Origin of the sequence: Varibaculum prostatecancerukia (assembly GCF_943169825.2) — a bacterium.
In the GTDB taxonomy this organism is placed as follows: Bacteria; Actinomycetota; Actinomycetes; order Actinomycetales; family Actinomycetaceae; genus Varibaculum; species Varibaculum prostatecancerukia.
Window position 1 is genome coordinate 172326 of sequence record NZ_OW968402.1, and the last position, 57671, is coordinate 229996.

Below are 57671 nucleotides of genomic sequence, written 5' to 3' on the forward strand. Positions count from 1 at the left end.
CCACTTTGCTGGAACTAGATCAAGAATGTGGGCATTACCGGGTTTCCGGTCTGCCGGTAGTGGATGAGGATCGCAAACTCAAAGGGATAATCACCAACCGGGATCTGCGGTTTATTCCCGCAAGTAAGTGGGCGACGGTCAAAGTGCGGGACGCCATGACCCCCATGCCGCTTACTACAGGACGCAAAGGGATGGCGCGCGAGGAAGCGCGGGCATTGCTGGCCGAAAAGAAAATCGAAAAGCTGCCGCTAGTTGATGACGAAGGTCGCTTGACCGGGCTAATCACAGTTAAAGATTTCGTGAAAACCGAACAGTACCCCAATTCCACAAAAGACGAAGAAGGCCGCCTGCGGGTAGGTGCTGCCCTGGGATATTGGGGAGATACTTGGGAACGCGCCGAAGCCTTAGCGGAAGCGGAAGTAGATGTACTGGTAGTCGATACCGCTAATGGTGGGGCAGAGCTCGCCCTGGAAATGATTCGTAAGCTGAAAGCTTCCCCCACTTTCGCTGGGATCGAGATCATCGGCGGAAACGTGGCTACTGCCGAGGGTGCGCAGGCACTGATCGATGCCGGGGTAGATGCAGTGAAAGTCGGGGTCGGACCCGGTTCTATCTGCACCACTCGGGTAGTGGCCGGGGTGGGCGTACCCCAGATTACCGCGATTAACTTGGCTGCTCAGGCCTGTTCTAAAGCGGGGGTACCTTTGATTGCCGATGGTGGCCTGCAATATTCGGGAGATATTGCCAAAGCCATGGTGGCGGGCGCCGATACCGTGATGTTGGGTTCCCTGCTGGCAGGCTGCGAAGAATCCCCAGGTGAACTGGTGTTTGTGAACGGTAAACAGTATAAGCATTACCGCGGTATGGGTTCGCTGGGGGCGATGAGTTCGCGTGGACGCAAATCCTATTCCAAAGATCGCTATTTCCAGGCGGAAGTTACCAGTGATTCGCAGATCGTTCCCGAAGGAATCGAGGGGCAAGTGCCGTTCTCCGGCGCGCTATCGGCGGTGCTTTATCAGCTGATTGGGGGACTGCGGCAATCCATGTTCTATACCGGTTCCTCCGATATCGCTACCTTGAAAGCGCGGGGTCGTTTCGTGAAAGTTACCGGCGCTGGCCTGCGCGAATCCCATCCCCACGATGTGCAGATGACCGCAGAAGCCCCCAACTACCACTCGGCAGTTAAATAACCACGTATTATTTGAAACGAAAGTGCCGTAAACGCGGGCAAGTTAAGGAGTAAACGGTGGGCTGGATTGATGGGCCATTTATGGGTTTCGATACCGAAACCACAGGCGTAAAACCCGCAACCGATCGCATAGTTACTGCGGCCTGCGTGGAATGGCGCCATGGACAAACCCGGGAGCAAACTTGGCTGGCTGATCCAGGTATCCCCATCCCGGAGCAAGCCCAGCAGGTTCACGGGATTTCCACCGATTATGCCCGTGAACATGGACGTCCGTTAGAGCAAGTGGTGACCGAGGTAGCGCAGGTTCTAGAGGCCTGCGGTCGAGCGCAGATCCCGGTGGTTATCTATAACGCCTCTTTTGATTTACCGCTGCTAGATAGTCATTTGAAGCGTTTAGAACTGCCCACCATGCGCGAGCGAGTAGAGTTTTTGCCGGTCATCGATCCCTTGGTTTTAGATCGGGCACTAGATCGCTATCGGCGCGGCAAACGCACCCTGGAGGCGCTCGCGGAGTTTTACCAGGTGCGTGGGGAAGATGATTTGCATGATGCGTTGGTCGATGTGCGGCAAACTATTGCGGTCTTGCGGGCGCTTTGCGCTGCCTATCCCCAACTAGGGCAGATGGATTTGCGACAACTGCAGGACTATCAGCGGGATCAGCACCGCGAGTGGGCGCAGCATTTTAACCAGTTTCTGCTGTCCAAAGGACGCAACGCCGATGTGAGCGAGGAGTGGCTAGCGTGAGTGAGCAGCCCGGTTACGGTTATCGCGGCGAGGGCGAGCCGCAGGGAAATCCGCCAGGTATCGCCCCGGAACAAGGGCGCTATTTTCCTCCGCGCAACCCCAATCAGCGCCCGCAGCCAGCAGGCGCTCCTCAGCCTCAAGTGCCGGGCATCCCGCAAGTTTCGCAGACCCCGGGAGCGGCTCCGCAAAACCCTGTTGAACGACCCCTGCAACACGCGGCAGCCCCGCGACCGGCACTTCCTCCCCGTCAAAGCATCAGACGTGCGCCAGAACCCGCCCAGCCAGCTGAGAGCTATCCGCAGGTCAGCCCGCGTCCAGGGTCAGCACCGGCCAGGTCGCCTCGTACCTCGACTAGTTCCCAGCAGCACGTCCCGGCTTCCGCCTCACCGGCAGCGGCTGCGGGCGGCTATGACGCTCCTGCCTCTGTTTATGGTTCTTTGCCCAGCAGCGCGGCGACGTCACCCAGTAACTTAGCTGCGCCCCAAACAAGCGCGACTGCCGGTCAGGCATCGCCGTTAAACCCGGCGGTTTCTCCCGAAGAAGCCGATCAGGAATCTAAGTCCTCTCGGCGCTCCCCCTGGTGGCTGCTATATGGCCTGGTAGTTGTGCTTTTAATTGCCTTGGTTAGTTGGCAAATAGTGCGGCTTAGTACCGGGAAAGTTCCCTCTGCGATTCCCCTGGGCACCCAGGCAGGTGCCACTGAAACTGCGGCGGCTCCCGAACCTAAGCCCATTGCTACTGCCGATAGCGAGCAGGTGAAAAAGGTATTATCAGCGCAGCCGGTGAGTCCCGCGCAGCTGGGAGGGAACAAGAAGCGAGTAACTTTCCGTTCTCAATCCGGAATTGCGGTTTGTACGATTGCCGAGAAACTCGAGGAGGACGTGCCACCGTTAGTTCCCCAGGCAGCAGATGCATCGGGTGCGCTTTCTAGCGGCAGCGGCGTGGTTTGCGCTACTGCCAGCAACTTTGATGCTGCCGGGAATGTTGGGAAATGTAATGAAGGCGATTTACGCCTGTCGGTGTTGGGAGTGTGGGACGCCTCCTCCGGTATTGGAGGGTGCGTGAACGGTACCACCCCGCTATACCAGGATGTAGTTGCTGGTCAACGGGATAACAGTGGTAAACGTTTCGACCTGCAATCGCTAGGGCCGGGGCAATACACCCAACTTGGTAAATACGCCTGCACCTTCGGGGGTAGCGATGTTACCTGCGTAAATGTTTCTACCGGTAAGGGCTTTAGCTTCGTTGATCTTGGCGGATATAAGTTCTTCTAATAGCTAGGCGGGATCGAGCAGCCCGAAGTGTTCAAAAGCTGCCGCCACCCCGTCCTCCTCAATCGAGGGAGCAATCCAGTCCGCAATCTCGCTTAACTTTTTTGCCCCGCCCGCTAGAGTGATCCCGATACCCGCGTCGCGCACCATTTCAAAGTCGTTTACGGAATCCCCAATCGCGATTGCTTGGTCAGGGGAAACCCCAAAATGTTGCAGAACTTCACGCATGGCGGTGCCTTTATTGACGCCTTTTACCCCCAGCTCCACCATTTCCCCGGCGCGCACGTGAACCGATCCGGGTATCACCATAAAGCGGTCTCCGAAGAGCCGGTGGGCTTCTTCAAAGCTAGAGGAGGCATCGGGGGAAAGATAGAAAACGCATTTTGCTGCCGAGGTGGGAATACCGCTGGTTACGTAGGGCATGATTTGTTCCAGGTAAGCCGACCAATCGCCGCTGGCGGCACGGTCAGACTTTCCCGCCAAACGGAAAAAGTCTAGGAAGTTTTCAGAGGGGTAGAAGCGGTCTTTACCTTGCCAAAGCCAGGTGGCACCGCTGCGGCGGAAATAAGCTGTCCACTCGGCGATGGCGTCCTCGTCCATGGAATGATTGGCCAGTACCTGGTCATCCACTTCCACGTAGGCGCCATTAGCGGTAATAAGCCCAGAAAAGGGCAGGAAAAACAGGGAGGGATAAATTTCAGGGAAGGAACGCCCAGTAGCGATAAATACTTTGTGTCCGCCCTCGGTAGCCGCGGTGATAGCTTCCTTTACCTTAGGGCTGATCACCTGGTTGTGGTCGATTATGGTTCCGTCTAGATCCAAAAAAGCGAACTTGCGCATTGCTGCTCCTTATAAGGGACACCTGCCAAAGAGGAAGTCTGACAGTTTCCGGCTCTCTTCCACCCTATGGGGAAAACCCAGCTAATGCGTGCTTATGTGGGTCTCCCTAACAAAAGTGCATTACCTGCTCTAGCTAGACAGTGCACTTTAGGTGAGTGCGGGGAAAGCATTTGGTGCCCCGAACAGGATTCGAACCTGCGGCCTTTCGCTCCGGAGGCGAACGCTCTATCCACTGAGCTATCGGGGCTGGACTTCAACGATTCTACACATTTACCCCGGCGCTTACTAAATCAACGCCCTCTAATTAGACGCTGATTACATTTAGGGAGGCAGACGCTAGCGAAGGCGGGTGCAATAATATGAACATGACTTTTTCTAGCCCTTATACGCACGGTTTTGCCCGGGTTGCCGCCATTACTATTCCCAGCCATCCCGGCCAGCCGGATCGAAATGTACCGGAAATCGCGGCGGCAGTTCGAAAAGCCGCCCGCCAAGGTGTCTGTATCGCGGTGTTTCCCGAGATGAGTATTTCCGGCTATACCCTCGATGACCTGGTGTTTTCTGAGCGTTTGCTAGATAGTGTGGAGAAAGGAATCGAACGCCTGGCCAAAGCGACTTCGGATTGCGCACAGTTAATCGTGGTGGGAGCACCGCTGCGAATGGCGGGACAAATCTACGATTGCGCGGTGTTCTTGGCACGCGGAAAAGTCGTTGCCCTGACTCCGAAAGTTTTCCCTTCAAACGCCACTTATGAAAAACGCTACTTTACTTCCGGCGCGCACCTGCCTGCAGATGCCCGTTGGGAGGCGCCCCAGATTCCGGGAGTCAGCGAGGCTCCTATAGGGAACGGGATAATCAATATCGAGGACGTGGCTGGCCTGGCAGTGGGGGCAGAAGTTGGTAGTGACGGGACTGCGGCGCGTTCTCTGTCACTGGCACTTGCCTTGCAAGGGGCAAGGGTAATCGTCAATCCCGCGGCTTATCCTGCCACTTTAGGGGGCGGCGAGCAGCAGAAACTACTGGCTGCGGCCACTTCCCGGCGCGGGATTTGCGCCTATGTACACGCGGGAGCCGGGAATGGGGAATCGTCCTCTGATGCCGCTTGGGAAGGGCGAACCTTTATTTACCAGGACGGCTCTAAGCTAGCGGAAACTGAACCCTTCCCCAGCGAAACCCAGATCGCCCTCGCCGATATTGATTTAACCGCGCTCGCCAATCGGAGACGGCGCGAAAGTAGTTTCGCGGATGCCAGAGCCGGGCAACCCGAAAAACCCTGGGAGATAAAGATTCGCCTGGGAGTGGGAGCTGCGGGAGCGGCTACCGCCTTTGACCCTTGGGAAAATCATTTACACCCTGGCCAGTCAGCAGGTGAAGACGGGGGAGTGGAGCTGATTCCCAGCCCGACCAGGTTCCCCTTCCTGCCCGTCGATCAAGACGGCATAGACCGCGCCTGTCAGCAGGCATTCCAGATTCAGGTTTATGGGCTGCAAAAACGTCTGCAGGCTGTCGGCAATCCCAAGATGGTGTTGGGAGTATCCGGAGGGCTAGATTCTACTCAGGCTCTTTTGGTGTGTGCCCAGGTGGCCGCGCGCCTCGGCCTCGATAAATCCCAGATCTTGGCCTATACCTTGCCCGGTTTCGCCACCTCAGCAGGAACTAAATCTCACGCCTTTAAACTGTGTGAATCCTTGGGGATTAAGTGCGAGGAAATCGATATTCGCCCGGCTGCCCGGCAAATGCTCGCCGATATGGGGCATCCTTTCGCCGAAGGCGCCGCCCAATATGATGTAACCTTCGAGAACGTGCAGGCGGGGCTGCGCACCGACTACCTGTTCCGGATCGCCAACCACCGGGGCGGCCTAGTGATTGGAACTGGGGATTTATCTGAGGGTGCGCTGGGGTGGTGCACTTATGGGGTGGGCGACCATATGTCGCATTATTCGGTTAACCCCGGAATCCCCAAAACCATGCTGCAACACATGATTCGCTGGGTCTGCCGGCAAAACCTGTTCGGTGAAGCCTGCACGAAAGTGCTGAAAGATATTTTGGCGCAAGAAATCTCCCCGGAACTGATTCCGGGAGGCGAGGAAAAACTGCAATCCACCCAGGACACTATCGGCCCTTACGAGCTACACGAATTCTTCCTCTACCACCTGCTATTAGGGCGCGAACCCCGCGATATTGCCTATCTGGCGCACCAGGCGTGGGCAGATAAACAAAAGGGGCTATGGCCGGCAGACCTGCCAGAATCAGATCGTCACCAATACGATTTGGCAACTATTTTGCGCTGGTTGCGCGAGTTTTTGCGCCGCTTCTTTACCTCCCAGTTCAAACGGACTTGCGTGCCTGGCGGGCCAGGAATAACTGCTGGATTCGGTCTCAGTCCCCGCGGTGATCTGCGGATGCCCTCGGATATTTCCGGAGAAATTTGGATTAAACAGGTTGACGAGTTGCTTTCGGCTTTAGAGGACGAAAAGTAGGCTATTAGTCGCTAAAGCCATGCGGTGATTCCGTTCGTCGAGGGAAGCGCCTCGCCCGTCCTCGCCTGGTACCTAACTCTTCATTAGCAGGAAACGCTGCGTCCTCCCTACGGATATTTCCTTTTGTCCAAAGAGAGCCGCAGCTACCTAAGAGAGCTAGAGCACCTCAAATTAACTAAGCGGGTGCGATGGGATATTTTGGAAGCAAAGAAGAAAAATCGGTGAAACCAGGGCGCTTACCCCCGCTGGTTATTGCCCATGAAAATGGCGGTTATCCGCCCAACTTTAGGAGGAACAGTGAGCGAACGCGAAGCGACGCTAACCCCGGAAATACTATCTGAACTGCGCAAAGACTTCTACGCGGATCCGCGCGGTAAGTTAATGCAAAACGCGGTTACCAACTCAGATATTGACCAGGTGGCGCAAAATCACCAAGTGGTGGCGTATGCGGATCGTTCCATGTCCCACAAGATAGATGCTTGGCCGGTGGCTAACCAAAAGAAATCGGGACGCTGCTGGCTATTCGCCGGTCTGAATCTGCTGCGTTCCTCCATGATTAAGCGACTAAATGTCGAGAACTTCGAGTTTTCCCAGGCCTACCTGTTCTATTGGGACAAACTAGAAAAAGCCAACTATTTCTTTGAATCCCAGATTGAGCTGGCGGATCGAGATATCGATGACCGCACGGTCGCCCACCTGCTAGCCGACCCGATTGGGGATGGGGGACAGTGGAATATGTTCGTGGCGCTAGTCGATAAATACGGGGTGGTTCCAAAGTGGGCAATGCCAGAAACCGAATCCTCCTCTAACTCAAAGAAAATGGATCGGATCCTGGAACGTTACCTGCGGGAAGGGGCGCTGGCCCTGCGAAAAGCCGCGCAAAAAAATCCCGAAACTGTCGCCGAAGTTAAAGCTAGCCTGCTGGGTGGGGTACACCGGATTCTTAATATCCACCTGGGAACGCCCCCGGAAAAGTTCGTGTGGCAATACAACGATAAAGACAATAAGTTTGAGCGGCTAGGGGAAGTGACTCCCCAACAGTTCGCGGATAAATATATCGTCAATGACCTGCGTAACTATATTTGCCTAGTTAATGATCCGCGCGAAGCTAACCCTTACGGGAAAACTTATACCGTGGATCGGCTGGGTAACGTGCTGGGAGCTGCTCCGGTACGGTACCTAAATGTACCGATGCAGGTAATGAAGGATTGTGCGGCCACCGTACTGCAGGCAGGAAAACCGGTTTGGTTCGGTTGCGACACCGAGCAGCAGGCAGATCGGGAGTTTTCCCTTTGGGACAAGAACCTCTACGACTATGGCGGAGTATATGGGGTACATTTCGGGATGGACAAGCAAGAACGCCTGCTTTCCCACGAATCCTTAATGACGCACGCCATGTTGTTCGTGGGGGTCGATATATTGGACGGCAAACCGCGTCGTTGGCGGGTAGAAAACTCTTGGGGCTGCGAAGACCGTGCTGACGAGGGGTTTTATACTATGAATGATTCCTGGTTTGACGAGTACGTTTTTGAAATCGCGGTGCATCGTGACCGGCTCCCCGAAGAATACCGGGAGGTTATCGATTCTAAGGATGAGCCGATAGTGTTGCCGGCTTGGGATCCGATGGGGTCGCTGGCCTAGACCTTGGGCGGTAGGTTCTAGGGAAATTTTCCCTAGATTCCGGTGGGCATGATCATGCCGCCGTAGGGAGCCAGAATAAAAAGCGTTACCGAAAGGGCGAAAAGGCCAAGGCAGTCAAGCTGCCAGGAACGCACTGCACACCAGGCGTTTGGGGAGCGGTCAAATAGCCGGTAAACCCCCAGTAGCAGCAGCATTAGAGAAAACATGCGGCTGGCGAACACCGGATGCCCGATGAAACCTAAGGTAACTATGCCGATAATTCCTATCAGTAGCGCCGCGGTGCAGGCGCGACGCCAGAGACGATTATTCGACAAATCCATGTCCCCAGTTTAACTGGGACAAGATAGAGAGTAGCTAAAACAGTAGGCTGGGAGTTGTGTTTAAGTCCTATCGAGAGATTTTTGCTTACCCCGGTGCGCTCAGTTTTTCCATCGCCGGGGCGATTGCGCGTTTTCCGATGGCGATGGCAGGGCTTTCTACCCTGTTAATGATTTCTACCCTTTACGGGGAATATTCCCTGGCGGGACAGGTGAACGCGGTAGTGGTGATTACCATGGCAGCGGCCTCGCCAATCCAGGCGCAGCTGGTGGATCGGCATGGGCAAGCAAAAATTTTGCGTCCTCTGGTAGCTGCCTCCCTGATTTTGTTGGCTGCTTTAACTGTGGCGACCCTCTATCATGCTCCGCGCTGGACGCTCTATGTAATTGCTGCCCTTTCGGGGGCTACTACCGGCTCTTTCGGGGCTTTCGTGAGGGCGCGCTGGACTCATCTTTTAGCCGGTTCCCGCAAACTGAACACGGCCTATGCTTTTGAGGCCGCCCTCGACGAAGTTATTTTTATTTTCGGTCCGATTATTGCCACCGTCCTGGCCACAGTCGTGCATCCGGCAGCGGGAATCATCGCGTGCCTGCTGACTTCGGGAATCGGTGGCTTCTGGTTCTTGGCGCAGCGGCAAACCGAGCCCACTCCCCGCGGGAAAGCTGATTTCTCTCCTGAGGAAGCAAAACCGCTACTGAAATCGGCAGCGATGGTGGTGTTAGGGACAATCTTCATGCTCTGCGGCCTCACTTTTGGTGCCCTAGATTTAACCGTAGTGGCCTATTGCCGGGAAATCGGTTTGCCCCAAATCGCCGGCATCCTGCTAGCCATGTTCGGGGTTACTTCCTTTTTAGCCGCGATAATCTATGGTGCTAAAGAGTGGGGAATCTCGGCTTTGCGCCTGTTCGTAGGGGGAATCATCCTGATGGCGCTGGGCTTTTCCACCTTTTTCTTCGCATCCAACGCCTGGATTTTAGGGCTCTGCCTGGCGCTAACTGGCGCCACCTACGCGCCCACCATGACCAATGCGACCAATATTTTGGCTAATCTGGTTCCCTCTTCCCGTTTCACCGAAGGCATGGCCTGGTTAAACACTTTCTTTACCTTGGGAATCTCGGCGGGCGCCTGGATTGGGGGCAACGTAGTGGACGCGGGCGGAGCCCGGGCTGGTCTGTGGGTGGTGATCGCCGCGGCTTGGGCGATCCTCGCGGTTGTCTTGGCAGGTTCTCTGCCTTTGCGTAACTCGCTGCGCCGCGCCTATAAGCGCCGCCTAGTGGCAGTGGACCTGCACCTGGCAAAGCCAGATTCACCAGATTTGCATCCTCAAGGTGACCCCAGGAAGAAAGGCAAGTCCCTGGGCTAGTGTCTGTGTCGGTATTGGGGAAAGGTAAGCCAATCCCCGACAGGTTATTTTGCGCGATAAATATGTCTACGGAAAAGCGTAAAGACAATCAGACCCAGTACAGCAGTGCAGCCACAAATTAGCATCAAATTCGCGTAGCTGGCAGCGTCTCCAGTGGCTCCAGTAAATGAAGATCCTGCGAGAGTGTTAGCTCCCATTAGGCTGCCGATGATGGAGATACCGATAGAGGCGGTCACGTTCATGATCAGGTCATTCATACCCACACCTCGCCCGGATTCCTCTTTAGGTACGGTGCCTAGCACGGTGGAAACTACCGGCGAATACATCAGGCCGCATCCAGCGTAGAAAACGCAAGCAAAAATGGTGAGCTGCAAGAATCCTGATTCCACGCTGAAAGCGGCTCCAAACCAGCCGACGGTCATCAGAGTACCGGCGGTATAGATTCCAGCCTGTTTCCCTATTTTTCCTACAATCGCACCGGAGCTTATTCCTACTATCGCTGCCACCACAAATGCCCAGACAATGTAATGCGAAACCTTCGTGGTGGTCATTCCATACATGGTGGTCCCGATGGCGTTGAAGATGGGCGAGATGCAGTAGTTCACGGAGTAAAAGACAAGTATCAGGCTGATTGCCAGCACCCAGCGGGTATTTTTGAAAAATTCGGGGGTAATAAACGGATGCTTCGCTTTATTGATATAGATAGCGAAAATGCAGAATAGCGCCAGAGCTACTGCCAGCATCCACCAGTTCATGTAGGTGAAGAATAGCGTCAGAATTGCTACCGCTACACCGAAGATGGTGAACCCGGTGGCGTCAATTTTCTCTCCGGTACTGCTCTTATCGGGAAGAGAATGTAGCAGTAAAGGCAAGAATAGGATGGTTACTGCAGGTACCAGGAAGAGATACTGCCAGGCGATGGCGCTTAGTAAACCGGCAGAGAAAACCCCGATAGAGGCAGATAATTGATAACCGGCGGTAAACAGCCCGAAGAAAATAACTTTTAACTCGTCCTTCAGATATTTGGTGGCAATAACCAGAAATACGGAACCGGCTACCTGTTCCCCAGCGGTTTGTAACACCCGCGCGATAATCACTGTCCAGAGGTTAGGGGTGAAGCAAAAATTTGCTACAAACCCAAATATGGAGCCAATAAAGAGAGTGATAAGCCCCAAGACTACGAGCTTCTTTAGAGAAACAAAATCTCCTAGAGATCCGTAAATGAAGCAAACAATACCCAAAACGATACTGGGAAACGCGGTAATGAGGGAGGCCTGCATGGGCGCACCAACATCCGTTCCCACCTGGGTGTACACAAGGTTGAATCCTTGCAGACACAGAGTACCTAAAATAAAAGTAATTAATAGGGGGATGAGGGCGCGGATTGCCATTTTATTGCTGGTTTCCGGGTCGGAAAATGGATCAACCTTCGCGCTAGTCGGTTTGGGATTGGTTTTCATAGTCTGCTTCTTTTCTGGATTGGATGAATGAGTAATCGTGCTACTTAGCTGAGCGAGCCACTGAACCTATTCGGGTCATAAACTCGTCGAGGAAGCGGGGTACGTCCACTGCGACAGCCACTTCCATTGTTTTTTGGGGATCGTTAAGCCGTTCGACATCGCCGATTGTGCGACCACGAGTAGGCTCGCTGCAATCTACTTTCATATTTATCGGCAAGGTTTCTACCAGACTGGAATCTGCCGCGACGGCTACGGCGAGCGGATCGTGTAAGCCGCATCCTCCCAGATGAGGGGCGGTGGTTTCGTAAGCTTTAATGTAATAGTCGGTCATATCGGCGAGGAACTCTCCGGCTGGGGTTCCAACGGCGCGCCATTGCTGGGTTTCTTTATAGGTAAGAAGAGTCTGCAAAGTAACGTCCAAACCTATCATGGTGGCGGGTATCCCGGAGCGGAACACCAGGTCAGCTGCTTCTGGATCTTGAGAGATGTTGGCTTCTGCGCAAGCGTTAACATTCCCACCGACTGTGAGGGCGCCTCCCATAAGCACAACTTTGCCGATTTGCTTAGTGATATCAGGGGCTTTCTCTATGGCGGCAGCTAGATTTGTGAGTGGCCCGGTGGGGACATAAATCAGTTCTTTGCCGTAGGTTTCTACTGCTTCAATCAGAAAATCGACTGCCGATTTCTTTTCAGCGCTGCGGGTTGAGGAGGGGATATCAACATCGCCAATCCCATTAAGGCCGTGAATAAAATGGGATATTTCTAGCACTTCAAACTGAGAGGCGGTACGAGCATGGGAGATGCCGGGAAATACTTTTACTTCGGGGTGTCCAAGAACGTCTGTTACCGCCAAAGAGTTTTGTATTCCTTGTTCTAGTAACACATTTCCGAAAGTGCCGGTGATGGCAATCAGATCTAACTCGGGGCTTCCCAATGCATAGGCGATAGCTAATGCATCGTCCACTCCGGTGTCTAAATCTAGGATCAGCTTCTTTGCCACAATTGTCTCCTTTTCTGATTTCTTCACAGGCGTCACTGCAGAACAAGAGCGAAGTCTTCAATGAAGGTTATTTCAGGTAAATATATCAAAGGAGCGCGCCGCAGATGACGGAAATGCGCGCCAAATTTTTTCTGAAATTCAGTTAATGAATCAAGGCGAATTCCTCGTTTGCCAAAGCTAAGTACGGCCTGGTTGACGCGCTCAATATACCTAAGGCACGTCGAACCCTTGTGTAATTATGTACTACAAATATGTAGTTATTATCTAAAAATAAATTCGAATGGGAATTGAAGTGGATATATATGTAAATCCTAGAGTCCAAGAACACCACCCAGATATGAGCCCGGCAACGGTACAAGAAGCGTGGAATACCACCCTAAGATGCATTCCCCGCGACACTGATCCCGTCAAATGGGTAGGGGTTGGAATCGCGGACGGTAAGCTAATCGAATATATTGCCATCGAAAATAACGATGAAACCTGGCATATTTTCCAGGATATGAAAGCGAGCAAAAAGACGTTAAGAGAGGTAGGGCTAGAAAAATGAAATGGACGGCCACAAACGGAACAACCTACAACGACGAACAAGTCGAGCAGTGGGCGAAGGTGCAAGAAAGCGAAGCTGAATACAGCGGCGAACACCTTACCTCCACGATGTCTGGCCGGCCTGTTAGTGTCGGGAAAAATGCTCATCCCTTTAAGATCCGACTAGACGAAGCACGTCGAAACAAGATCAATACCATAGCTAAGGAACTGGGTACTACCCCCAGCCATCTGGTACGCGACCTTATCGATGCTTTATAGTCGCAGTCAGATAAAACCAAGAGCTAGATTTGAGTGCTTTAAACTAACCCGGGCGAGGGGACTAGCCCAGGCTCTTGGTTCCAGTTGTCTTTTAACACGGCTTTTTGCAGGTGGTGGCGCGTTGCAGTAAGGAGGGACGAATCGTGATTTCCTGCCCGGGCTCCCCCGGGGCAGCGTAGCGCTTAGCTAAGGCGGTAACGGCTTGCTCGCCCAATTGCCCCGCATGTTGGTCGATCGAAGTAATCGAAAACTCTTCTAACTGTCCCAAATAGGTATCGTCATAGGTGATTAACCCACAGTCTTTACCTGGTTCCATCCCGAGGGCGCGCAGCGCGGTACAGGCTTCGATCGCTATCAGATTGTTGTGGGCAATGAATGCCGGTCGCTTGGCCACTGACCCCTCTAGGCACTGACGGATTTGTTCACCCGGTTCCAGGTCGGGCAGTAAGGCTTGGAATCCCGGGAATTTCTTTTTCTTTTTGCGCAAGCTTTCAAAAGCTGCCCGCTGCGCTTTACGACGAGTAACTACTGCCTGATCAACGCTTTCCGGACTGGACAGAGAAAAGATACGGTCATAGCCGCACTCGGCCAGGTGAGTGATTGCCAAGCGAGCAGCCGCGTCCTCGTCGATATGGATAGAGTCAATTTTTCCCGCCACGTACTTTAATCCCAGAACTGCAAGCGGGAAGGTTTCAGATAGGCGCGCCAGGCGTTCTTGGGAGGAGGCAGGTGAGATCAGGATGACCCCAATGGTCTGCATCTCCTGGTAGCGGTTTATCAGGTTCCACTCTTTTTCCGGATCCTGCCGTGCGGTCGACACCAGCGATAACAGTTTGTTTTCTTCTGCGGCCAGCCGTAGCGAGTCCTCTACCTCTTCAAAGAAAGGATTTTGTAGGTCGGGGAGAATTACCCCTAGTAAGTCAGTTCCGGAGGTCGATAAGAACGCGGCGTTTTGATTGCGCACGTATCCCATTTCCGAGGCGACGCGCAGGATATTGGCTTTGGTTTCCGCATTTACCCGCGGAGAGTCAGATAGCGCCAGGGAAACTAATCCGCGCGACACTCCCGCTTTGTGGGCTACATCTGCTTGTGTAGGGCGAGAACTCATAACCTAAGTATAAAATAACGCGCGCTAAATTTTGGGGTGGCATACTCAAAGAAAAAAAGTTTGTGCTAGTAGATAGGGAAATAACCTAAAAAGTGAAATAATAATTTTTCCCGAAAATAACTCTTGAATTATTGAGATTCTTCCTTTACTATGGAAAGTAGTTAACACGTGTTAACAACGGTTCGTTGCGGCGGCTGTCAAAATGTTTTCGGCACTAACGGAACTCAAAGAGGAGAAAAATGACTAAAGAAACTCTATCGGTGGCGGTGATTGGCGCGGGTATGGCCGGGCGTACTCACGCAGATGGTTGGCGCCAAGCCAATACCGTATTCGCGTCAGAGCTACCCCGGTTACGGCTAGCGACTATCGCTGATGCCTATCTGCCCTTTGCGGAAGCCGCTGCCCGTGATTACGGCTACGAAAAGGCTACTGACAACTGGAAAGACATTTTTGACGATCCCGAGATCGACATTGTTTCCATTGTGGTGGGCAACAAGTTGCACCGTGAAATGGCGGAAGCATTGGTGAAAGCGGGCAAACACGTCCTGTGCGAAAAACCCCTTACCGATAACCTAGAGGATGCCGAAGCCATGGCGGAATTTGGGGCAACTGATAAAGTAGTTACCGGTCTGGGCTACTGCTACCGTCGCAATCCGGGACTGGCGAAGATTGCGGAAATGGTGCAAAGCGGACAGCTGGGAGAAATCACCCATTTTGACGCGCGTTACTGGTGCGATTACGGTTGCGACCCGAACACTCCGATTGCTTGGCGCTATAAGGGACCGATGGGCTCGGGCGCTCTTGGAGATGTGGGCAGCCATCTAGTTGATACCTCAGAATTTATCTGTGGTCCTCTAAAGGCGGTTGCGGGTGCGCAGCTATCCACGGTAATTAAGAAGCGCCCTCCGGCCCTAAAGGGAGTAGCAGGAGGACGCGGCGCGTCCTCGCAGTCGGAAGCGACCGAAATCGTAGAAAATGATGACGTCGCTACCTGCACCCTGAAATTTGAAAACGGAATTATCGGAACTTTCTCGGTATCTCGGGTAGCGTTCGGATCGCCGAACTCCATGCAAATAACCGTGAACGGCACTAAAGGAATGGTTTCCTTCGATATGGCGCGTGCCGGCGAAATCATGGTTGATGATCAAAGCGCTCCTGCCGGGCTCGGTGGGCCGCGCCGCGTCCTCGTTAATCCCGACTTCCCCTATTTCAAGGGCGGATCCTCGATGGACTTTGGGGGAGTGGGAGTTACTCAAATCCAGCAGTTCGTTTACCAGGCTCACGCCTTCTTAGAACAGGTGGCTGGGGTCAAAGACGGATTGCCTCCCACGCCTGACTTTGCCTATGGATACCGCTCCATGCGTATCCTCGACACCATTGCCAAATGCGCAGCCAACGGTGGCGCCGAAATGGAAATTAAATAACCAAGATAACGAAAAGGAAAAAACCATGGCTATGAATCTAGGTGCTTACACCGCTTGTCTACACAACTTCACCCTGCCCGAGGCACTCGATCATTTGAAATCCTTCGGGTTAACCGGCGCGGAAGTAAACGTGGGAGGCTTCATTCCCTCCCCGCACTGCCCGGTTGACCTGCTCATCGGTTCAAAAACCGCTCGCGAAGACTACCTGGGGATTTTCGAAGAAAAAGGAATGCGCCTCGCCGGGCTGAACACCTCCGGTAACGTCGCCGACCCGCTGCCCGATGTGGGGCCGCGCCACACCTATGACCTTAAGCGCGCCATCGAACTTGCCGGAAAACTCGGAGTCGGAGAAATCGTGTGTATGTCCGGTCTGCCCGGCACCGATCCGGACGCCAAATATCCGGCATGGGTAGTTAACCCCTGGAACGGTGAACAGCTAGAAGTCCTGGAATACCAGTACGGGGTGCTAGAGAAATTCTGGAAAGAAATGGATCTGCGCGCCCAAGATGCGGGAGTGAAACTGGCGTGGGAACTGCACCCCACCAACACCGTTTTCACCCCCACCCAGTTCCTAGAGTTCGAGGAACGCGTCGGCGGTTTCAAGAACATCGGGGTAAATATGGATCCCTCTCACCTGATGTGGCAGGGGATGGACATTATGAAATCCATTGAACTGCTCGGTGACAAGATCGTGCACGTGCATGCCAAAGACACCAAGATTGAGCCGGGAGTAGCCACTCGCGGGGTACTCGATCCTTCCTTCGGGCCGGTTCCCGAGGACGAATCCGCGCGTACCCCAGTAGGGATGGATCACTACTGCTCGTCCTGGCCTTCTGATCCCGCCTGGCGCTTCGTTGCCATCGGTGAAGGTCACGACGTGCCTTGGTGGAGTGAGTTCCTATCGGCGATCGCCAAGATCGATCCGGAAATGAACATCAACATCGAGCACGAGGATGCCGCCTACGATCAGCTAGAAGGCATCCGCCTCGGGGCAGAAAACCTGATCGCCGCGCAGAGCGCTTAGCGCCGCACCTGCCACACCGGGCGAATCGATACCATTTCCACCATCGCGTTTTCGGGAGAATCAATAGCGAAACGAACCGCTCTGGCTACGGATCCCGCAGTCATGCGATCTGCGGGATCCGTAGTAGTCAGCGTCCTCCTGCAAAACGTGTTGCATATCGGTATCGACTCGCCCGGGGTGGATAGAGGTGACCCAAACGCCCAGTGGTTGGAAATTAATTCTCTTTATCGCGATATTTCTTGAGATCTTCTTCTTTGCCCGCAAGCTTCTTTTTCTTGTGCTGTTTGACAACATCGCCCGCGAAATCAGGAACATATTTTGAAACCGCCACCGAGGGGCGCACATAGCCGCTGGAATCGGGACGGGGAGGAAGTTTAATCGGTTCCGCCTGTTTTTCAATCTCGGTATAGGGAATAGAGCTGAGGAAATGGTGAATCATGTTCAGCCGTGCCTGCTTCTTGGAATCAGAAAGCACGTGATGCCAAGGCGCCACCGAAGTGTCGGTATGTACCATCATGTCGTCCTTGGCGCGCGAATAATCTTCCCACCGGGTGATGGACTCTAAATCCATCGGGGAGAGTTTCCACTGGCGCAAGGGGTCTCCCAGGCGGGATTTGAAACGCTTGTACTGTACTTTATCCGATACGCTGAACCAGTATTTACGCAGGTAGATGCCGTCCTCGACTAGCATTTGTTCAAAAATGGGGCATTGGCGCATAAATAGTTGTACTTGATCGGGGCGGGCAAATCCCATCACTTTTTCTACCCCGGCGCGGTTGTACCAAGACCGGTCGAAGAGGACAATTTCGCCGGCAGCCGGCAGGTGCTCGATATAACGCTGGAAGTACCATTGGGTTTCTTGACGCTCAGTAGGCTTAGGCAGAGCCACAATCCGAGCCACGCGTGGAGACAAGTACTCGGTCATCCGTTTAATGGTGCCGCCTTTACCGGCAGCATCGCGACCTTCGAAAATAACTACAATCCGGGCGCCGGTGGCTTTCACCCAAGTCTGCAGTTTGCCCAGTTCACCCTGCAAACGGTAAAGCTCGGCCTCGTAAACTTTATTAGGGATTTTCTGTACCTTGATTTCGTCAGCTTCGCTAATCCCGTTTTCCTTCTTATGGCTCATCTATTTCTCCCGAGTTGGCGTCAATTCTTAGGTTAGAACAGGGTTTGCCTGCTAGGAGGCAAAATGGGGAGCAGTTTTGCCAAGGGGTAGGCACGCAGAGGCAAAACGGGATAATTTGGGGTTATGGAATTTAAAGTCATTGATCATCCGCTGGTCAAACATAAGCTAACTGTTCTGCGAGATAAAGAGACCCCATCATCAGTGTTCCGGCAACTGGTTGATGAACTGGTTACCCTGTTGGCCTACGAGGCGACGCGTCACGTGCGGGTTAGCCCCAAACAGATAGAAACCCCGATTGAGCAGATGGAGGGCGAAACTCTTTCGGCTCCCCGTCCGATCGTGATCCCGATTCTGCGTGCCGGTCTGGGGATGCTTTACGGTATGAACGCGTTGCTCCCCACGGCGGAGGTCGGTTTCCTGGGGATGAAACGGGACGAAAAGACTTTAGCAATTGAGACTTATGCGAACCGTCTGCCTCAGGATTTAACTGATCGGCAAGTATTCCTGGTCGATCCCATGCTCGCTACCGGCGGCACTTTGGTGGCGGCGATTGATTACGCTTTGGAGCGAGGCGCCCGGGACGTGACCTGCATCTGCCTAGTGGCGGCGCCTGAAGGGGTTAAGCACGTGGAAGAGCATATCGGTCAGCGAGCAAATGTCACCGTGGTGGTGGCGGCCCTGGACGATGGACTCACCCCTGAAGCTTATATTCGTCCTGGTCTAGGCGATGCTGGTGACCGGCTGTATGGGATAGTAGATCACTAGTATTGCGTGGTGGCGCTTTGGCGCGGCTGTATTCCGTGGTTGCCTGACACGGTAGCGATGCCGGTGAGCTGGTTGCTTGACTGGTGCATTGACCGGTTGAGCTGTCGCGGGAGTGGTCACATTTCTCGTCCAAAGTTTAGTTCTGGCGTGCATATCCGCTAAACTTTTGAAGGTCTGTTAATTGCTAATACAGCTAATACAGCACTGGTAGCGTGTCCGAGCGGCCGAAGGTGCAGCACTCGAAATGCTGTGTGGGGCAACCCACCGTGGGTTCAAATCCCACCGCTACCGCAAGGAGAAAAATGCCCCAAGCGCTTGCGCTTGTGGGCATTTTTTGACGCAGCGGTATGTAAAACTGCGTAGCGGTTTTACTAATACCGCAAGGTGTTGGGTGGGGTTTGGTTTTGGGTGTGTTGCCCCAAGCGCTTGCGCTTGTGGGCATTTTTTGACGCAGCGGTATGTAAAACTGCGTAGCGGTTTTACTAATACCGCAAGGTGTTGGGTGGGGTTTGGTTGTTGGGTGTGTTGCCCCAAGCACTGGAGGTTAGGGGGTTAGGTCACCGCGTCCTCAAAAATATTTTCCAAAGCACTGCGGGTTATAAATCTATAAGCTAATATCAATATCGTCTTAAAAATTTACTAGCTATCGGTGCGGATAGGTAGTTTGAATGTTTCTTTAGAAAGGAACCTGCTATGACAGTTGAACGTTTTGATATGCGGGCATATGTGTTTCAAGATGTTAATCCACTTCCGGTTGATGTTGCTGAACCGGAAAAGTTTCCAGAGGCCGCGGCGGATTACGCGGTTTATGGGTCGATCAGAATCTACGATCATGGTGATATTATTGTGGGTAGGGATGTATTTTCTGGAGAGTTCTGGCCGGGAGGGCTTCCGCCGCGAAACACAAAATCAGTGGTAGCGGTGCCCTTTGCTATTGATCCGGAAGAGATTCCCAGTAGAAATGCTGTTTACGATGAAGTCAACGAGACATTTGCAGAGCAACTGGTGAAAATTTGGGAGGGCGAGGCTCCCGCGACAAATATTGCGGATGCTGCCCGGCTGCATGTTTTCCATAGACGCATGGATGAAAAAGAAGGAAATAAGGCGTTTTCTCTCCGAGTTAATTCCAGGTTATTTTTACTTTTCTTTTTCGTTACGAAATCCCTGGATGAATTAATAGAGGAAGGGATTACGGTTTCTCCTCAACCTTATTGGCCTTTCGAAGTGGTAAGGCCGTACCGTTGGGGATACTGGAACCGCGCTTTGGCCACCGATTACCAGGGACTGTATGACTTCGTAGTGCGAAAGTATGGGATCAAGGCTGCTCGTCCTGACAGCTTCGTGTCGTATGCCTTTGCGGATGCCTTACGGGAGTCATCCGTAGCCGACTTTTTCCAAGATTTTCTCAGTAGCCCGCCGCCTAAGGTTCCTTCGGTCGGCAGGCGCAAGATCATGCCTGGGCAGGACCTTAACGTGTTCCAGCAGTACCTGAAGGACAATAACCTCACGATTGAGGACGTAGAGTAAGAGCGCCTTCTACCCTTTCTTCCCTCCCGTAATGCTTTCCAAAGCACTGCGAGTTATAAATCTATAAGCTAATATAGATATCCGGTGCTCCTTTAGCTATCGATGCCGATAGCTAGGGACACAAGTTCACTTAACAGAAAAGGAAAACCAAAATATGAAAAGAGTTCGCTTTTGGGATGACAAGCCCCTGGATGAATCCGGAATTATGAATCTCCCGGTGCAGGGGGTAGACCCGCAAGAATTTGCTGCCACGGTAGTTGATTTGATGCAGGCTAAGCTCACTGATGGTGGCCCCGGATCGGGCGCCGATGAACATACCGGAGAATTCTGGCACGGACTGGTGCCAGCTCCCGCCACTAAATCAGTAATAGCGATTCCCTTCGCTATTGATCCTGATGATATTCCCGATGAAAGCACCCCCTTCGAGCCCTGGTTTGCCGAAATCCAAAGCCCTTTGCCGGGTAACGTGGTGAGAACCTGGCAAGGAACGCGGGTTCGAACCAGCATTGTGGACGCGTTGCATTTCCACATGTTTGGAGCTTTCGACAAGAACTTTGTGAAAGCGGCTTTTTCGCTCCGGATTAACAGCGCATTCTTTATGCTGCTTTGTTTTGCGAACAAAAATCTCGAATACCTAGAAAATAACGGGGTGCCCGTCCGGGCGAATCCTACTTCTCCTTTCTACCTTCTGCATCCTGAGCTCTGGGGTTACTGGCAAAACGCGGTGGCCACTGATTTTCAGGGGTTATATGACTTGGTATTCCAGAACCAAGGAGTCAAGGCTGCACGTCCTGATACTTTTGTTTCAGCTGCGATGGCTAAAGCAATAGCTTCCTCGCCCTTGGCGTCACTGTACGGAGATTTCCTTAACAGTCGTCCTCCCAAGGTTCCTTCGGTCGGCAGGCGCAAGATTATGCCTGGGCAAAAGTTAAATAAATTCCAGCAGTACCTGAAAGACAATAACCTCACGATTGAGGACGTGGAATAGGCATATTTTTGACGTCGGGTTCCATCTAGTTGAGGGGGATGGGCCCCGATGTTAACACTTGCCTACTGGAAGTTCCCTGCCTGTATCGACAAAGCCCATGTTTTGGTTGCGCAGACGTAGGCAGGGAACTTTCCTTTTTCACGTGTGCTTGGTGCTAGGGGACTAATCAAGGCTGTCGTGTTTTCTCCTGTAAGTATCAAAAATGGTTAGTAGCGCAGGTTATCACAGCGGATCGCAACTTTCCTGTGAAGTAGCTTACCTTACCTTAGGGGATAAATACTTAATTATTCTGGGAAAGTGCGCTAGGCTGGAAGGCTTTCTATTCCCCAGAAGTGGCGGCGGCGCCCTCGTGAGTAAGTAAGTAAGGAGAAGAAAATGGTGGCAGACAAAGATAAGGGTTGGGTGTTTCTTGATCCCAACGCGCAGGATCAGACCGATTTCATAGTGGGGCTCACGAAGTATTGCTTCGAGGTAAATCCGAAGGCAATATCCCAGAAAACTTGGGAAGAAAATTGTCGCAGTATCGTAGAGTGTTTTCCCCATGAAGATTACGGTCGGTACGATCCGGAAAAGATACTGGCGCGGGCAGGGATCAGCAAAGAGCTGTGCGAGCAGACCAGGGAGCAACTCCAAGAAGCCTAGAGCGATGCTGGTCGCGGGGCTTGAGCTGCCTTAAGGGCTGGCCGGGCGCGATAGGGTGGAAAAGGTAGTAGTGGCTGCGGCCAAGGTAGCTAATAGGCGAGGCACGGTGGGAAGACGTAGCAAGCGAAGGGCGGGGACGCGCCCGCCTGCGCGGGGTGGAATCGACCCGGTGGGGTTTACCGCTAATGGTAAGGGCTCGTTGGGTCAGCAGTTGCAAGCCCAACTGGAACGAAAACTATCACTGACTGCCGGCGAGATTGCGGCTTTTGTCTCGAAAGCGTTCGCGGCCGGGGATGTGGTGTCTCCCTTGGGGATCGTGTTATCCCCGGACAGCCAACTATTGGAGGGGCAACGCTACTACCTGCATCGGACGGCTCTCGATGAAGGCGCTCCCTTACCGAAGTTGCAGGTGCTTTGGGAAGGCGAGGGCGCAATCGTAGTAAATAAACCCGCCAGCCTGGCAACGATTCCCCGCGGCTCCTGGATTACCCGCTCGGTAGTGGTAGCTGCTCGCCGCCAGTTTCACAATGATCAGATCAGCGCCGCGCACCGCCTAGATCGCCTGACTACCGGATGTTTATTGCTGACCCTAGATCCGAAGTATCGGGCGCGTTACCAGCAGCTATTTGACCGCCGTCAAGTAAAGAAAATCTACCTGGCACGCAGCCGTGGCGGTAGCGGCAGGGGAGCAGGGTCGGTTCCCCAGGTGGGGAAGCATTTCGATTTCCAGCTCCCTATGTTTAAGGAAACCGGCTCGCTGACAGTATCGATAGAAGTGCCCCCGGTCGGGAGGAAGATAACCCGCTGCCAAAGCCGCACCCGCGGCCTCGTCCTCGGAAAATTCCCCCTCCCTGAAAAGACAGAAAAGCCGGAGGCAGAGGTAGACGCAAACCCGGACAACCCGGGATACGCGCCAGAAGCAGAACTGTTGTGGCAGTTAGAGCCAGAAACCGGATTTACTCATCAGCTGCGCGCTACCTTGGCGCATTTCGGGTATCCCCTCGTAGGTGATCCCCTTTATCCGATAGTCCTACCTGCAGATGCCCCAGAAAATGTTGAGCCCCAGCTTTGCCTGCACGCCCAAGAGCTGCGGTTTCCCGATCCGGAAAATCCCGCTAACCTCATAACCGTCACTGCCCCCGCCCCCAGCTGGGCAAAAGGTGCCTTAAGCTGACTTCCGAATTGCTGAGATTGGTAGACATGCACCGAGCCCCAGCGTTAACACGCAAGAAAAATACGCAAGAATTGCGTATTAACTATTGATAAAACACGCAAGAATTGCGGGCAAACTGTTCAGAAGATACGCAACAATTACGTATTCTTCGCAGGGGCAATACCTCCTGACGTTGATACAGATAACCCGGTAAATAGAGAATCAGCTCTCAATATCTTCCCTGGCTAAGACAGGGGCTGGAGATAACCCGTAAGCTATAACCTATGCGAGAAAGGCTGCCGTTTTTATTTATCCAATGCCGTCCCGCCGGAAAGATTGCGCGTGACGAGCTGCAGACCATTGCCGAGGTCACCGGGCTAAAGATTGGCCAGGAGCTGAACGCGCACCTGTTACCAGAGGAAAATGACCTTGATCTGCTGCGGGACCTGGATATAGAAAACGGATATAGCGCAGTAATTATTTCCGGATCCCCTTTTCGGGCAAGCCTGCCAACCGGCTCCAAAGAATCTGAAGAGCAGCAGCTAAATAACCGGCTAATCCCCTTTATGCGTTACCTGCTGGACAAGGACTTTCCCACCTTGGGGCTCTGCTACGGCATGCAAATGTTAGGGCTGGCTGCTGGCGCTGCTTTGACCGACCGCACTGGCGAAGACCTGCAGGCGGTGGAGGTTACCTTAACCGCGGAAGGGCTCTCCGACCCGGTGAGCGGACAGCTAGAGCCAGTAATCCGCGGCTACACCGGACATGGGGATTCACTCGCGAATCTGCCGGAGGGCGCAACTTTGCTTGGAAGCGGGAAACATTGCCGTTACCAGCTACTTCGTTTTCATAAGCACCTGTATGGCACCCAGTTTCATCCCGAAATTACCACTGCGGGGATGCAGATCCGCATCGACCAATACGGGGATGCCTATTATGCGGCAGCTGAACGCGAAGCGGTCATCGCCCGCTGCATGACCAAAGATGTAACCAGTTCCCACCGGCTGCTATCAGCCTTTACTGAACATTACCGTCGTTAGGAGGCACCAGATGGGTATCAAGTTTTCACAATCTGAGCGTTCGACCATCGGTATCGAATGGGAACTACAGCTAATCGACAAAGACTCCTTTGACCTGCGGCAATGTGCTAGCGCAGTGATCGAGGAAGTAGAGCGCTTACACCCGCAGAACTCACTGGTACACCGGGAGATGCTGCTTAATACGGTAGAAGTTATCTCCCGTCCTCGCCGCAACGTGCGCGATTGCCTCATGGATTTGAAAGAGGGAATAAACCTGGTGCGGCCGGTCACCTCCGCGTTGCGCGTGGAGTTAGCTTCCGCAGGATCTCATCCCTTCGCCAACCCTAGCTACCAGCAGGTCACCGATAGTAAACGCTATGAAGAACTGGTCAACCGCACCCAATATTGGGGACGCCAAATGCTACTTTTCGGCACCCACGTACATGTCGGGGTAGAGAATCGCGACAAGGTACTGCCGATCCAAAACTATTTGACCAGCAAACTTGGGCATATTCAGGCGCTATTCGCTTCCTCGCCCTATTGGGCGGGAGTCGATACCGGGTACTGCGACAACCGCGCGATGGTGTTTCAACAGCTGCCCACTGCGGGAAAACCCTATCAATTTGAAACCTGGGAAGATCTGGAAGATTTCACCTCCGGAATGCTGAAAACCGGGGTGATCGATTCCTTTGATCAGGTGCGCTGGGATATTCGCCCTTCGCCCAAGTTTGGCACTATTGAAGCGCGCGTAGCCGATGCTTCCTCGACTTTGAAAGAGGTCGCTGCCTGCGCCGCTCTCACCCAAGCCCTGGTAGAAACCGCGTCACGGCAGCTAGACGCCGGCAAAGAACTGCCGGTACTGCCCGATTGGTTCGTGCGAGAGAACCGTTGGCGGGCTGCGCGCTACGGGATGGATGCCATTTTGATTGAGGACGCGCACGGGGAAGAAGCCCTGCTCACCGAATCTCTGCCGGCTTGGCTAGAAGAACTCGCGCCTGCCGCTGAAGATCTAGGCTGCGCGGAAGAACTCTGGTCGCTGCTCGACATCGTGAAACTGGGAGTCGGCTACCAGCGGCAACGCATCATTTTTGAACATACCAACTCCTATGAGGCAGTAGTTGCCTTCCTGATGGCAGAAATGGAGGCAGGCGAGCCGCTCGATCCTGGGCACTTCGTAGACAAATCCCTGCACCAAAGCGGAGTCAAAGGCTGGAAAGTCCGCGCCCGCTAAGCGCATTAGCCTCAGGCGCGAACGTTTGGAAAGGGCGCGGGAAAAGATACGACAGGGGGCCTGAGCCGAACTTGTTGAGGCTCACGGGGTCCCCGGAGTGCTTTTCCCACGCCCGTTGCCCAGGGTGTGCTGCACTGCCAACACGTTATTAGCACGGGGAAGGACTATAGTTGTTTGGCATCTGTGAGCGCGGGGGAGAGTTTTATCCGAGTGGGTGCGGTGGGCATAAGAAATCGGGGAGAGACCTAGTCTCTCCCCGATTTCTTGGGCAGGAGGAAAAATCCCTCCCTTGCGCTTAAGCTCTACTGATTATCCGGAGCTTCGGTTTCGGCGGGAGCGTCAGCAGTAAACATGTCATGGTCAACGTAGTTGCGCACCACCAACCAGGCCAGTGCCAACACCGCGGTCACCGAGGCGAACGCGATAATCGCTGCCGGCCCGAGTCCGCCCTCGAACCACATAAGCACGATCATGGAGGCAAACACCGCTAGCACTATGTAGTTGGTGTAAGGTGCCCAGGGAACATGGAACTTAGGACGCTCCAGCCCGTTGCGGCGGCAGTGACGCACGAACAAGATATTCGAGATCATCACGGAACCCCACATAGAGCAAATCCCAATCCCCGCCATATAGGCGATGACGTCAAACGCTTCGGTGGGGTGGATCATATTGATAAATACCCCCACCAATCCAATAGTGCCAGCAGCCACAATCGCCGCGTAAGGTACCGCGTTGCGGTTCATCCCCGCCAAGAAGCGCGGAGCCGAACCAGAAACCGCTAGGGAGCGCAAGCCGCGACCACAGGTATAAAGTTCCGCGTTAATCGCGCTGGCTGCCGCCAACATCACCACAATATTCATAATGGTGCCGGCAGCGGGAATACCAATGGCAGTAAAGAAAGTAACGAAGGGGGATTCGTTCTTGTCGTAAACATTGTGTGGCAACAGCAAAGTGAAGAGCACGATGCAGCCCATGTAGAAAAGCAAAATACGCCACATCATAGAGTTAACTGCCCGGGGCAATTCTTTTTGCGGATCCTCGGCCTCGCCAGCAGCGGCACCCAAGTATTCGGTACCACCGTAAGCAAACAGCACCCCCAGCGACATAGTGACCATGGTGAAAGCGCCCTTGGGGAAGAGGCCGCCGTTATCGGTAATCGCACCCACCCCCGGATGGTAAACATGGCCGCCCACGGTCAGGTTGATGCCCAGAATCAAGACCACAATCGCCAAAATCATGAAGATTACAATCGCCGCGACCTTAATCATCGCGAACCAGAACTCGAACTCCCCGAAAAACTTTACGGAAGCGAGGTTTACTATCACCATCAGCGCCAAGGCGATGAAAGCCCAGCCCCACTGGGGAATCACCTGGAAGATTTTCCAGTAATGCATATAGTTAGCAATCGCGGTGATATCGGCCATCAGCGCCGAAGAATAGGTAATAAAGGCAAACCAACCGGTGAAATAGGCGCCGCGTTCGCCCATAAACTCGCGGGCGTGGGAAATAAAGCCACCCGAGGAGGGACGATACAGGCTCAGTTCAGCCAGGGCGCGCAGCATCATATAGGCTACGGCGCCACAGATTGCATAGACAATGGCTACCGAGGGCCCGCCCTCGGAGATACGTCCGGAAGCCCCAAAAAACAGGCCGGACCCGATGGCCCCGCCCAGCGCAATCATGCGCATGTGGCGAGACTTTAACCCTTTGCGGTATCCGACATCGGATTTATCGCGGTGAGAGGCAGTCCCCGCGGCCGACGGTTGAGTTTCGCTCATTAGATTTCTCCTAAGTTTTACCTTTTTGTACTCGATAACAGAGCACATAGGGAGTATAGGTGAGGCGCGCGCCAGACTTTAAAGGCAGTCAGCATTTGGAATCGCGCATCCAGCAACTAACTATTTAGGTAAAAGCGTCCTCGGTAACGGTAGACTAAAATCGTAACCGTGACTGGCGTAGGTGGGATACCACCGGGGAGCAAGTTGTTAATCAGTCGCTCGCCTGGGCTGATTCAGCACTATAAATAAGGAAAAGTCAATGGGAGATAAACTTCTTATCCGATCCATTTCGCAAGTGGATCCCGAAATCGCAGCAGTTTTAAACCAAGAGTTAGAGCGGCAACGCGGCACCTTGGAAATGATTGCTTCTGAAAACTTTGTGCCGCGTGCAGTATTGCAGGCGCAAGGATCTGTCCTTACCAATAAATATGCGGAAGGCTACCCGGGGCGCCGCTATTACGGAGGATGTGAAGCGGTAGATGTGGCCGAGAATCTGGCTCGCGACCGGGCTAAGGAAGTATTTTCTGCCGAGTTCGCCAATGTGCAGCCCCATTCGGGTGCCCAAGCCAATGCGGCAGTCCTATCGGCGCTGGCTCAGCCGGGGGATACCATTATGGGCTTGGCGCTAGATCATGGCGGGCACCTTACTCACGGCATGAAAATCAATTTCTCCGGCAAGCTCTATAACGCCACCGCCTATCAGGTGGATAAGGAAAGCAGCTGGGTGGATATGGATCAAGTCCGTGACGCGGCCTTAAAGTACCGCCCGAAAGTGATTATCGCTGGCTGGTCGGCCTATCCCCGTCAGGAAGACTTTAAGGCCTTCCGGGAAATCGCGGACGAGGTGGGCGCCTATTTGTGGACGGATATGGCGCACTTTGCGGGGCTGGTAGCTGCGGGGTTGCATCCGAACCCGGTGCCTTATTCGGATGTGGTGTCTACGACCGTACATAAAACTTTGGGCGGACCGCGTTCCGGGATGATTCTGTCGCGCGATAAAGAACTGGGCAAGAAAATTAATTCTGCGGTTTTCCCCGGTCAGCAGGGCGGGCCCTTGATGCACGTGGTGGCGGCGAAAGCAGTCGCGATGAAGATTGCAGGCAGCGAAGAATTTAAAGAACGGCAAAAGCGCACTTTAGAGGGCGCGAAAGTGCTGGCTAAACGGCTAACCCAACCGGACGTGGCCGAATGCGGGATTTCCCTATTGACTGGCGGCACCGATGTGCACCTGGTGATGGTGGATCTGCGAAACTCGTCCCTAGATGGTCAGCAGGGTGAAGATTTGCTGCACGAGTCCGGGATTACCATTAACCGCAACACGGTACCTTTCGATCCGCGTCCTCCCCGGGTAGGCTCCGGGCTGCGTATCGGTACCCCGGCGCTGGCTACTCGCGGTTTCGGAAAGAAAGAGTTCACCGAGGTATCCGAGATTATTGCCGGAGTTTTGGTGGATGCTTGCAAGGGGAAAGTTGACACCTCCAGCTATCGCGAACGGGTGAAGACCCTGATTAAACGCTTCCCCCTCTACTTGGGGCTTAACCAGGTTGCCTAGAGCAAAATAGATAAGTGCAGGGTGGCGCGGGCAGATCGGCAAGGTCTGCCCGCGTCCTCAAGCTAAGGAGAAAAAATGCGTAAAGGATGGAGCGGAGACGCGATTTTGCTGGACGGGGCAGCGCGGGCTCGGCAACTGAAAGAACAAATGCGGCAGCAGGTAGAACGCCTGCATCAGCAGGGGATTAAGCCGGGACTGGGCACCATTTTAGTGGGTTCCGACCCGGGCTCGGTTTCCTATGTGGCAGGTAAACACCGCGACTGTGCCGAGGTGGGTATCGACTCGATTCGGGTGGAACTGCCAGAGACTGCTTCCACTGCCCAGGTTTTAGCCGAGATTGAAAAACTAAACGAAAATCCCGCCTGTACCGGTTATATTGTGCAGTTGCCGCTGCCACGCCAAGTCGATGTGAACCAGGTGCTAGAAGCAATCGACCCTGATAAGGATGCTGACGGATTGCACCCCATGAACCTGGGACGCCTAGTGCTGCGGGTCAATGAGCCGGTAACCTCCCCGCTGCCTTGCACCCCGCGAGCCTGTATCGATTTGCTGCAGCAATACCAGGTGCCTTTAAACGGCGCGCACGTATGCGTAGTAGGACGCGGAACCACCGTGGGGCGCTCCTTGCCCTTAATGCTCACCCGCAGAGAGATTAACGCCACCGTCACCTGCTGCCACACCGGAACCCGGGATTTAGCTGCGCAAACCCGCCAAGCGGACGTGATTGTGGCCTGCGCTGGATCAGCGGGAATTATTAAACCCGAGATGGTCAAAGAAGGGGCAGCAGTCCTGGATGTAGGAGTATCACGCGGCGCCGTCAACCCGGAAACCGGGAAAGCCCGCCTAGAGGGCGATGTGGCTGACGGGGTAGATAAAGTGGCAGCTTGGCTCTCGCCGAACCCCGGAGGAATCGGTCCGATGACGCGGGCGAATCTGCTACTCAACGTGGTGGAAACCGCTATCCGTCATGCCGGTTAAGTGAGGAATAGCCTATGCGTTTGCGGAACCTTTCGATTCCTTTAGCCCTGGCCGCTACCCTCGCCCTCACCCTGGGTGGCTGCTCTTCTTCGCCGAAAGCTGCCTCCAACGCGAAACCTGCGGCCGTAGCTAAAACGAGCGGAGTGTTTTGCCTGGTAGAGAAGAAGAAGTTTGAAGATATGCGCGCGGCGGCACTCAGCAAAGCTATGGAGGCGGCGCTGGCGAAACCGGAAAATAATAAAACGGTGAAGCCGGAAAATATCAGCGTGGAGAAAACCTCGCAGATTAGTGGCCAGCTAAAGAAAAAGAAGTGCAACAATGTGCTTTCTTTAGAGCCGGGGTTCGCGCCAGAAATGTTGCGGATCGCTAAAAGTAATGCAGACATAGACTTTGCGATTATGGGAGCGCTTGGGCAGGCGAAATCGCTACCTAATGCGACCGGTATTGATTTTGATTTGCGGCAACCCGCGTTCTTAGCTGGGTATGCGGCTGCCGGAGTTACTAAGAGTGGCCAGGTGGCGGCAGTTAGCGATTTACCGCGAGAGGATACCGATAAGAATCCGGGCAGCGCCCTTGGAAAAGATCCGGTTTCTGCTTGGGCAAGCGCGTTTCGGCTGGGGGTCGAATACTATAACCAGTTCAAAGGTTCGGGGATTAAGTTTTCCTATTGGGAACAAAGCACCGGCGGGCCGCTGCGGGTAAAAAGCGCTGAGCTGCATCAGCAGTTACTGAAACTAGCCGATGAAAAGGTTGATGTTATTTTCGTGGTGGCTAATCCGGAAGAAACCGGGGCGGTAGCGGAGCTGGCGGCTAAAGATGCGGCAGCTGTCTGGACGGGACAAGACCTGGCAGCCAGCGCTCCCGATTTGAAAGCAAACGTGCTCACCTCGGCGGTCATTGATGCCTCCGGGTGTGCGAAACAGCTGCTGCAACAGCTTAAAACCGGATCTATTTCCGGCATTGACTACCGGGGAACTCTAAAGAATTCCGGGGTTAAACTGGCTGGTTGGGGCGATTATGCTCCCAGGTTTTCTGATAGCCTCACCGCGGAACTGGCGGGAATCCGCAGCCAGATTGATAGCGGAAAAATAGATATAACGAAACTTGAGACCCATCGCGGCTAAATGAAAACGCAAAATAAAGGGGAAAAATGCTGAAGGTTGCCACAGTTAATGTGAACGGGATCCGGGCGGCGTTCCGTAAAGGAATGGATACCTGGCTGGAGCAGGCGGAGCCGGATGTAGTGCTGGCTCAGGAGGTGCGTGCGAGCGAAGAAATCACCTCGGAACTTTTTGGGGATGACTGGCAGGTAGCGGTGAACGCTTCGCAGCTAAAAGGGCGCGCGGGAGTAGCAGTCGCCGTCCGTAAATCTTCGCCTTGGCACCTAGCGGAATCAGAGGCCGATACGGTTCCGGTGGAAGTCCCCCAAGATGGAGGGCGTTGGTTAGAGGCAGTTTTGGCTCGGGAAAATGAATCCGGGGAAGAGGATGCGCGTGTGCGAGTAATCTCCGCGTATTTTCATTCCGGGGAAGTGGGAACTGAAAAACAAGACCATAAAATGGCACACCTAGAGCGGATCGGGGAACGTCTGGAGCACTTACTGCCCGCAGACTCCGCCTCGGAAAATAAAGAGCCGTTAGTGCTGGTAGCTGGGGATTTCAATGTGGTGCATACCGAGCGGGATATTAAGAACTGGAAACCGAACCACAATAAACGCGCCGGAGTGTTAGACGAGGAAATCGCTTTCCTAGATCGCTGGCGTGACCAAGGCTGGGTTGACGTGGTGCGCAACCTTGCGGGTGAGGTGCAAGGACCGTATTCCTGGTGGTCATGGCGGGGTAAAGCCTTCGATAATGATGCCGGGTGGCGCATCGACTATCAGTTCGCGACCCCGCAGTTGGCGCAGTTGGCGCGCAGTCAACAAGTTGACCGCTCCGAGGCCTATGACCAGCGCTTTTCTGACCATGCGCCGGTGGTTGTTACCTACGAAATTTAAAGCCGCGCCTACCAGTAATATCCCTGGCAGGCGCGGCCTAATACAGTTACTGCTTACTTACCGGCTTTCGGGTGAGTCATATCGGCAACATTTAGAGCTTTATCTAAATCTTCCTCGCTGATTTCGCCGCGCTCAACAAATCCCAGATCCAGAGCAGATTCCTTTACGGTCATCTTCTCTTTCACCGCGTGTTTAGCGATCTTAGCGGCATTTTCATAACCGATGTAACGGTTCAGCGGAGTCACAATCGAAGCCGAAGATTCTGCCAGCTCCAGGCAGCGCTCCGGGTTAGCAACGATTCCATCTACGCAGCGCTCCGCCAGCAGACCGGCAACCGCTCCCAGACAGTTAATCGACTCTAGCAGGTCAATCGCCATAACTGGCAGCATCACCAACAGGTCGAAGTTGCCTTGGGCACCCGCGAAAGCAATCGTCTGATCATTGCCGATGACCTGGGCAGCTACCTGCACGGTGGCCTCCGGTAATACCGGGTTAATCTTGCCGGGCATAATTGAAGATCCGGGCTGCAGATCCGGCAAAGTGATTTCGCCCAGACCGCAGCGCGGTCCCGAGGATGCCCACCGCAAATCGTTAGCAATCTTTACGAAGGAAACTGCTACTACCCGCAGCGCCCCGGACATTTCTACCAGGGAGTCTTGAGCGGCCTGTGCCTCGAAATGGTTATCGGCCTGGCGGAACGGCAAATCCATATTCTCGGCGATTAGGGCGATAACCCGCTCGGAGAAACCCTCCGGAGTGTTAATCCCGGTACCGACAGCAGTGCCACCCAAAGGCAGCTCTGCCAGGTTCTTTTCCGCGTCCTTTACCCGGTCAATCCCCTTACGTACCTGTGCGGCATAACCGGAGAACTCTTGACCCAGCATAATCGGGGTGGCATCCATCAGGTGAGTGCGCCCCGCCTTAACGATATTGGCGAACTCATCGGCTTTCTTTTCCAAGCTGGTGGCCAGCTGATCTAACTTCGGGAGCAACGCGTGCTCAACGGCCTCATAGGCGGCAATATGAATCGAAGAGGGGAAGACGTCATTAGAGGACTGGGAGGCGTTCACATGGTCATTCGGGTGAACTTTGCTGCCCTTAAAACCGGTGGCCAAGGTAGCGACTACCTCGTTGGTGTTCATATTCGAGGAAGTCCCAGAACCTGTCTGGAAAACATCAATCGGGAACTGGTCATCATGCTGACCAGCGATAACTTCTTCCGCGCCTTTAATAATGGCATCGCGGGTTTCGGAATCGATAACCCCTAGTTCGGCGTTAGCAATCGCTGCCGCCCGCTTGATTTGTCCTAAAGCCGCGATGTGGTGGCTGGAGAGGGTACGGCCTGAAATCGGGAAATTTTCTACCGCCCTTTGGGTTTGGGCTGCGTAGAGGGCGTCCTTGGGAACCCGAACTTCCCCCATAGTGTCATGTTCGATACGATATTCTTCGCTCACGTGTAGCTCCTTTGGTCTTTTTAAAAGTGGTTACTTACCTTCTAGCCTACCGGGGTTAGGCGTCACCGGCGTCCTAAAAATCCGGAGAAAACCCTTGAAATTTGGTGCAGGGGTGATTTTAGAGGTGAAAGCACCCTAGACTGGAACTATCGACAGAAAGCGGGAGCACTATGAGCAACGATGCCTCAGACGATAAACCCACCGAATATCTGCCTGGGGGAGCAATGGCGAACGCCTATGTTCCGCGGGGGCGGCAAAGTAATCGGCGGATTACTCGACGGGTAGCGCAACCGGAACCTAATAGCGTGGAGCAAAGAAAAATAGCGGTACCGAATCCGCCCGAGGGTGCGCCCTCAACTGTTCCTGCCGCCGCCGCTTTCGAAGGTCAACCACCCACTGAGGTGATTCCGCCAGTGAACCAGCCCTCAGGCGGTGGGGCAGGCGCCGCGCCCTATCCCGCTGGTAATAATGGCGCTGCACAAACCCCTGCTACCCAGGTTCTGGGGGGCTCGGGGGCGACTTATCCAGCAGCGGGAGCTGCCCCGGTTCAAAGGAAATCGATCGATCCTGCCGCCGCCACCCCGCAAGTTGATTCTTTCCCTGGGGGGATTCCCCCCGCCTATGACCCGCAGGTTGACCCGGAACAGCTGCGGGAAGACCAAGAATACGAGGAAGAACGCGCAGATAAACGGCGTTTGATGAAAGTTGCGGCCATTGTGACTGCGATTGTAGCCATCCTGGTGGGGGCAGTGGTGATTATTGCGATGACCATTTCCGCTAAAGAAGTGGTGCCTGCCGAACAGGAAACTAGCCCTTCAGAGAGCGTTTCCACCAGTTCTTCGGTTCCTGAAACTACCTATACCACCAGGCAAACTGAGGAACCCACTACCAGCGCGCCCGCACCTGAGCAGCCAAGTGTGCAGCCGAGCGCCACTCAAACCACCCCTGCCGCCCCGCCCACAACCCGGGCGACACCCACGCAAGAACCTAGCCCCACCGGGGGTGCTGAAACTCCCACCTCTGCGCCAAGCCCCTCTGCCGGGAACTAAGCAAGACCTCGAGGTAAGTATCTGGGGAGCTGCAGTGATTAACCGCAGCCCGCATCCCAACTTGGGGTGCTGACCTCGAACTATTAGGTGGAACAAAGGAAAACGCCGGGGGTTGTTTGCCCCCGGCGCGTCCTCAAATAAGGAAACTAGATTAATCCTGGGATAGTTATCCCTGCTTGCGTTGGCGGGCAGCCCCGGCTGCCGCTGCCCCCACAATCCCGGCAGTGTTTCGCAACTCGGCGGGAATAATCGGGGTAGAGATATCAATTAGGGGCAAGAATTTATCGTGTTTGCGGGATACTCCGCCGCCCACTACAAACAGATCGGGACTAAATAGTTTTTCCATTTCCTGGTAATACTTGGTGAGGCGTTTCGCCCACTTTTTCCAAGACAAACCATGGCGTTTGCGTACGGCTGCGGAGGCCCGAGTTTCCGCGTCGTGCCCGTTAAGCTCGATATGACCGAGCTCCGTGTTGGGCACCATCACCCCATCAACAAAGATCGCGGTGCCAATCCCGGTACCCAAGGTGGTAAACACGGTGACTCCCGGCTGCTCTTTGAAAACGCCGTACTGCTGCTCCGCCAACCCGGCGGCATCAGCGTCGTTTAAGGTTGCTACCGGACGTCCGATGGCCTTCGAGAACACCTCCACGGTGTTCTTTCCTACCCACTCTTGATCCAGGTTTGCCATGAAACGAACATTGCCCCCGGGAAGCGGACCGGGGAAGCACACCCCTACCGGCACGTCCTCGGGAAGGTCAAAATGAGCCAGGACATCCGCCGCCGTTTTGGATACCGCCTGGGAGGTAGCCGGGTAGGGGGTGTCAATCCGGAAACGTTCCTGAGCGAACTCTCCAGTTTCTAAATCTACCGGCGCACCTTTAATGCCGGATCCGCCGATATCGATACCAAACGCGATAGCCATTAACTACTCCTTGCTAGGCAGGGTCAGAATTTGCGCACCATCTTCGGTTACCACCACAGTGTGTTCGAACTGAGCTGTGCGTGAGCGATCCTTGGTGACCACTGTCCAACCATTATGCCACTGTTCCCACTCGATTGTCCCCAGAGTGAGCATCGGTTCAATAGTGAACACCATTCCCGGTTCCATCACGGTGTCATAGGAGGGGGCACAATCATAGTGAGGAATAATCAGACCGGAATGGAAAGCTTCCCCAACGCCGTGACCAGTAAAGTCGCGTACCACCCCGTAACTAAAACGCTTCGCGTAGGCACTGATAACCCGACCGATAATATTGATTTCACGTCCCGGCTTTACCGCTTTAATCCCGCGCATCATGGCGTTATAGGTGCGTTCCATCAGCAGGCGGGATTCTTTATCTACCTCGCCGACACTGAACATGGCGCAAGTATCGCCGTGTACCCCGTCCTTATAGGCAGTGATATCGACGTTAACAATATCGCCTTCCTGCAGCGGCTTATCATCGGGGATTCCATGACAAATAACTTCATTCACTGAGGTACACAGGGATTTCGGGAAACCCATATAGTCCAGGCAAGACGGATATGCTCCCTGCGCAACGATATAGTCGTGACCAATTTTATCGAGTTCATCGGTAGTTATCCCTGGTCGCACCGCTTTACCTACGGCGGCGAGGGCATCGGCAGCAATCCGGCCGGCGGCACGAATCTTTTCCACAGTTTCCGGGGATTTGGTATCGGAAGCGGTGATTCGTTCCGGACCATCATGGAAAAGGTATTCGGGACGCTCGATTTCTTTAGGAACGTCCAGCCTGGGGCTAACGTTTCCGGCTTCTTGATTTCCCAGCGGGGCGCGTTCAGCCAGTTCTTTGGGGCTAAGTCCTTGATATTCATTCATGCCTCTATCCTACGCGGGCGGGCAAATGTTCCAGATTTACAGTATTTTTCGGCTCGAGGACGCAGGTGAACCCAGTGCGTGGGCGCAGGTAGATAGGGAATAGGGGCGCAGCCAGGTGCCATGGAATTGGAGGAGTGAGTCCGCAGAGGTAGGCGCGGAAAGTCAGAAAAGATGCAAAACTAGCGAATCCTGACTGAGAAAAGACTAAAGAGACTCGCGGGCAACATACTGCAGCAGCTGCCCACTGGGGGCTTTACCCAGGTCGAGGTCATCGCCCTCGCGCTGCGCGATATGCATTAACTCTTGGTAAGCGAGCGCCCGGGTATCAACTTTTATTGAGGATATGGGGGGTCGCGAAACTTGGCCAGCGGGAGTATCGAAGCCTCCCACAACCGAACCATCCTGGGGAACCATCCTTCCGCATTCCCGCAAGCCATGCACGATTGCCATCGCGGTCGTATCATCAATCGCACAGAACCCGTCGATACTGGGATGCTTTTGCAGCGCCCCCAGCAGATAGGAAGCAATGTTCTCGGGATCTTCGGGGAGCGCCAGTTGGATGGGAGTCGCCATTCCCGTCGCTTGGCACACCATTTGGGCGAAGAAATAATAGACAGTAGCGGCATTTTCAGGGTATTTTCCCTGCCAGTGCACGAAAGCTAAATGACGGCGATTCCGTTTTACTTGGGCATCGACCTGAATCTTAGCCATCTGGAGGGTAACTAAACTGGCGGGATTTTGCCGATCCTTCCCCTGCAGCAAAGAATCAAGAACCGTTGCCCCACATTCTTTTAGTTCCCCGAGAGTCTTTTCGTCCAGGGGGAACAGCGGTAAAACGGCGGCATCGGTTCCCCTAATAGTAGAAAGTAAATTATCGGGATGATCTTGCAGGTGAACTGTGCAAACTACGCTAATTCCCACCTGGGCAAGCATAATTGTCATATCGCGTAGCAGGGCGGAGTGATCCTCGCCAATATCGACAGCAGGCACTACGATATCGACCTTTGTCTTTCCAGCCAGCGTCGCCAAGGTGCCTCCTCGATTGCAAGTTTGATTCTATTCTACATATTTCCGCCGTCTTAATAGCCGCTATCTGCGTCTAATCTCTTTTGGGCGTAAACATCGCGGAAAGTTCCGATCCGCGGTCTTAAATTACCCCCGAATTTGCTTGGCAACTAAAGTGTAAGACAAACGAGAGAACAAACATTTAAGAAAGGTGAACCTGTGTCTGACGCGACCACACCTATCTCCCCGCTAGATCAAGAGGGAATTGCCCGGGCAGTTGCGGCGGCGGAAGCCGATTTTTCTACTGCCGGCTCGCTAGAAGAATTAAAGAGGGCGCGCGGAGCTCACCTGGGTGATAACGCGCCGATTATCCTGGCTAACCGGGAGATTCGTAACCTCGATAAGAAGGATAAAGCCCAGGCGGGAAAGAATCTTGGCGGTGCCAAGAAACAGTTGCATGCCGCCTATGACCAGCGGCTAACCGCCCTCGAGAAAGAAAAAGAAGCCCAAACCCTGGCGGCGGAGGCACTGGATGTCACCCAGGTGGCGCAGCGCTACCCGCAAGGTGCGCGCCATCCCCTCGAAACCCTGATGGAAGATATTTCTGACTTTTTCGTTTCTATGGGTTGGGAAATCGCGGAAGGCCCGGAAGTCGAACACGAATGGTTCAACTTTGATTCCCTGAACATCGACCCGGATCACCCGGCGCGGCAAGAACAGGACACCCTTTATGTAGATGGTCGCTCTTTGGGGGGAGACGCTGCAGGGGACGGCAACCTGGTGCTGCGCACTCACACTTCGCCAGTGCAGGCACGAGTGATGCTTTCGCGGGGAGTGCCGGTATATATTGCTTGCCCCGGGAAAGTTTTCCGCGCCGATGAGCTTGACGCTACCCACACTCCGGTGTTTCACCAGGTAGAAGGGCTGGCAGTCGATAAGGGTTTGACTATGGCGGATCTGAAAGGCACCCTGGATCATTTCGCACAATCCATGTTCGGGATGGAAGCCAAAACCCGGCTGCGTCCCTCCTTCTTCCCCTTCACTGAGCCCAGCGCAGAAATGGATTTGTGGTTCCCGCAAAAGAAAGGCGGACCCGGCTGGATCGAATGGGGTGGCTGCGGCATGGTCAACCCGAGTGTGCTGGTAGCCTGCGGAATCGACCCGAATGTGTATTCCGGGTTCGCCTTCGGGATGGGGGTTGAACGCACCTTGATGCTGCGGCACGGAATCACCGATATGCACGATATTGTCGAGGGCGACGTGCGATTTTCTAAACAGTTCGGCACTACCGGAAGGGGAAACTAGCAATGCCATTTGTAGCGCTTGATTGGCTAAAAGATCACGTCGAGGTAGTGCCAGGCACGGATATCAAACAGCTTTCAACCGACCTGGTGAAGGTGGGTTTGGAAGAGGAAGCTATTCATCCGGCCGCGGTAATCGGCCCTTTGGTGGCGGGGAAAGTTTTGACCTTGGATGCCAAAGAACAATCCAATGGGAAAGTCATTAACTATTGCCGAGTAGATGTGGGTAAGTTTAACGACCGTCCCGGGGAAGGAAAAGAGCCCTCCGAGCTGGCCAGTCGGGGAATTATTTGCGGCGCCCACAACTTTAAAGTTGGAGATTTAGTAGTGGTATCGCTGCCGGGCGCAGTTTTGCCCGGTGATTTCCAGATTGCTGCCCGTAAAACCTATGGACATATTTCCGACGGGATGATTTGCTCCCAGCGGGAACTAGGGATTGGTGAAGACCATGACGGAATTATCGTCCTGGAGCAGTTACTGCCGGAAAAGGCAGCAGCCGGGGAGCTGCCCGCTCCCGGAGAATCGGTAATCGAACTGCTGGGATTAGGGGAAGAAACCCTAGAAATCAATATCACCCCCGATCGCGGTTACTGTTTCGCAATGCGCGGGGTAGGGCGCGAATACGCCCATTCCACCGGGGCTAAATTCACTGACCTGGGGCTGGCAGAAAATCTGCCTTCCGGGTCAGTACCGGCGGCAACCGAAGATGGGTTCGCGGTTAAAGTAGCAGATGAGGCTCCGATTAACAGCAAGGTCGGGTGTGACCGGTTTGTGACTCGCATTGTGACCGGCATTGATGCGCAGGCTGCAACTCCGGACTGGATGGTGCGCCGCCTAGAACAGGCAGGAATGCGTTCCATTTCTTTGGCGGTAGATGCCACCAACTATGTGATGCTGGATTTGGGGCAACCCCTACACGCCTATGACCTGGATAAAGTGTGCGGGCCGATCGTAGTCCGCCGGGCGAAAGCTGGCGAAAAGCTAACTACCCTCGATGAGGTAGAACGCGCCCTAGATCCCGAAGATTTACTGATTACCGACTCCCCGGAGGGCGTAGAAGGCTCCCGGGTGTTGGGCTTGGCCGGAGTAATGGGAGGCGCCTCCACCGAGGTGACTGCCGATACCGTAAACGTGCTGGTTGAGGCAGCGCATTTCCATCCTACTTCTATTGCGCGTACTGCCCGGCGTCATAAACTGCCTTCCGAAGCCTCTAAACGTTTTGAACGCGGCGTGGACTTCGAGGTATCTCCGGTAGCTGCCCAACGGGTAGTAGATATTTTGGTTGAATATGGCGGAGGCACCGACAGTGGACGGGTCAGCGACCTCAATCACACGGAGCCTTTTGCCGAAATCGTGATGCCGCTGCATGAACCGGCACGGCTAACCGGGGTGGAATACGACCAGGAAACCATCACTCGGCTGCTAAAAGAGGTCGGGTGTGAAGTGCGGGTAGAAGAGGGCAAAGTGTTTGCCCAACCGCCTTCTTGGCGTCCCGATCTGACCGGACCGGCACACCTGGTAGAAGAAATTGCCCGGCTGGCCGGCTATGACACTATTCCTTCGCGGCGCCCGCGCCCGATTGCCGGACGCGGATACACCCCCAAGCAGCGAGCTCGCCGGGATGTAGCTCGCGCCCTGGCGCAAGGTGGCCTGGTGCAGGTGCTTTCTTATCCCTTTATTTCCGAGGATGTTTTTGACAACGAACTCTTCGGGGAAAAGGATGTGCGGCGTCAGGCGGTGCGGGTTGCTAATCCGCTCGCGGACGATCAGCCGTTACTGCGCACTTCGCTGCTAGATACTTTGCTAGGGGTTGCCCGGCGCAATATTGCCCGCGGCAATGAGCAATGCGCGATTTTCGAGACTGGTTTGGTTACTCGAGGAATGGGAACTGAACTTACCGGTTCTTTCGGGGTCGAGCAAAAACCGGATCCGGACCAGCAGCGCGCCCTCGAAAAAGGAGTTCCTTACCAGCCCGAACATATTGCCGGTGTGCTAGTAGGGCAGGCGGAACTGACCGGTGCGCTGGGAGCGGGACGCTCCTATGATTGGGCGGACGCGGTGGAGTTCGTGACTACGGTGGCGCAGACTTTGGCGGTGCCGATGCGTCTGCAAGGCAAGGATGGACGTCAACGCCTAGCTAAAGACAATATGATGGGGGAGCCTGGCTCGCCGGAGGCAGTCGCGCCCTTCCATCCGGGGCGTTGCGCCCGGATCGTAGTGCGGGGGGCTTGCGTCGGTTTGGCAGGGCAGCTGCACCCGGCAGTTTGCCGCAACTTCGGGTTGCCGGAATCAGCTTGCGCTTTCGAGATTGATTTCGAGAAGTTCACCGAAGCCATGCCGAAGAAAGACTTGCAGGTGAAGCCAGTTTCGTCCTTCCCGCCCGCGAAAGAAGATATCGCGTTGGTGGTGGATGCGGATATTCCCGCAGCTGACGTGCAACAGGTGATCGAGAAACAGGCGGGAGACGTGCTGGAGGAAGTACGTCTTTTCGATGTTTTCAGTGGGGACCAGCTGGGGGCGGGCAAGAAGTCGCTGGCGTTCTCGGTGAAGATTCGCTCTGGGGAAGGCACGCTGAGTGCCGGTGAGATTCAGGCGGTACGCACCCGGATTATCAAGGCTACGGCTAAGAAGTTCAAGGCAACTTTGCGCGCCTAGAGATAGTGCGCTTTTGTGGGAGAGAGCTGCGAATTCGCCCTCGACGCTGAAAGAGGTAGGCGTGGAGGGAGAGTTTGAGGGAATCGAGGAATCGAGAAGCGCATGGGTGCCCCGTGCGGGACTTGAACCCGCGACCCACGAATTATGAGTTCGCTGCTACTAACCAACTGAGCTAACGGGGCGAATCTAGCCTACCGGATGGCGGGCGGATTATTTAATTTCGTTTAGGGTGGATAACGTGATCAACATTGTGCAACGACTGAAAGGTCGCAAAGTTCCAGATGCGGTGAAAGGCGTCCTCACCTCCTCCGATAGGATTTTCGATTTCCTAAAGGTGACCGAGGATCGTTTCCTGGTGGTGACCATGCAGGCATTAATGGACGTGGAATCAGCGCAGGTGAAATCGCGTTTTGGTTGGGATGAAGTTTCTCACGCCCGTTGGGATAGTGAGGTCGGCACGTTGCGGATTGTGTTCCACCAGGGCGAAGACCTGGTGCTTACCCCGCTCGAAGCGCCTAAACACAACTTCATGGACATCATCCGGGAGGCTCTCAGCGAGGCGCAGGTGTTTGCCACCCCGCTGGAACTGCCTTCCGGTCAGAGAGTTAGCGCACAGATCCTGCGTGACGATAACCGCAATTTACGTTTGCATCCGCCAATATCTAGCTTTGAAAACCCAGATGACCAGCAGTATTTACGTTCGGTAGTGCGCGAATGGGAACAGAAATTGGGGATAGTTCTCGACTTGGAAGATTAGGAACTTTTCGCCCTCTCAAGGTAGGCTTACATTCGTCGATCCCCCATAGCTCAACGGTAGAGCATTCGACTGTTAATCGAAGGGTTACTGGTTCGAATCCAGTTGGGGGAGCTCAAAACCTCAGTGCTTTAGGCACTGAGGTTTTTTATTTTATCGCTGGTAGAAGTGTGTTTCAAGTCTGATATCTGGATGGTGATTAGCCCTCTAGTAGCGTCAGTGAGACCTACGTCCGTTGGTGTCTATGAATCTACCTGATAAGGTTTTAACCGAATGTCCTGGTGATTCTAATCACCGTTAGGGCGCTCCAAATTTCAAAGTTGAGGGTTGAGATAGGTCATTGAGGGGTGACCTAAAGGAGATTTTTACGCAATGAAGCAGCATGTCACAAAACTAACTGCCACCGGATTCGCTTTAGCGTTGGCGGGGGTGCTACCAGCTACGGGGATTGCGCAAGCGGCACCCGAGCCTAGCAATCCCACTAATCCCACCGGGGGTGAGCAGCAAAACCAGCAGACCAATCCGAAAGTAAAAACGGCAAACGAGCTGGAGGCAGCGAAGAAAGCGGCCCAGCAAAGTGCGGCGAAGGCGGCCGAGGCCGATAGTAAAGCTCAGGAGGCAGCGCAAGCTGCAGACAAGGCCGCGAAAGAATCTGGGGAAAAGTCTGCGGCCAGTGAAAAGGCGAAGAACGACGCCCTCGAAGCCCTAGTTAAAGCGCAAGCGGATAGCAAGCAGGCGGCAACTGACGCAGCTAACCAGCTAGAAAAAGCTAATCAGAATAAAACTGCCGCCGAGGGCGCCGCAAAGACAGCAGGAGAAGCCTTGGCTCAAGCCGAGCAAGCTAAAGCCGACGCCGATAAAGCGGTTGCAGATAATCCCGCTCCCGATGCCGAGCAGCTGCAGGCCGCCAAAGATAAGGTAGCGAAAGCTGAGAAAGATAAGCAGGCAGCAGAAGCTAAGCAGGCAGAGGCGCAAAAGGCGCTATCAGGGGCACAAGAGCAGGTAACAACTGCGGAAACTAAGTTGCAGACCGCCAAGGATGCTCAGGCGAAAGCAGAAACCGCGAAGCAGGCCGCTGAAGCCGATGTCAGCGCCAAGCAGCAAAAGGTTGAGGAACTAAAGAAAAAAGTCGATGATTTGGCCGGAGGCGGGTCAGCTGCGCTGCAAGAACAAATAAAAGCAGCTCAAGAAGCTCTAGATAAAGCTAAAGCCGAGGTAGAAACCGCTAAGGCTCAGGAACGTCAGCGCCAAAGTGAGGTAGAGGCGGCGCAGGCAGCAGTCACCACTGCGGAATCCGAATTGCAGGCAAAGCAAAAAGACTTTGAGCAGGCGAAGCAGGCTAAAGCCACCGCTGATCAGGCAGTGGAAGCGGCCGCTGCGCAGGTAAAGGCAGCTCAGGAGGAGCAGACTAAGGCCGAGAATGCTTTAACTGCTCGCAAAGGTGAGACTGCGGCTGCTGAAACGGCTGCTAAGGCTGCTAAAGCCGCGCAAACTCAGGCGGAAGCGGATCTGGTAAAGGCGCGCGAGGCGAAAGATCAAGCCGACGCGGCGGTAAAAGCCGCAGAAACCGAAGTAGCGAATGCGCAAAAAGCGGTGGATGAAGCCGCTGAAAAGTTCAACCAAGGCAGCTTCGGGTTCTTTAAAGCCATGGGGTCACAAGCCGCTATCGACATCCTAAATAATGCCCAATATGCTAGCTACACCAAAAAAGGCGACCCCAATGACGCCACTTCGCTGGAAAATATGAAAGTCACTTTCAAATGGATACGGGAAGCAAATAGGCTCAGAGCTCTAGAGGGGCTAGCTCCTTTGCGAGTTACTGATTTGCAGATGGCGATGGCGCAATCGAATGCCAACTGGTCCGATACTAATATGGATCATTCCCGGCAGCCTCACAAAAACCCAGATGCCCTGATGACAGGGGAAAATCTATCCTGGGGATACGGAGATGGATCCTATTTTGCCAATCCCTTTGGGGATCAAGCTAAATCTGGGAAAGAAACGAAAGCAAATAATGGAACCGGTTTTCAATACGTGACTTGTTATTTTGGAGGGCAATCCTGTTTTCCCGATGGCTGGTATTGGGGAGAGAAGCGTAATTATCTTTCTCAGCAGGCGGGCGAGACTTGGAACGGTAGGAGCAATAACGGAGTAACAGGGCATTACACAAACCTTATCGGTGATTACAATGTGACCGGTTATGCCGCAAGTACTGATCCCAACGCCAAATATCAGCCAACGCATAGCCAAGTTTTCGCTAAGCAAAATACTTACAGTACCGGGGATGCTTACACCGTTGATGAATACGAAAAACGGTTTATGGATTACTACAACTCGGTGACTCCGGAGGGCGCAAAGCAGAAGCTAGCGGACGCGGAAGCGAAGCTGGCGGACTTGCAGGCTAAGGCCAAAGCTGCAGGCGAAAAAGTCACGGCAGGCGAAAAGGCTGTAACCGACGCTCAGGCAGAAACCAAAGCCAAGGATGCGGCCTGGAAAGCTGCCCAAAACACAGAAGCTAACGCCGCTGCGGCAGTCGAAAGTGCCAAACAAAAGGTCAAGGAGGCTGAAAACCAGAAGACAGCGGCCGAGGAAACGGCAAAGGCAAAAGAGCAGGCCGTGCAGGTAGCTACAGAAGCCGCTACTGCCGCTGAGGGCGCCCTCGCGAATGCCAAAACCAAGGTAGCAGACGCGCAGAAAGCCCTGGAGGCAGCGCAGCAGAAGGTCAAAGACAAAGAAGCCGTGCAAGCGGAAAAACAGAAAGCGCTAGATGAGATCACGGTTGATGATGCCTTGGCAGCGGCGCAAAAGGAGTTAGCCCAGGCTCAGCAAGACCTAGCCGCAGCGAACGATGAAGCTCAAGCAGCTAGCACCCAGCTGGACACGGCAACCCAGGCGCAGCAGCAGGCACAGGCAGCGAAAGAAGCAGCAGTTAAGGCTGTGGAGGAGGCCAACACCGCAAACCAGCAGGCTGCGGCGGCAGTCAGCCAGGCTGAAAATGCGCGTGCGGCCGCACAAGCGGAACTAAATCCGCTAGCCGAACAGCAGATCGCCCACGATCAGCTGGTAGCCAAGGCAGAAAAGGCAGCTCAAGACCTGCAGCAGGTGAAAACTGCCGCCGACAAAGCAAATAAAGAGCTGGAAGTGGTAACCAAAGTTGCCACCGACCTGCAAAATGAGCAGCAAGCTAAGCAAGCGCTGGCGGATAAACTGGGGGCTATCAAGGGGCAGAACGCCTTGGAGAAAGGTCTGGACGCTACCGATAGCGACCTAGATAATCTGGGATTGCCCGCCCTCTTTAATGCCTATCCCAGTACCGTTGCCGCTGCTGAGAAGGCTCAGCAAGAGGCAGACCGGCTAGCGGGGTTGGCTAAGACCGCGCGGGAAGTCCAGGAGGAGGCCGCCGAGGTTAATCGGCAAGCCCAAGCCCAGCTGGCAGCCGCGCAGGCTGAATATGGTCTTTACCATCAGGTGCAAGCAGCCACTTCCATTAACCAGGCCAGTTCGTTTGCCCCTGGAGATACCTTAAAGGTGCATTTCACGGGATTCAGTCCCGGGAGTTCGAACCGGGTAATCATGCATTCGACCGTGGTTGACCTGGGAGTACATCCGGCAATAGGCAAAGGCGAGTTCTATGTATCCGTGCGAGTACCAAAGGAGTTGGGTACCCACACCATTACCGCCACTAACGAATGGGGCGAAAGCGCCAGCTTCCAATTCCAAGTGGGCGAGAAACAATCAACGAATGCAGTAGGAAAACCAAAGGCTAACGCCGGTAGGCAAGTAGCAGGTGAACAAATGCCAGTAACCGGGGTATCTATGACTTCCCTGGTGGCATTGAACTCGCTAGCGGTAATTACCGGAGTGGGGCTGGTAGCCGCCAGTCGCCGTCGCCGTACTCAAGAAATCTAGAATTAAGATATCTGCCAGTATTTAAAAATCGTCCCCGGGCTGACAAAGTCCGGGGACGATTTTATTCAGTTAACTAACCGGAAAATAGGTCGCCAAAAAACGAGTGATAAAAAATAGGTATTATTTAGAACCTATTTGAGTAACCAGGTAGCTAGCGCTTCTTTGTCCATGATGTTTCCGAAGTAGGAAGTGCTGGCAGCGTCAGGTTTGACCGCAACAAACCCCGTCACGGTTCCACCGGGTTTTAAGGATCCGTCACCTAGGGGTTCTTCGTCCAGAACCGGAATTTCGGGATCTTTCATATTCGCTGAATCAGACGTTTGCTTCCAGTCAAACTCGTTATAATCTACTGGTTCAGACCCGGTATTTTTGTAGGTAACTGTAACGAGAAGATATTTTTTATCAGCCTGATCAGTCTTTTCCGCTTTAGAATCTACTGATACCTGTAAACCATTGTCCAAAGTAACCGCTTTCCCGATAGCCAGCTTGCTGTTATCTGCCTTCTGTTCAGCTTTCTTGGAATCACCGGCAGCGGCTTTGCCCTCCTAGAATCCGCCTGTCGCACAGTTGGCGAATGGGGGGGCTGTTAGTCTTTACCCATGGAACATGAACTCCCCAAACCTAACCCCAAACCTAAGCTGGATTCACCAGAAAAACCGGAGAGGCCCGCACCAGAACCCGCGGGGATAGTTAATGCGATAGATGCTCAGGACGTGGTGAAACTCTACGGCAATAACCTTGCCTTAGACCATCTTTATCTGCAAATACCGGCTGGCTCATTTTTCGGGCTGGTAGGTCCTAATGGGGCTGGAAAATCCACGTTTCTGTCTATCGCTACCGGTCTTTTAGAACCCGACAGAGGCACAGTTTTCATTAATGGCATCAGTATGTGGGATGAACCCGTAGCGGCAAAGGGAGCGTTGGGGGTATTACCTGATGGGATGCATATGTTTGACCGTCTCAGCGGGATTGAACACTTAACATTTGTCGCTCAGCTGCGCGGTCTTGATAAACAGAGTGCAATTCAGCGCTCCCGTTCACTTTTGCAAACATTTGAACTGCCGCTAGATAAAAAGAAAACGATAAGCGAATACTCAACCGGTATGCGCAAGAAAATCGGTTTAGCTTTAGCGCTGGTAACCTCCCCGCGCCTAGTGGTTTTGGACGAACCTTTTGAAGCGGTCGATCCGGTTTCGGCAAACACCCTACAACAAGTGTTAAAAGAATATGTGAAGCGAGGGGGAACAGTAGTGTTATCTTCCCACGTGATGGCGACCGTGGAATCATTATGTACCCATGTGGCAGTGATTAATCAGGGTCGTATTCTGGTGTCCGGAACCACCGAAGAAGTCGCGGCAGGGCAAGACCTCAACTCGCGCTTCCTACAGTTGGTAGGGGGACATCAGCAATGCGAAGGAGACCTGTCATGGTTGGGACGCTAATCCGGTTAAACCTGCGTTTGCAAACCAAACAGTTCACTAAACAGTGGTGGCGAATAGTCCTCGGTGTCCTAGCTATCATCTACGTGGCATTTATATTACTTGGGGTGGCAATCGGCTTTTGGCAAGCAGGTCGCGCGGGGCTTACCGCTCCGATTCAAATCTATTACGCGCTGCTTATCGTCCTGATTTGGATGATGATGGTATCGGCATCGGTAGCTGGTGAACAAAGCCTGACCCCCCAGGCGTTAAGCCCCTATATCGGCCCTACCCGGCGCTCAGCCTACGGATTGCTCGCGGCTAATATCGTCAGTGTTTCCTCTTGTATAGTTTTCGTTATCTACGAGGTGTCGCTGGCGGGGTGGCTAGCTGCCGGTAGCCTTGGTGCGAGTGTGCTCACCGTTCTAAGTGGGCTGCTAGGGGTATTTTTGATTGCAGCACTCACTCAGATATTGCAAACTCGGCTGGTGTCGCGATTAACTGCCAAGCGCGCTAGCTCTCGCCAGATTCTTACCGGTATCGGTATGCTGGTGCTAATCGCCTTGGGATACTTCCTGGTGACTATGATTCAGCATTGGTTTGCTGATAGCGGTGGCGCAACCGCGTTTTTCCCGCTGCTGGTGCAAAAGCTGACCGGAAGTACAGCACAGATTTTTTGGTATTTCTTGGCACTTACTCCGCTTGCTCCTTTCCTGCTTGCCCCTTTCGTGATGGCTCATTTTTATTGGGGGCTGGCGCTCTCCCTCGCCTCTACCTGCTTTTATGGGGTTCTAATCTTGAGGGCGTGGCCGAAGGTTTTTGCGAATGCTCTAATGGGGCGGGGGCAGGTTTTAGCGGAGGTATCCCCTGCCAAAAACTTAGCTGCGTCCTTTAACGAAAATGGTGAGGACGTCTGGAGGATTCCTGTGTTAGCTCGGGTGTTACCCCTGTCGCCGGTAGGACAAATCCATTGGGCAAGAATAAGTTATTACCAGAGAAAAGACCCGCGCCAAATTATTTCCCTATCTTCGATACTGTATGTGGCAGTTATTTTTGGGATTATGTTGTGGGCAAACCATCCCTCGGGAGAAATGGTTTTTTGGGCGTTAAACGGAACTATCCTGCTGGTAGCGGTGACGGCCGCAACTGCTCTGCTGAATATGTGGTCCAATGATTCTTCCGCCTACTGGTATCAGATTATTGCCGGGGTTGCCGGTAAAACTGACAGAACCGTGCGTGTTGGGGTTCTTGCTAGCTATCAACTTCCGGTAATGGTGGCGATTACTTTGATTTTTGGTTTAGCGCTGAAAATGGACACCTCCGCGATTTTGAAATCTGTCTTTTTAGCCTGCTGCTACCTGTTAGTGGGTTTAGGTGCAAATTCTTTGATTTCTACGGTAGTTACTATCCCCGGTCCGGCGCCGGGACAGTCGGCTCTGCGTAATAATTCGGGAGGAAGTGGGAAATCTGTGCTGGCTACCATGGTCTCCTCAATGGCGGCGTTATTGCTGTGTGCTCTCCCTTCGGGATTAATTGTGTTGGTCTGCGTCCTTTTGGATACCTCTTGGGTTTCGCTCTTGATAGCTGCCCTCATTACCGCTGCGGTGCTGGTGGGGGGAATCTACGGCGGCGGAAAACTGTTAGAACGCTTCCAGGTGCGTAATCTACGCCGAGTGATGGCGTGGCCAAAACATATATATAGCGGGGAGTAAACTAATAACGCCCAGATAGGCGTGATTTGCCGCGTATGGGGTGGCGAAACTTGGGTTAGTGCCTAAAAATTTTCGCGTAGTTTTCTGTCACTTTGGCATTAAAACTGGTGAGAAGCGCTAACAACCACCCTAAAAACTGACATAAATAGGGGTCAAAACTTTGTCTGTCGGCGGAGATGGAGGGATTCGAACCCTCGAGGGGCTATCCACCCCAACTCCCTTAGCAGGGGAGCGCACTAGGCCACTATGCGACATCTCCAATGTCAAAGCACCTCCATAGTTTAACGGACAGTAAGGGAGTGACCAAAAACATCGTGCGTGCATCTGGTCACTTGCTAGCCGGTGTTCCAAGTGTCCTAGCCGGCAAAGGAAAGCGGTATTGGCTGCAAAAATAGTTATTTTGATTCAAGTGTCGCGACCTCTCCTCGCTTCCAGGGTTCAAGAGCCCCAACGAGTGAAGAAGCCAAACTGCCTAACATAACGTATATGCACAGCAACAGCCAGCCTCCCGATCAGCAATCGCAAGGGGGAGCGACAATGCCTGCGCCCTCGCCGCGATCAGCGCTAAAGCAAGCCGCGCGGCTAACCGGACCGGTGGGCATGGGGTACCTGCCGCTGGGAATCGCTTTCGGTGCATTCGCGGTCACCCAAGGATTCCCCATTTGGCTGGCAATATTATCGGCTGCCATTATCTATGCCGGCTCTATGGAATTTACAGCGGTGTCCCTAATCCTGGGTGGCATTGATTTCTTCCAAATCGCCCTCACCACCCTGTTCGTAAATTTTCGGCATGTGTTTTACGGGTTAAGTTTCCCGCTACGAAAAATAAAATCTGCCCCCGCCCGCCTGTACGCAATCCACTCGCTAACCGATGAAGCCTATGCCCTCAACGCCTCGCTCCTGACAGATAAGCGCCTAACCGGGCCGGTAGTGCTCTCAATCAATCTGCTCTGTCACCTTTATTGGGTGGGCGGGGTAACCGTGGGTGCCTTCGTGGGCAAAGCTCTACCCTTCGACACCGATTTCTTAGGGTTCGCCCTGCCCGCCCTGTTCGTCACCTTGGCAATAGAGGCCTACCGGCAAAGCGACTATCCGCTACTGGGATTAGCCGCGCTGATCTGCGGTTTAATCGGCGCGATTTGGTGTGGAAAATATATGCTGATCACCGCGCTTTCGCTGTTTACCGTGGTGGTTTTGCTGCATTGCGCCTGGGTAATGCGCCGCAGTCCTTCCGGGAAAGAGGGCGCCTGAAATGAACCCTGCAACCTATCCTTACGCCCTGGGCGCTATTGCCGTGATCTGGGCAGTTACCTACGCTTTGCGCGCTTTCCCCTTCGTGGCGCTCCGCGGGAAGGCAGAATCGCCTCTCGTGCGCCTCATAGCTACCAGTATGCCGCTGGGAGTGATGGTAATCCTGGTGGTTTATGCGCTGATGGATACGGACTTTCATGCGCTCAGCTCCTGGGTGCCGGCTGCTGGCGGAATCCTGATAACCGCTCTCATCCACTGGAAATGGGCAAACGCGATGGCATCTATCGTGGCAGGTGTCGCCACCTATTGGGCGCTAGGAATGCTGCTGACATGAGGGCGCGACTGGGTTAAAACACCGGGGATAGCTCCCTAAAACTCGCACCTAAACCCGCCCTCGCCTCCGTGGCTACGCTTAAAGCGTGGAAAGCTGCGGACAGTATTCCAAGAGGACTAGGGTAAATAAGCAAGGTTTTTGATTGCCAGGTTTGAGGAGGAAGATTTGTCGCGCACATTCACCTCCTTCAAATACCACAACTATCGGCTCTGGTGGATGTCCAATATCTTTGCCTCCACCGGCCTGTGGATGCAGCGGGTAGCCCAAGACTGGGTGGTGCTGATGGTGCTCACCGACCAATCCGGATTCGCAGTCGGGGTAGTCACCGCGTTACAGTTCCTGCCCCAATTGTTGCTGTCGATACCTGCCGGAATGGTGGCGGACCGTTTTAATCGGCGCCGCATCATCCAAATCTGTCAATGCATAGTCGCCCTTAGCGGGCTCACAACCGGGATTTTGCTGCTCACGGGAGTGGCCGCCCTCTGGCAAATCTATATAATCGCCCTGATAACTGGGGTTGCCGATTGCCTAACCTCCCCGGCACGGCAAGCCTTCGTCTCCGAACTGGTAACTAAAGAAGACCTTCCCAATGCGGTAGGTCTAAATTCGACCGCCTTTAACTCGGCGCGCTTGATCGGGCCAGGTTTGGCCGGGTTCATGATCGCCGGGATCGGACCGGGCTGGGTTTTTATCGCCAACTGCGTGCTGTTTATCGTGCCGGTTCTGGGTCTGGCGTTTATGGACACCAACAGGCTGTTTAGCCGGGAAAAAACCTCCCGCACCCAGGGAATGATGCGCGAAGGGCTGCGCTACGTGCAAAACCGGACCGACATTAAAGCCATCATCGCGATTCTCACGGTAGTGGGAGCCCTGGGGATGAACTTCCAGCTCACCCAAGCGGTAATGGCCACCCGAGTGTTCGGTAAAGGTGCAGGTGAATACGGTCTACTAGGGTCGATTATGGCGATCGGTGCCTTGGCGGGAGCTCTACAAGCTGCGCGGCGGCGTCAGCCACGCGTTTTTACCGTGGTTCTATCAGCCGTCCTATTTGGAATCTTAGAGGGCGCCCTCGCACTGGCTCCCACCTACGAAATCTTCGCCCTCCTGCTGATTCCCACCGGATTCGTGATGCTGAACCTGCTTACCAGCGCTAACGCCACTATCCAAGTTTCTACCGATGAAGAAATCAGAGGAAGAGTGCTGTCCATCTATTTCCTCTTCTTCCTGGGAACCACCCCGATTGGGGCGCCGATAATCGGTTGGGTAGCCGAACATTGGGGGCCGCGTTGGTCACTAGGAGTCGGCGCCATCGCGTCCTTGCTGGTTGCGCTGATAGTAGGGATTTGGTTATGGCGACATTGGCAAGTTGATGTTACTGTCCGCGCCTCCCGCCCCTTCCTCACCATTGAAGGGCCGCGCGAAAGGGCGATGCGGCGCCGTAACGAGCGTGCCGAGCGTCAGCGGATAATGGATAATCAGTCACGCGACACCGGAAACTAAGTCGCAACGGACGCGCGCGGTAGCAGATAATGCTGCCCCGCCGATTTCCTCGCCCTCTCCACAAAAAGAGGATCCGCTTGGGCAGAGAAAAACTGAGGAAAAATGCGGGAAACCCTCATATTTTCAGAATCTTCGTCCTCTGATTTGGGTTCTCCTGCCGGTTGCTCTTTGTTAACCTGCCAGTAACTTTAGGTTGTTAGCTTCCAGGTGAAAGTTAAAAATTCTCATCTGAAGGAAGTCAATCCCGTGACAAAAACTGACAAGCCTCTGCAAGAAGAAGCACCGCTGGGGCAGCTAACTTTTTTCCAAAAACTAGCGAAAAAAGATGTGTACTGGCACCTGGCTTTCGGCGGTCTGCTCCTGGGAATCACCATTTGGTTTATCTTTTGGGCTTTCGATTACGTAGGGGAAACCAATCAGGCGTTACTGCTGTTAATAACCATTGTCTTCGCCGTGTTCATGGCCTTTAACATCGGTGGTAACGATGTGGCCAACTCGTTTGGGACTTCGGTCGGAGCCGGAACCCTATCCATGAAACAAGCCCTGGTAGTAGCCGCTATTTTCGAGGTGTCGGGAGCGGTAATCGCCGGGGGAGAAGTAACAGACACCGTGCGTTCGGGAATCGTAGACCTATCTGCCATCTCGAATCTGCAAGCGATGGACTTCGCCCTAATAATGACGTCTTCACTGCTAGGAGCGGCAGTGTGGCTGCTCGGGGCAACCCGCATGGGGTGGCCGGTGTCTACCACCCACTCGATTGTCGGCGGAATCGTCGGTGCCGCCCTGACCGTGGGCTTTACCACCCACACTGGGGGCTGGAGCATGGTGCAATGGGGAGGTCTCGGGAAAATTGCGATCTCCTGGATACTATCTCCGTTGCTGGGTGGGGTAGTTGCCTATATTTTGTTCAAGGCAATTAAATCCTCGATCCTGGTCTACAATGAACGCGCTGATCAGCGTCTACGTGAAATTAAGCAGGAACGCGCGGATCTGCGTACTCGCCACAAGGCCTGGTTCGAGCGGCTCAATGAAATCCAACAAGTTTCCTACACCAATGCGATGGTACGCGACGCCACCACCATGAATCTGGGCGACTACGATCCCACCGACCTGGAATCTGACTACTTTAAGGAACTAGAACGCATCAATCGCGAAAAAGATGATGTCAACGCCCATAAAGCCCTGGAAACTTGGGTTCCGTTACTGGCCGCATTTGGAGCGATCATTATTGGCTCCTTGATGCTATTCAAAGGGTTAAAAAATCTGGATATCAACCTGTCAATGCTAGGGAATCTACTGATCCTGGCGATGCTGGCAGCGGCAGTTTGGATGGCCATATTCATCCTCGCGCGTTCCCTCAAACGGCGAGATCTTTCCCGCTCGACCTTCCTGTTGTTCTCCTGGATGCAGGTATTCACTGCTTCCGCGTTTGCCTTCTCGCATGGATCGAACGATATTGCCAACGCCATCGGCCCCTTCATCGCGGTGCTAGATGTGCTGCGCACCACCGGTATATCCACTGAAAGTGCAGTTCCAGGCGCCGTGATGCTTGCCTTGGGGATTGCGCTGATTGCGGGACTATGGTTCATTGGTCGCTACGTTATTAAGACCGTGGGGTCTGGGCTTACCGAGATGCACCCGGCTTCAGGATTCGCGGCAGAACTTTCTGCTGCAGCAGTAGTTATGGGCTCTTCGCTGCTGGGTCTGCCGGTTTCCTCTACCCACATCTTGATTGGTGCGGTACTGGGTATCGGGATTGTCAATAAGGCGGCGAACTGGTCGTTGATGAAACCCATCGCCCTGGCTTGGGTAATCACCCTGCCGGCTGCGGCCGTAATCTCCGCGATTACAGTCAGCGTATTGCGAGTGATTTTCTAAACCGGAATCTGACCCTAATCGACCAGGTACACCTGAGGTTCGCCCTCAAGGTTGTACCTGGTCGAAGCGGTTTTAGGGCAAGGTGTAAATAAAGAATAAGGCTAAAAAGTGCCCCCGAGACGATTCGAACGTCCGACACCCGCTTTAGGAGAGCGGTGCTCTATCCCCTGAGCTACGAGGGCGCAAGGCGGCCGTCAGCGCCTCAGCCAGTCTAGGATAACACTGGTTAATCAGGCTCAAAACTGAAGGAGTACCCATATCAGCTATTCCGGGAAGTGATTATTATCGTTTTCGACCTCTTAGGGCATGGCAACCAGGGCAAACCCTTTAGTTCTCGTATGCTGGCATCGTGAGCTATAACCCGGAAACAGAGATGAACTCAAGTGAGAGCGCCGATGAGGCTTTGGCGATGGAAGAAGCGCCTGCTAGCAGCCGTAAACAGCTGGTTGACGCGGCCCTAAGCAGCTGGAGCGCCGACCTAGAGCGCACTATTGCAGAAGAAACTGCCTCGGCATACCTAGAGCTATCTGCCGCCCACCCCGGTGGTTTGGCGCAGCTTTACGGAGGACGCCCCACCCGGCTGTCCAACCTGGTGCGGGAACCGCGCGCCCTCTCACATTGCCGGATTCGGGCGCGGGAAGTGCTTTCTGCCTCCCGTGACCGTCAGGCTCGTTACGGCAGCGGACCGGTTTACCTGGCAATCGGCACCGCCTCTTGGCGGCAGGGAGGAACCCTGGGAGCCGCTTGGGATCGGGCATCTAGCCAAGCCGCGTCCTCGGCAACGAAAATGTCGGCGGCGGCTGCCTCGGCGCTAAGCGCGGAAAATACTCCTAGTACCAGTGAAGATACCTCCGAAGAAAGGGAGGAAAATAACGCGGTCTATGATATTGAAAAAATACATGCCAGCGAGCCGCGCACTATCACCGGACCGGCTCTGCTCTGCCCGGTGGAACTATCGCTAACTGCGGATGAGGACGTGCTGCTCACCTTAGATAATGTGGTCGAAGTGTGGCCACCGCTAGAAGCGGCACTGCGGGAAAAAGGGGAACAGGCAGAAATTGTTTCCATTCTGCAAGGACTGCAGGCAGATGAGGCATTCAGTCCCACCAACGCCCTCTCCGAGTTGCGGCGCCTGGGAGTGCTGCACCTGCTGGGATTTGACCTCTACGATTCGCTCACCGTGGGACAATACTTGCATCCCCTGTCTAACCTGGTAAAAGACTATGCTCTCAATCAAGAATTATTAGAACAATCCGAGGTAACTGCGGCGCTTTGCGGAGACGTAGAGGCCGCCGGAGCGGTGCTATCGCCCCTACCAGAACCGGTATTAAGTGACCGTGACCCCGTTGCCGAACATGGAGTGGGCGACCTTGATCCCGCGCAACACAACATCCTAGATGCGGTGGCATCCGGGGCAAATCTGCTGCTAGATGCGCCTCCGGAATCTGAAATCACCTCCACAGTGACTGCGATTCTCGCAGATGCTGCCAGTGCCGGGCGCACTATCGCCTATGTGCCGGGGGCACGGCGCCGCCTGCAGCAGGTACTCTCCGCCCTGGATCGCTTGGGCCTAGAAGGCCTCACCCTGGATCTATCGAACCGTAGCCGCTGGAACGATATGGTGCCGGCCAAGCTCCTAGAATCGTTGAACTCCCCGATAGAGACGATTGACACGGAGGAAGCTGAAGCCACCAATAAGATGCGCCACGAACTGACGCAAGTGCGCTCCCAGCTGGGTGGATATATGGAGCAGCTGCATCGTAAACGCGATCCGTGGCAGGTATCTGCCTATGACGCTTTGCAGGTACTGGCAGACCTAACTTCCATGAAACCCGGGCCGCGCACCAAAGTACGGTTCGATCTAGAAACTTTGCATCGTATCTCCGCAGATGGAGCCAAACGTGCCCAAGAACTACTCGCGGAAGCCGAAAAAGAAGGGATCTTCGCGCAGACCCGGGCAACTAACCCTTGGCATTCGGTGGTAGTTTCTTCCCCGGAAATGGTTGATACCGCAATTGAGGGTGTCAGCCAACTATCGGGGCGCACCCTGCCCCAGGTGCGGGCAGATATTGATCGCACACAAAAGGAAACCGGGCTGCGGCACGCCGCCACCCTCAACCAGTGGCATGACCAGCTGCGAATGCTAGATGGTTTACGCGAAGCCATGGACGTGTTCAAGCCCCAGATCTTTGAGCGTTCCGCCGCCGATATGGTGATTGCTACCGCCTCTAAGAAATGGCGTAAAGAACGCGCCCTCAATATGAAAAATTCCCAGCGGCGCCGCCTGATTAAACAGGCAAAAGACCTGGTACGTCCAGGACGCCGGGTAGAGGATCTGCATCGCGAACTAATTCGGGTACAGCAGCAACGCCGTATTTGGCGTGAATACTCTCCCGGTGGGGGCTGGCCGGTTCTGCCTGGTCGCCTCGACCAGATGCAAAAGGCCGAGGAGGCGCTGCGCACTCATATATCGCGCTTGCAACCGTTCTTCTCTACCGGGTTTGGGGATCTGGCGGAAATGCCGCTCGATGAGCTAGTCAGTTTGATGGACAGCCTATCTGCTGATGAAAAGGGCGCTGAGCGACTACCGCAACGGGTGTCCCTGCTAAAAGAACTCCATGATGTAGGGCTAGATGAACTGGTCGATGACCTGCGTGAAAGGCGAGTTCCCCGCGAGTTACTGCGCACCGAACTAGATTTGGCCTGGTGGGCGTCGGCATTGGCAGAAATGCTACACCTAGATGACCGGCTGGCTCATTTTGATGGGGAGCATTTACGCGAACTTTCCACGCGGCTGCGCGAGCTTGACCTGCAGCAAGTGAACTCTTTGTCTGGGCAAGTTTTGCGGCAGGTGCGCCGCCAGATAGCGAAACTGGTGGATTCCCAAAGCGAAAATGTTTCTGACCTGGAGCGAGTGTTAACCGAGGCGCGGACGGATCTGCCGGAAGTCATTGGGCAGTTCCCGATTGTCGAGCGGCTGCGTCCTATCCGGGCAATTCCTCCGGTATTAGTACCCCAGATTTTGGGAAATGATCATCCTGTGGATTTGTTGGTACTGGACGGCATAGAAAATGCGGACTTGGCAGAAGTTATCCCCGCGATTGCTCGGGCGAAACAAGTAGTAGTAGTAGGCGATGTGCGCCGCAGTGAACAGGGAACCATCTCTGATTTTGCGGGAATCTTCTCGCAACTGACCGCGCCTCCTACCCGCTCAAGAGTTAACGAATGGGTGGCTGCCTTCCTGGCAGACCACGATTACGGCCGGGACGTGATGCCGGTGACCGTACCGCGTCCCTCCCGTCCAGTAACTTTGACCGTGGTCGATGGGAGGGGAATGCCCGCTCCCGGAGCCCAATGCGTTGAAACCTCCTCTCAAGAGGTCGATGAGGTAGTGCGCCAGGTTTGCTTGCACGCAGAGGTACAACCCAAAGAATCTTTAGGGGTGGTGGCCTTAACCGTAAAGCACGCCCAACGAATCAGTGCCGCGATTATGAGCGAAGTTGCCCGTAACCCTAAACTAGATAAATTCTTGAGCCGCAACCAGGAAGAACCTTTCGTAATCGTAGATGCGGCGGGAGCGGCCGGTTTGCGCCGCGACCACGTGATTTTATCGGTGGGATTCGCGAAAACACCCCATGGAAAGGTATTGCATGACTTCGGAGTAATCTCCGCGATTGAAGGCACGGCATTGCTGGTAGACGCGGTTTCGATGGTGAGAAAGGAGCTATCGCTGATTTCTTCGATGGCTCCCGAGGCTATAGATCCGCAGCGTCTGCATACCGCCGGATCTAAGATGCTTTACGACTTACTGCAAGCCGCGCGCGCCGAGGCACAGACCGTAGGTCCGGTAGAGGCAGCGCAGGCGATGGACGAGGAAGAATCGCAGCCCGATCGCCTCCTACTAGACCTCGCGGAACGCCTCTACTCAGTGGGATTAACCGTAATTCCGAACCTGGGACCCAAGAATGGGATGCGGATCCCGTTAGCGATTGGACACCCCGACTATCCAGATGAACTACTGGTAGCGGTGCTCACTGATAATCCCGATTATGTGGCCGAAAAATCTTTGCGGCGGCGCGAACGGCATTGGCCGGATCGCCTCAAAGAATACGGTTGGGTAGTCAGCGTAGTGTACTCGACAGCAGTATTCATGGATCCTGCCGCGCAGGCACAACGGCTGCTTGACC

At 54.1% G+C, this 57671-nt stretch carries 45 protein-coding genes, 6 tRNA genes and 1 riboswitch (2 of these 52 cut by a window edge); of the genes, 35 read left to right on the plus strand and 16 right to left on the minus strand.

Annotation, left to right across the window (positions count from 1 at the left end; genetic code table 11):
- The 3 genes in view from guaB to KO216_RS00735 are tightly spaced (at most 56 nt apart) and all read left to right on the plus strand, a layout consistent with a single transcriptional unit that may run on beyond the window.
- A protein-coding gene (gene guaB, locus KO216_RS00725; protein WP_374047516.1) for an IMP dehydrogenase crosses the window boundary here: on the plus strand, positions 1-1190 show its 3' portion. The gene continues 319 nt to the left of window position 1, outside the view; 1190 of the gene's 1509 nt are visible here — the last part of the coding sequence; its start codon lies off the left edge, out of view; its stop codon occupies positions 1188-1190.
- 56 nt (positions 1191-1246) lie between these two features.
- Positions 1247-1933, plus strand: a complete 687-nt coding sequence (locus KO216_RS00730) for an exonuclease domain-containing protein (RefSeq protein WP_215522359.1) — start codon at positions 1247-1249, stop codon at positions 1931-1933.
- A complete protein-coding gene (locus tag KO216_RS00735) occupies positions 1930-3207 on the plus strand; it encodes a hypothetical protein (protein WP_215522360.1) in 1278 nt (425 codons plus the stop codon). Before KO216_RS00730 ends, KO216_RS00735 begins: the two co-directional genes overlap by 4 nt.
- A 3-nt stretch (positions 3208-3210) precedes the next feature.
- On the opposite strand, the gene KO216_RS00740 is transcribed toward KO216_RS00735, so the two are convergent.
- Both KO216_RS00740 and KO216_RS00745 read right to left on the minus strand, forming a co-directional pair.
- Positions 3211-4044, minus strand: a complete 834-nt coding sequence (locus KO216_RS00740; RefSeq protein ID WP_215522361.1) for an HAD family hydrolase — start codon at positions 4042-4044, stop codon at positions 3211-3213.
- A gap of 171 nt (positions 4045-4215) precedes the next feature.
- Positions 4216-4291: transfer RNA gene (locus KO216_RS00745), tRNA-Arg, on the minus strand.
- 112 nt (positions 4292-4403) lie between these two features.
- Between KO216_RS00745 and KO216_RS00750 the strand changes: the two genes are divergently transcribed.
- Together KO216_RS00750 and KO216_RS00755 are read left to right on the plus strand one after the other, a co-directional pair.
- Entirely contained in the window at positions 4404-6524 is a 2121-nt protein-coding gene (locus KO216_RS00750) for an NAD(+) synthase (RefSeq protein WP_309547318.1), read from the plus strand.
- 297 nt (positions 6525-6821) lie between these two features.
- A complete protein-coding gene (locus KO216_RS00755) occupies positions 6822-8165 on the plus strand; it encodes a C1 family peptidase (RefSeq protein ID WP_251451703.1) in 1344 nt (447 codons plus the stop codon).
- Between the two features lie 32 nt (positions 8166-8197).
- On the opposite strand, the gene KO216_RS00760 is transcribed toward KO216_RS00755, so the two are convergent.
- The gene (locus KO216_RS00760) at positions 8198-8485 is read right to left on the minus strand and encodes a hypothetical protein (RefSeq protein ID WP_215522363.1); all 288 of its coding nucleotides are present in this window, start codon (positions 8483-8485) and stop codon (positions 8198-8200) included.
- A gap of 56 nt (positions 8486-8541) precedes the next feature.
- Between KO216_RS00760 and KO216_RS00765 the strand changes: the two genes are divergently transcribed.
- The gene (locus tag KO216_RS00765; protein WP_215522364.1) at positions 8542-9846 is read left to right on the plus strand and encodes an MFS transporter; all 1305 of its coding nucleotides are present in this window, start codon (positions 8542-8544) and stop codon (positions 9844-9846) included.
- A 44-nt stretch (positions 9847-9890) separates the two neighbouring features.
- Here KO216_RS00765 and KO216_RS00770 read toward each other — a convergent pair whose 3' ends face one another.
- Both KO216_RS00770 and KO216_RS00775 read right to left on the minus strand, forming a co-directional pair.
- On the minus strand, positions 9891-11306 hold the full coding sequence (locus KO216_RS00770; protein WP_215522365.1) for an MFS transporter: 1416 nt from the start codon (positions 11304-11306) through the stop codon (positions 9891-9893).
- Positions 11307-11346: 40 nt separating this feature from the next.
- Positions 11347-12306: a nucleoside hydrolase gene (locus KO216_RS00775; RefSeq protein WP_215522366.1), complete on the minus strand. Its 960-nt coding sequence runs from the start codon at positions 12304-12306 to the stop codon at positions 11347-11349.
- A gap of 280 nt (positions 12307-12586) precedes the next feature.
- Here KO216_RS00775 and KO216_RS00780 point away from each other — a divergent pair, with 280 nt between their 5' ends.
- Together KO216_RS00780 and KO216_RS00785 are read left to right on the plus strand one after the other, a co-directional pair.
- Positions 12587-12853 (plus strand): hypothetical protein, encoded by a 267-nt coding sequence (locus KO216_RS00780; RefSeq protein ID WP_215522367.1) that lies wholly within the window; start codon positions 12587-12589, stop codon positions 12851-12853.
- Positions 12850-13110: a CopG family transcriptional regulator gene (locus KO216_RS00785; RefSeq protein WP_215522368.1), complete on the plus strand. Its 261-nt coding sequence runs from the start codon at positions 12850-12852 to the stop codon at positions 13108-13110. The genes KO216_RS00780 and KO216_RS00785 overlap by 4 nt, the downstream gene beginning before the upstream one ends.
- Positions 13111-13201: 91 nt before the next feature.
- Here the strand turns inward: KO216_RS00785 and KO216_RS00790 are convergent, their stop codons facing one another.
- The gene (locus KO216_RS00790) at positions 13202-14173 is read right to left on the minus strand and encodes a LacI family DNA-binding transcriptional regulator (RefSeq protein ID WP_374047491.1); all 972 of its coding nucleotides are present in this window, start codon (positions 14171-14173) and stop codon (positions 13202-13204) included.
- 284 nt (positions 14174-14457) lie between these two features.
- Between KO216_RS00790 and KO216_RS00795 the strand changes: the two genes are divergently transcribed.
- Both KO216_RS00795 and KO216_RS00800 read left to right on the plus strand, forming a co-directional pair.
- On the plus strand, positions 14458-15642 hold the full coding sequence (locus KO216_RS00795; RefSeq protein WP_215522370.1) for a Gfo/Idh/MocA family protein: 1185 nt from the start codon (positions 14458-14460) through the stop codon (positions 15640-15642).
- Between the two features lie 25 nt (positions 15643-15667).
- Positions 15668-16666, plus strand: a complete 999-nt coding sequence (locus KO216_RS00800; protein WP_215522371.1) for a sugar phosphate isomerase/epimerase family protein — start codon at positions 15668-15670, stop codon at positions 16664-16666.
- A gap of 214 nt (positions 16667-16880) precedes the next feature.
- On the opposite strand, the gene ppk2 is transcribed toward KO216_RS00800, so the two are convergent.
- Positions 16881-17795 (minus strand): polyphosphate kinase 2, encoded by a 915-nt coding sequence (gene ppk2, locus KO216_RS00805; protein WP_215522372.1) that lies wholly within the window; start codon positions 17793-17795, stop codon positions 16881-16883.
- Between the two features lie 123 nt (positions 17796-17918).
- Between ppk2 and upp the strand changes: the two genes are divergently transcribed.
- From upp to KO216_RS00845, 8 genes are all read left to right on the plus strand, one after another.
- Positions 17919-18560, plus strand: a complete 642-nt coding sequence (gene upp, locus KO216_RS00810; protein ID WP_215522373.1) for a uracil phosphoribosyltransferase — start codon at positions 17919-17921, stop codon at positions 18558-18560.
- 206 nt (positions 18561-18766) lie between these two features.
- Positions 18767-18851 (plus strand) — tRNA-Ser (locus KO216_RS00815).
- A gap of 402 nt (positions 18852-19253) precedes the next feature.
- Positions 19254-20087, plus strand: coding sequence for a hypothetical protein (locus KO216_RS00820; RefSeq protein WP_215522374.1), 834 nt, complete (start codon positions 19254-19256; stop codon positions 20085-20087).
- Between the two features lie 154 nt (positions 20088-20241).
- Entirely contained in the window at positions 20242-21075 is an 834-nt protein-coding gene (locus tag KO216_RS00825; RefSeq protein WP_215522375.1) for a hypothetical protein, read from the plus strand.
- A 375-nt stretch (positions 21076-21450) separates the two neighbouring features.
- Complete coding sequence (locus KO216_RS00830) at positions 21451-21717, plus strand: hypothetical protein (protein WP_215522376.1); 267 nt, start codon at positions 21451-21453, stop codon at positions 21715-21717.
- A gap of 55 nt (positions 21718-21772) precedes the next feature.
- On the plus strand, positions 21773-22891 hold the full coding sequence (locus KO216_RS00835) for a pseudouridine synthase (RefSeq protein WP_215522377.1): 1119 nt from the start codon (positions 21773-21775) through the stop codon (positions 22889-22891).
- Between the two features lie 263 nt (positions 22892-23154).
- A complete protein-coding gene (locus tag KO216_RS00840; RefSeq protein ID WP_215522378.1) occupies positions 23155-23910 on the plus strand; it encodes a glutamine amidotransferase-related protein in 756 nt (251 codons plus the stop codon).
- Between the two features lie 10 nt (positions 23911-23920).
- Entirely contained in the window at positions 23921-25120 is a 1200-nt protein-coding gene (locus tag KO216_RS00845) for a glutamate--cysteine ligase (protein ID WP_215522379.1), read from the plus strand.
- A gap of 302 nt (positions 25121-25422) precedes the next feature.
- Here KO216_RS00845 and KO216_RS00850 read toward each other — a convergent pair whose 3' ends face one another.
- Positions 25423-26898 (minus strand): amino acid permease, encoded by a 1476-nt coding sequence (locus KO216_RS00850; protein ID WP_215522380.1) that lies wholly within the window; start codon positions 26896-26898, stop codon positions 25423-25425.
- Positions 26899-27056: 158 nt separating this feature from the next.
- Positions 27057-27134: riboswitch (ZMP/ZTP riboswitch) on the plus strand.
- Between the two features lie 23 nt (positions 27135-27157).
- On the opposite strand from KO216_RS00850, the gene glyA reads away from it, so the two are divergent.
- The 4 genes from glyA to KO216_RS00870 all read left to right on the plus strand — a co-directional run bounded on the left by glyA (position 27158) and on the right by KO216_RS00870 (position 31424).
- On the plus strand, positions 27158-28450 hold the full coding sequence (gene glyA / locus KO216_RS00855; protein ID WP_215522381.1) for a serine hydroxymethyltransferase: 1293 nt from the start codon (positions 27158-27160) through the stop codon (positions 28448-28450).
- A 75-nt stretch (positions 28451-28525) separates the two neighbouring features.
- Complete coding sequence (locus KO216_RS00860) at positions 28526-29428, plus strand: bifunctional methylenetetrahydrofolate dehydrogenase/methenyltetrahydrofolate cyclohydrolase (protein WP_215522382.1); 903 nt, start codon at positions 28526-28528, stop codon at positions 29426-29428.
- A 14-nt stretch (positions 29429-29442) separates the two neighbouring features.
- Entirely contained in the window at positions 29443-30552 is a 1110-nt protein-coding gene (locus tag KO216_RS00865; protein ID WP_215522383.1) for a BMP family lipoprotein, read from the plus strand.
- Between the two features lie 26 nt (positions 30553-30578).
- Positions 30579-31424, plus strand: coding sequence for an exodeoxyribonuclease III (locus KO216_RS00870; protein WP_215522384.1), 846 nt, complete (start codon positions 30579-30581; stop codon positions 31422-31424).
- 53 nt (positions 31425-31477) lie between these two features.
- On the opposite strand, the gene KO216_RS00875 is transcribed toward KO216_RS00870, so the two are convergent.
- Positions 31478-32878, minus strand: coding sequence for a class II fumarate hydratase (locus tag KO216_RS00875; protein ID WP_215522385.1), 1401 nt, complete (start codon positions 32876-32878; stop codon positions 31478-31480).
- A 170-nt stretch (positions 32879-33048) separates the two neighbouring features.
- On the opposite strand from KO216_RS00875, the gene KO216_RS00880 reads away from it, so the two are divergent.
- Positions 33049-33927: a hypothetical protein gene (locus KO216_RS00880; RefSeq protein WP_215522386.1), complete on the plus strand. Its 879-nt coding sequence runs from the start codon at positions 33049-33051 to the stop codon at positions 33925-33927.
- Between the two features lie 166 nt (positions 33928-34093).
- Here KO216_RS00880 and ppgK read toward each other — a convergent pair whose 3' ends face one another.
- The 3 genes from ppgK to KO216_RS00895 form a co-directional block, all read right to left on the minus strand.
- Complete coding sequence (ppgK, locus tag KO216_RS00885) at positions 34094-34852, minus strand: polyphosphate--glucose phosphotransferase (protein WP_215522387.1); 759 nt, start codon at positions 34850-34852, stop codon at positions 34094-34096.
- A gap of 3 nt (positions 34853-34855) precedes the next feature.
- On the minus strand, positions 34856-35767 hold the full coding sequence (map, locus tag KO216_RS00890) for a type I methionyl aminopeptidase (protein WP_215522388.1): 912 nt from the start codon (positions 35765-35767) through the stop codon (positions 34856-34858).
- Positions 35768-35971: 204 nt separating this feature from the next.
- Positions 35972-36796, minus strand: coding sequence for a substrate-binding domain-containing protein (locus tag KO216_RS00895; protein WP_215522389.1), 825 nt, complete (start codon positions 36794-36796; stop codon positions 35972-35974).
- 195 nt (positions 36797-36991) lie between these two features.
- On the opposite strand from KO216_RS00895, the gene pheS reads away from it, so the two are divergent.
- Entirely contained in the window at positions 36992-38077 is a 1086-nt protein-coding gene (gene pheS / locus KO216_RS00900; RefSeq protein ID WP_215522390.1) for a phenylalanine--tRNA ligase subunit alpha, read from the plus strand.
- 2 nt (positions 38078-38079) lie between these two features.
- Entirely contained in the window at positions 38080-40728 is a 2649-nt protein-coding gene (pheT, locus tag KO216_RS00905; protein ID WP_215522391.1) for a phenylalanine--tRNA ligase subunit beta, read from the plus strand.
- Positions 40729-40835: 107 nt separating this feature from the next.
- Here pheT and KO216_RS00910 read toward each other — a convergent pair.
- A tRNA-Ile gene (locus KO216_RS00910) sits at positions 40836-40910 on the minus strand.
- Between the two features lie 56 nt (positions 40911-40966).
- On the opposite strand from KO216_RS00910, the gene KO216_RS00915 reads away from it, so the two are divergent.
- The 3 genes from KO216_RS00915 to KO216_RS00925 all read left to right on the plus strand — a co-directional run bounded on the left by KO216_RS00915 (position 40967) and on the right by KO216_RS00925 (position 45391).
- Entirely contained in the window at positions 40967-41485 is a 519-nt protein-coding gene (locus KO216_RS00915; protein WP_215522392.1) for a hypothetical protein, read from the plus strand.
- Positions 41486-41524: 39 nt separating this feature from the next.
- Positions 41525-41596: transfer RNA gene (locus KO216_RS00920), tRNA-Asn, on the plus strand.
- 258 nt (positions 41597-41854) lie between these two features.
- Positions 41855-45391, plus strand: a complete 3537-nt coding sequence (locus tag KO216_RS00925; RefSeq protein WP_215522393.1) for a CAP domain-containing protein — start codon at positions 41855-41857, stop codon at positions 45389-45391.
- A gap of 131 nt (positions 45392-45522) precedes the next feature.
- On the opposite strand, the gene KO216_RS00930 is transcribed toward KO216_RS00925, so the two are convergent.
- Positions 45523-45852 (minus strand): DUF4352 domain-containing protein, encoded by a 330-nt coding sequence (locus KO216_RS00930; RefSeq protein ID WP_215522394.1) that lies wholly within the window; start codon positions 45850-45852, stop codon positions 45523-45525.
- A gap of 138 nt (positions 45853-45990) precedes the next feature.
- On the opposite strand from KO216_RS00930, the gene KO216_RS00935 reads away from it, so the two are divergent.
- Together KO216_RS00935 and KO216_RS00940 are read left to right on the plus strand one after the other, a co-directional pair.
- Entirely contained in the window at positions 45991-46833 is an 843-nt protein-coding gene (locus KO216_RS00935) for an ABC transporter ATP-binding protein (RefSeq protein WP_215522395.1), read from the plus strand.
- Positions 46818-48521: a hypothetical protein gene (locus KO216_RS00940; RefSeq protein ID WP_215522396.1), complete on the plus strand. Its 1704-nt coding sequence runs from the start codon at positions 46818-46820 to the stop codon at positions 48519-48521. The genes KO216_RS00935 and KO216_RS00940 overlap by 16 nt, the downstream gene beginning before the upstream one ends.
- A 171-nt stretch (positions 48522-48692) precedes the next feature.
- Here KO216_RS00940 and KO216_RS00945 read toward each other — a convergent pair.
- A tRNA-Ser gene (locus KO216_RS00945) sits at positions 48693-48780 on the minus strand.
- Positions 48781-49058: 278 nt separating this feature from the next.
- On the opposite strand from KO216_RS00945, the gene KO216_RS00950 reads away from it, so the two are divergent.
- From KO216_RS00950 to KO216_RS00965, 4 genes are all read left to right on the plus strand, one after another.
- Complete coding sequence (locus tag KO216_RS00950; protein WP_215523992.1) at positions 49059-49772, plus strand: AzlC family ABC transporter permease; 714 nt, start codon at positions 49059-49061, stop codon at positions 49770-49772.
- A gap of 1 nt (position 49773) precedes the next feature.
- Positions 49774-50106, plus strand: a complete 333-nt coding sequence (locus KO216_RS00955) for a branched-chain amino acid transporter permease (protein WP_215522397.1) — start codon at positions 49774-49776, stop codon at positions 50104-50106.
- A 165-nt stretch (positions 50107-50271) separates the two neighbouring features.
- Complete coding sequence (locus KO216_RS00960; protein WP_215522398.1) at positions 50272-51606, plus strand: MFS transporter; 1335 nt, start codon at positions 50272-50274, stop codon at positions 51604-51606.
- Between the two features lie 246 nt (positions 51607-51852).
- Positions 51853-53484, plus strand: a complete 1632-nt coding sequence (locus tag KO216_RS00965; RefSeq protein WP_251451708.1) for an inorganic phosphate transporter — start codon at positions 51853-51855, stop codon at positions 53482-53484.
- A gap of 109 nt (positions 53485-53593) precedes the next feature.
- Here the strand turns inward: KO216_RS00965 and KO216_RS00970 are convergent.
- Positions 53594-53666 (minus strand) — tRNA-Arg (locus tag KO216_RS00970).
- Positions 53667-53857: 191 nt separating this feature from the next.
- Between KO216_RS00970 and KO216_RS00975 the strand changes: the two genes are divergently transcribed.
- Positions 53858-57671: the 5' portion of a DNA helicase gene (locus KO216_RS00975; RefSeq protein WP_215522399.1), read on the plus strand. It continues 362 nt past the right edge of the window; 3814 of the gene's 4176 nt are visible here — the first part of the coding sequence; the start codon lies at positions 53858-53860; its stop codon lies off the right edge, out of view.

What these genes read in the sequence shown, in the direction of transcription:
- KO216_RS00740 (WP_215522361.1), bottom strand. Translation starts at nt 4,044, where the DNA reads ATGCGCAAGTTCGCTTTTTTGGATCTAGACGGAACCATAATCGACCAC.
- KO216_RS00750 (WP_309547318.1), top strand. Translation starts at nt 4,404, where the DNA reads ATGAACATGACTTTTTCTAGCCCTTATACGCACGGTTTTGCCCGGGTT.
- KO216_RS00760 (WP_215522363.1), bottom strand. Translation starts at nt 8,485, where the DNA reads ATGGATTTGTCGAATAATCGTCTCTGGCGTCGCGCCTGCACCGCGGCG.
- KO216_RS00770 (WP_215522365.1), bottom strand. Translation starts at nt 11,306, where the DNA reads ATGAAAACCAATCCCAAACCGACTAGCGCGAAGGTTGATCCATTTTCC.
- KO216_RS00780 (WP_215522367.1), top strand. Translation starts at nt 12,587, where the DNA reads ATGGGAATTGAAGTGGATATATATGTAAATCCTAGAGTCCAAGAACAC.
- KO216_RS00785 (WP_215522368.1), top strand. Translation starts at nt 12,850, where the DNA reads ATGAAATGGACGGCCACAAACGGAACAACCTACAACGACGAACAAGTC.
- KO216_RS00795 (WP_215522370.1), top strand. Translation starts at nt 14,458, where the DNA reads ATGACTAAAGAAACTCTATCGGTGGCGGTGATTGGCGCGGGTATGGCC.
- KO216_RS00800 (WP_215522371.1), top strand. Translation starts at nt 15,668, where the DNA reads ATGGCTATGAATCTAGGTGCTTACACCGCTTGTCTACACAACTTCACC.
- ppk2 (WP_215522372.1), bottom strand. Translation starts at nt 17,795, where the DNA reads ATGAGCCATAAGAAGGAAAACGGGATTAGCGAAGCTGACGAAATCAAG.
- upp (WP_215522373.1), top strand. Translation starts at nt 17,919, where the DNA reads ATGGAATTTAAAGTCATTGATCATCCGCTGGTCAAACATAAGCTAACT.
- KO216_RS00820 (WP_215522374.1), top strand. Translation starts at nt 19,254, where the DNA reads ATGACAGTTGAACGTTTTGATATGCGGGCATATGTGTTTCAAGATGTT.
- KO216_RS00825 (WP_215522375.1), top strand. Translation starts at nt 20,242, where the DNA reads ATGAAAAGAGTTCGCTTTTGGGATGACAAGCCCCTGGATGAATCCGGA.
- KO216_RS00830 (WP_215522376.1), top strand. Translation starts at nt 21,451, where the DNA reads ATGGTGGCAGACAAAGATAAGGGTTGGGTGTTTCTTGATCCCAACGCG.
- KO216_RS00840 (WP_215522378.1), top strand. Translation starts at nt 23,155, where the DNA reads ATGCGAGAAAGGCTGCCGTTTTTATTTATCCAATGCCGTCCCGCCGGA.
- KO216_RS00845 (WP_215522379.1), top strand. Translation starts at nt 23,921, where the DNA reads ATGGGTATCAAGTTTTCACAATCTGAGCGTTCGACCATCGGTATCGAA.
- KO216_RS00850 (WP_215522380.1), bottom strand. Translation starts at nt 26,898, where the DNA reads ATGAGCGAAACTCAACCGTCGGCCGCGGGGACTGCCTCTCACCGCGAT.
- glyA (WP_215522381.1), top strand. Translation starts at nt 27,158, where the DNA reads ATGGGAGATAAACTTCTTATCCGATCCATTTCGCAAGTGGATCCCGAA.
- KO216_RS00860 (WP_215522382.1), top strand. Translation starts at nt 28,526, where the DNA reads ATGCGTAAAGGATGGAGCGGAGACGCGATTTTGCTGGACGGGGCAGCG.
- KO216_RS00865 (WP_215522383.1), top strand. Translation starts at nt 29,443, where the DNA reads ATGCGTTTGCGGAACCTTTCGATTCCTTTAGCCCTGGCCGCTACCCTC.
- KO216_RS00870 (WP_215522384.1), top strand. Translation starts at nt 30,579, where the DNA reads ATGCTGAAGGTTGCCACAGTTAATGTGAACGGGATCCGGGCGGCGTTC.
- KO216_RS00880 (WP_215522386.1), top strand. Translation starts at nt 33,049, where the DNA reads ATGAGCAACGATGCCTCAGACGATAAACCCACCGAATATCTGCCTGGG.
- ppgK (WP_215522387.1), bottom strand. Translation starts at nt 34,852, where the DNA reads ATGGCTATCGCGTTTGGTATCGATATCGGCGGATCCGGCATTAAAGGT.
- map (WP_215522388.1), bottom strand. Translation starts at nt 35,767, where the DNA reads ATGAATGAATATCAAGGACTTAGCCCCAAAGAACTGGCTGAACGCGCC.
- pheT (WP_215522391.1), top strand. Translation starts at nt 38,080, where the DNA reads ATGCCATTTGTAGCGCTTGATTGGCTAAAAGATCACGTCGAGGTAGTG.
- KO216_RS00925 (WP_215522393.1), top strand. Translation starts at nt 41,855, where the DNA reads ATGAAGCAGCATGTCACAAAACTAACTGCCACCGGATTCGCTTTAGCG.
- KO216_RS00935 (WP_215522395.1), top strand. Translation starts at nt 45,991, where the DNA reads ATGGAACATGAACTCCCCAAACCTAACCCCAAACCTAAGCTGGATTCA.
- KO216_RS00940 (WP_215522396.1), top strand. Translation starts at nt 46,818, where the DNA reads ATGGTTGGGACGCTAATCCGGTTAAACCTGCGTTTGCAAACCAAACAG.
- KO216_RS00950 (WP_215523992.1), top strand. Translation starts at nt 49,059, where the DNA reads ATGCCTGCGCCCTCGCCGCGATCAGCGCTAAAGCAAGCCGCGCGGCTA.
- KO216_RS00955 (WP_215522397.1), top strand. Translation starts at nt 49,774, where the DNA reads ATGAACCCTGCAACCTATCCTTACGCCCTGGGCGCTATTGCCGTGATC.